The sequence below is a fragment of the Streptomyces sp. NBC_01089 genome, assembly GCF_045162975.1.
In the GTDB taxonomy this organism is placed as follows: Bacteria; Actinomycetota; Actinomycetes; order Streptomycetales; family Streptomycetaceae; genus Streptomyces.
Genome location: NZ_CP108660.1, coordinates 6215449 through 6272736, shown reverse-complemented (window position 1 = coordinate 6272736; position 57288 = coordinate 6215449). Strand labels below are relative to the sequence as shown.

Annotated in this window: 47 protein-coding genes and 1 pseudogene (2 of these 48 cut by a window edge); 29 read left to right on the top strand and 19 right to left on the bottom strand. The window is 71.5% G+C overall.

Going from position 1 to position 57288, the window contains the following annotated elements:
* Positions 1-1005, top strand: partial view of an ATP-binding protein gene (locus tag OG510_RS28170; RefSeq protein WP_406140514.1) — the 3' portion only. 1002 nt of this gene lie to the left of the window's left edge; 1005 of the gene's 2007 nt are visible here — the last part of the coding sequence; its start codon lies off the left edge, out of view; its stop codon occupies positions 1003-1005.
* A complete protein-coding gene (locus OG510_RS28165) occupies positions 1002-1673 on the top strand; it encodes a response regulator (protein ID WP_406140513.1) in 672 nt (223 codons plus the stop codon). The genes OG510_RS28170 and OG510_RS28165 overlap by 4 nt, the downstream gene beginning before the upstream one ends.
* 27 nt (positions 1674-1700) lie before the next feature.
* Here OG510_RS28165 and OG510_RS28160 read toward each other — a convergent pair whose 3' ends face one another.
* Both OG510_RS28160 and OG510_RS28155 read right to left on the bottom strand, forming a co-directional pair.
* Positions 1701-2201, bottom strand: coding sequence for a DinB family protein (locus tag OG510_RS28160; RefSeq protein WP_406140512.1), 501 nt, complete (start codon positions 2199-2201; stop codon positions 1701-1703).
* A 136-nt stretch (positions 2202-2337) separates the two neighbouring features.
* Positions 2338-4302: an N-acetylmuramoyl-L-alanine amidase gene (locus tag OG510_RS28155; RefSeq protein ID WP_406140511.1), complete on the bottom strand. Its 1965-nt coding sequence runs from the start codon at positions 4300-4302 to the stop codon at positions 2338-2340.
* Positions 4303-4651: 349 nt separating this feature from the next.
* On the opposite strand from OG510_RS28155, the gene OG510_RS28150 reads away from it, so the two are divergent.
* The 8 genes and pseudogenes from OG510_RS28150 to OG510_RS28115 all read left to right on the top strand — a co-directional run.
* Positions 4652-5389 carry a nucleotidyltransferase domain-containing protein gene (locus OG510_RS28150; protein ID WP_406140509.1) on the top strand — a complete coding sequence of 246 codons (738 nt, stop codon included), beginning with the start codon at positions 4652-4654 and terminating at the stop codon, positions 5387-5389.
* A gap of 9 nt (positions 5390-5398) precedes the next feature.
* A complete protein-coding gene (locus OG510_RS28145; RefSeq protein ID WP_406140507.1) occupies positions 5399-5749 on the top strand; it encodes a hypothetical protein in 351 nt (116 codons plus the stop codon).
* A gap of 208 nt (positions 5750-5957) precedes the next feature.
* A complete protein-coding gene (locus tag OG510_RS28140) occupies positions 5958-6329 on the top strand; it encodes a nuclear transport factor 2 family protein (RefSeq protein WP_406140506.1) in 372 nt (123 codons plus the stop codon).
* 103 nt (positions 6330-6432) lie between these two features.
* On the top strand, positions 6433-7299 hold the full coding sequence (locus OG510_RS28135) for an Fpg/Nei family DNA glycosylase (protein ID WP_406140505.1): 867 nt from the start codon (positions 6433-6435) through the stop codon (positions 7297-7299).
* A gap of 68 nt (positions 7300-7367) precedes the next feature.
* Positions 7368-8204: a (2Fe-2S)-binding protein gene (locus tag OG510_RS28130; protein WP_406140503.1), complete on the top strand. Its 837-nt coding sequence runs from the start codon at positions 7368-7370 to the stop codon at positions 8202-8204.
* Positions 8205-8412: 208 nt separating this feature from the next.
* On the top strand, positions 8413-9780 hold the full coding sequence (locus tag OG510_RS28125; RefSeq protein WP_406140501.1) for an alpha-amylase family protein: 1368 nt from the start codon (positions 8413-8415) through the stop codon (positions 9778-9780).
* Positions 9781-9970: 190 nt separating this feature from the next.
* Positions 9971-10861 (top strand): putative protein N(5)-glutamine methyltransferase, encoded by an 891-nt coding sequence (locus tag OG510_RS28120; RefSeq protein WP_406140499.1) that lies wholly within the window; start codon positions 9971-9973, stop codon positions 10859-10861.
* Positions 10862-10920: 59 nt separating this feature from the next.
* A pseudogene (locus tag OG510_RS28115) lies at positions 10921-11088 on the top strand (aminoglycoside phosphotransferase family protein); the annotation flags it as partial.
* 158 nt (positions 11089-11246) lie between these two features.
* On the opposite strand, the gene OG510_RS28110 reads toward OG510_RS28115, so the two are convergent.
* Positions 11247-11504, bottom strand: a complete 258-nt coding sequence (locus tag OG510_RS28110) for a hypothetical protein (RefSeq protein WP_406140497.1) — start codon at positions 11502-11504, stop codon at positions 11247-11249.
* 130 nt (positions 11505-11634) lie between these two features.
* On the opposite strand from OG510_RS28110, the gene OG510_RS28105 reads away from it, so the two are divergent.
* Positions 11635-11994 carry an ArsC/Spx/MgsR family protein gene (locus OG510_RS28105; RefSeq protein ID WP_406140496.1) on the top strand — a complete coding sequence of 120 codons (360 nt, stop codon included), beginning with the start codon at positions 11635-11637 and terminating at the stop codon, positions 11992-11994.
* Positions 11995-12110: 116 nt separating this feature from the next.
* Here OG510_RS28105 and OG510_RS28100 read toward each other — a convergent pair whose 3' ends face one another.
* On the bottom strand, positions 12111-13055 hold the full coding sequence (locus OG510_RS28100; protein ID WP_406140494.1) for a Gfo/Idh/MocA family protein: 945 nt from the start codon (positions 13053-13055) through the stop codon (positions 12111-12113).
* Positions 13056-13408: 353 nt separating this feature from the next.
* Here OG510_RS28100 and OG510_RS28095 point away from each other — a divergent pair, with 353 nt between their 5' ends.
* Positions 13409-13969 carry a winged helix-turn-helix domain-containing protein gene (locus OG510_RS28095; protein WP_406140492.1) on the top strand — a complete coding sequence of 187 codons (561 nt, stop codon included), beginning with the start codon at positions 13409-13411 and terminating at the stop codon, positions 13967-13969.
* A gap of 96 nt (positions 13970-14065) precedes the next feature.
* On the opposite strand, the gene OG510_RS28090 is transcribed toward OG510_RS28095, so the two are convergent.
* Positions 14066-16291 (bottom strand): MMPL family transporter, encoded by a 2226-nt coding sequence (locus OG510_RS28090; protein WP_406140491.1) that lies wholly within the window; start codon positions 16289-16291, stop codon positions 14066-14068.
* Positions 16292-16562: 271 nt separating this feature from the next.
* Here OG510_RS28090 and OG510_RS28085 point away from each other — a divergent pair, with 271 nt between their 5' ends.
* Both OG510_RS28085 and OG510_RS28080 read left to right on the top strand, forming a co-directional pair.
* Positions 16563-17852: a sensor histidine kinase gene (locus OG510_RS28085; RefSeq protein ID WP_406140490.1), complete on the top strand. Its 1290-nt coding sequence runs from the start codon at positions 16563-16565 to the stop codon at positions 17850-17852.
* Positions 17816-18463 carry a LuxR C-terminal-related transcriptional regulator gene (locus OG510_RS28080; RefSeq protein ID WP_406140489.1) on the top strand — a complete coding sequence of 216 codons (648 nt, stop codon included), beginning with the start codon at positions 17816-17818 and terminating at the stop codon, positions 18461-18463. The genes OG510_RS28085 and OG510_RS28080 overlap by 37 nt, the downstream gene beginning before the upstream one ends.
* A 62-nt stretch (positions 18464-18525) precedes the next feature.
* On the opposite strand, the gene OG510_RS28075 is transcribed toward OG510_RS28080, so the two are convergent.
* Positions 18526-19572 carry a cytochrome P450 gene (locus OG510_RS28075; RefSeq protein WP_406140487.1) on the bottom strand — a complete coding sequence of 349 codons (1047 nt, stop codon included), beginning with the start codon at positions 19570-19572 and terminating at the stop codon, positions 18526-18528.
* A gap of 81 nt (positions 19573-19653) precedes the next feature.
* Positions 19654-19734, bottom strand: coding sequence for a tryptorubin family RiPP precursor (locus OG510_RS28070; RefSeq protein WP_371540459.1), 81 nt, complete (start codon positions 19732-19734; stop codon positions 19654-19656).
* A 381-nt stretch (positions 19735-20115) separates the two neighbouring features.
* Between OG510_RS28070 and OG510_RS28065 the strand changes: the two genes are divergently transcribed.
* The gene (locus tag OG510_RS28065; protein WP_406140485.1) at positions 20116-23208 is read left to right on the top strand and encodes an alpha-N-acetylglucosaminidase; all 3093 of its coding nucleotides are present in this window, start codon (positions 20116-20118) and stop codon (positions 23206-23208) included.
* A 236-nt stretch (positions 23209-23444) separates the two neighbouring features.
* The gene (locus OG510_RS28060) at positions 23445-25382 is read left to right on the top strand and encodes a hypothetical protein (protein WP_406140484.1); all 1938 of its coding nucleotides are present in this window, start codon (positions 23445-23447) and stop codon (positions 25380-25382) included.
* Between the two features lie 123 nt (positions 25383-25505).
* Here the strand turns inward: OG510_RS28060 and OG510_RS28055 are convergent, their stop codons facing one another.
* A complete protein-coding gene (locus OG510_RS28055) occupies positions 25506-26174 on the bottom strand; it encodes a nucleotidyltransferase domain-containing protein (RefSeq protein WP_406140483.1) in 669 nt (222 codons plus the stop codon).
* A 189-nt stretch (positions 26175-26363) separates the two neighbouring features.
* Between OG510_RS28055 and OG510_RS28050 the strand changes: the two genes are divergently transcribed.
* The 4 genes from OG510_RS28050 (at position 26364) to OG510_RS28035 (ending at position 33553) form a co-directional block, all read left to right on the top strand.
* Complete coding sequence (locus OG510_RS28050; RefSeq protein ID WP_406140482.1) at positions 26364-27293, top strand: metal-dependent hydrolase; 930 nt, start codon at positions 26364-26366, stop codon at positions 27291-27293.
* Position 27294: 1 nt separating this feature from the next.
* A complete protein-coding gene (locus tag OG510_RS28045) occupies positions 27295-28377 on the top strand; it encodes a PDR/VanB family oxidoreductase (RefSeq protein WP_406140480.1) in 1083 nt (360 codons plus the stop codon).
* Between the two features lie 269 nt (positions 28378-28646).
* Positions 28647-31928 (top strand): GH92 family glycosyl hydrolase, encoded by a 3282-nt coding sequence (locus tag OG510_RS28040; protein WP_406140479.1) that lies wholly within the window; start codon positions 28647-28649, stop codon positions 31926-31928.
* A 131-nt stretch (positions 31929-32059) separates the two neighbouring features.
* Complete coding sequence (locus OG510_RS28035) at positions 32060-33553, top strand: PucR family transcriptional regulator (protein WP_406140478.1); 1494 nt, start codon at positions 32060-32062, stop codon at positions 33551-33553.
* A gap of 12 nt (positions 33554-33565) precedes the next feature.
* Here the strand turns inward: OG510_RS28035 and OG510_RS28030 are convergent, their stop codons facing one another.
* Positions 33566-34741 (bottom strand): acyl-CoA dehydrogenase family protein, encoded by a 1176-nt coding sequence (locus tag OG510_RS28030; protein WP_406140476.1) that lies wholly within the window; start codon positions 34739-34741, stop codon positions 33566-33568.
* 138 nt (positions 34742-34879) lie between these two features.
* Here OG510_RS28030 and OG510_RS28025 point away from each other — a divergent pair, with 138 nt between their 5' ends.
* Complete coding sequence (locus OG510_RS28025) at positions 34880-36013, top strand: CaiB/BaiF CoA transferase family protein (protein WP_406140474.1); 1134 nt, start codon at positions 34880-34882, stop codon at positions 36011-36013.
* A 62-nt stretch (positions 36014-36075) separates the two neighbouring features.
* Positions 36076-36846: a TetR/AcrR family transcriptional regulator gene (locus OG510_RS28020; RefSeq protein ID WP_406140473.1), complete on the top strand. Its 771-nt coding sequence runs from the start codon at positions 36076-36078 to the stop codon at positions 36844-36846.
* Between the two features lie 7 nt (positions 36847-36853).
* Here the strand turns inward: OG510_RS28020 and OG510_RS28015 are convergent, their stop codons facing one another.
* The 7 genes from OG510_RS28015 to OG510_RS27985 all read right to left on the bottom strand — a co-directional run bounded on the left by OG510_RS28015 (position 36854) and on the right by OG510_RS27985 (position 44140).
* Positions 36854-37594, bottom strand: a complete 741-nt coding sequence (locus tag OG510_RS28015) for a DUF4230 domain-containing protein (RefSeq protein ID WP_406140471.1) — start codon at positions 37592-37594, stop codon at positions 36854-36856.
* Between the two features lie 43 nt (positions 37595-37637).
* Positions 37638-37985 carry a 5-carboxymethyl-2-hydroxymuconate Delta-isomerase gene (locus OG510_RS28010; protein ID WP_406140470.1) on the bottom strand — a complete coding sequence of 116 codons (348 nt, stop codon included), beginning with the start codon at positions 37983-37985 and terminating at the stop codon, positions 37638-37640.
* 110 nt (positions 37986-38095) lie between these two features.
* Positions 38096-39127, bottom strand: coding sequence for a LacI family DNA-binding transcriptional regulator (locus OG510_RS28005; protein ID WP_406140469.1), 1032 nt, complete (start codon positions 39125-39127; stop codon positions 38096-38098).
* On the bottom strand, positions 39115-40794 hold the full coding sequence (locus tag OG510_RS28000; protein ID WP_406140467.1) for an alpha-amylase family glycosyl hydrolase: 1680 nt from the start codon (positions 40792-40794) through the stop codon (positions 39115-39117). The genes OG510_RS28005 and OG510_RS28000 overlap by 13 nt, the downstream gene beginning before the upstream one ends.
* A 70-nt stretch (positions 40795-40864) precedes the next feature.
* Entirely contained in the window at positions 40865-41770 is a 906-nt protein-coding gene (locus OG510_RS27995; RefSeq protein ID WP_406140465.1) for a sugar ABC transporter permease, read from the bottom strand.
* A 32-nt stretch (positions 41771-41802) separates the two neighbouring features.
* Positions 41803-42783 carry a carbohydrate ABC transporter permease gene (locus tag OG510_RS27990; protein WP_406140464.1) on the bottom strand — a complete coding sequence of 327 codons (981 nt, stop codon included), beginning with the start codon at positions 42781-42783 and terminating at the stop codon, positions 41803-41805.
* Positions 42784-42868: 85 nt separating this feature from the next.
* Positions 42869-44140 (bottom strand): extracellular solute-binding protein, encoded by a 1272-nt coding sequence (locus OG510_RS27985; RefSeq protein WP_406140462.1) that lies wholly within the window; start codon positions 44138-44140, stop codon positions 42869-42871.
* A 289-nt stretch (positions 44141-44429) separates the two neighbouring features.
* On the opposite strand from OG510_RS27985, the gene OG510_RS27980 reads away from it, so the two are divergent.
* The 3 genes from OG510_RS27980 (at position 44430) to OG510_RS27970 (ending at position 48094) form a co-directional block, all read left to right on the top strand.
* Entirely contained in the window at positions 44430-46034 is a 1605-nt protein-coding gene (locus OG510_RS27980; RefSeq protein WP_406140461.1) for a glycoside hydrolase family 13 protein, read from the top strand.
* A 25-nt stretch (positions 46035-46059) separates the two neighbouring features.
* The gene (locus OG510_RS27975) at positions 46060-47121 is read left to right on the top strand and encodes a LacI family DNA-binding transcriptional regulator (RefSeq protein ID WP_406140459.1); all 1062 of its coding nucleotides are present in this window, start codon (positions 46060-46062) and stop codon (positions 47119-47121) included.
* A 67-nt stretch (positions 47122-47188) separates the two neighbouring features.
* A complete protein-coding gene (locus tag OG510_RS27970) occupies positions 47189-48094 on the top strand; it encodes a phosphatase PAP2 family protein (protein ID WP_406140458.1) in 906 nt (301 codons plus the stop codon).
* Positions 48095-48330: 236 nt separating this feature from the next.
* On the opposite strand, the gene OG510_RS27965 is transcribed toward OG510_RS27970, so the two are convergent.
* Together OG510_RS27965 and OG510_RS27960 are read right to left on the bottom strand one after the other, a co-directional pair.
* Positions 48331-51342 carry a bifunctional [glutamine synthetase] adenylyltransferase/[glutamine synthetase]-adenylyl-L-tyrosine phosphorylase gene (locus OG510_RS27965; protein WP_406140456.1) on the bottom strand — a complete coding sequence of 1004 codons (3012 nt, stop codon included), beginning with the start codon at positions 51340-51342 and terminating at the stop codon, positions 48331-48333.
* 179 nt (positions 51343-51521) lie between these two features.
* The gene (locus tag OG510_RS27960) at positions 51522-52277 is read right to left on the bottom strand and encodes a DUF3472 domain-containing protein (RefSeq protein WP_406140455.1); all 756 of its coding nucleotides are present in this window, start codon (positions 52275-52277) and stop codon (positions 51522-51524) included.
* Between the two features lie 355 nt (positions 52278-52632).
* Between OG510_RS27960 and OG510_RS27955 the strand changes: the two genes are divergently transcribed.
* Positions 52633-53196: a GNAT family N-acetyltransferase gene (locus tag OG510_RS27955; protein WP_406140454.1), complete on the top strand. Its 564-nt coding sequence runs from the start codon at positions 52633-52635 to the stop codon at positions 53194-53196.
* 359 nt (positions 53197-53555) lie between these two features.
* Here the strand turns inward: OG510_RS27955 and OG510_RS27950 are convergent, their stop codons facing one another.
* Positions 53556-55202 carry a PucR family transcriptional regulator gene (locus OG510_RS27950; protein WP_406140453.1) on the bottom strand — a complete coding sequence of 549 codons (1647 nt, stop codon included), beginning with the start codon at positions 55200-55202 and terminating at the stop codon, positions 53556-53558.
* A gap of 176 nt (positions 55203-55378) precedes the next feature.
* Here OG510_RS27950 and OG510_RS27945 point away from each other — a divergent pair, with 176 nt between their 5' ends.
* The 3 genes in view from OG510_RS27945 to OG510_RS27935 are tightly spaced (each overlapping or abutting the next) and all read left to right on the top strand, a layout consistent with a single transcriptional unit that may run on beyond the window.
* Positions 55379-56314 (top strand): amino acid ABC transporter permease, encoded by a 936-nt coding sequence (locus OG510_RS27945; RefSeq protein WP_406140451.1) that lies wholly within the window; start codon positions 55379-55381, stop codon positions 56312-56314.
* Entirely contained in the window at positions 56307-57074 is a 768-nt protein-coding gene (locus OG510_RS27940; RefSeq protein WP_406140449.1) for an amino acid ABC transporter ATP-binding protein, read from the top strand. Before OG510_RS27945 ends, OG510_RS27940 begins: the two co-directional genes overlap by 8 nt.
* Positions 57074-57288, top strand: partial view of an ABC transporter substrate-binding protein gene (locus OG510_RS27935; protein WP_406140448.1) — the 5' end (the start) only. 721 nt of this gene lie beyond the right edge of the window; the window shows 215 of its 936 coding nt (coding positions 1-215); the start codon lies at positions 57074-57076; the stop codon falls past the right edge of the window. The genes OG510_RS27940 and OG510_RS27935 overlap by 1 nt, the downstream gene beginning before the upstream one ends.

Genomic DNA, 57288 nt, shown 5'->3' with positions numbered 1-57288 from the left:
GGCGAGCGCGTCCTGGTGCTTTCGGCCCGGCCGGTCGCCCGCGACGGGCAGGATCTCGGCACGCTGCTCACCGTGCAGGACCGCACCGATGTCGAGTCGCTGACCCGCCAGCTCGACGCGGTCCAGGCGATGAGTTCGGCGCTGCGCGCCCAGCGCCACGAGTTCGCCAACCGGCTGCATGTGGTCTCCGCGCTGGTCCACGGCGGTCACCTCGCGGAGACGACCGAGTACATCGGCACGCTGCTCGGTACGGGCCCGCTGGGCGAGGCGCTGCCCGGTATCGACGCGGTCCGCGACTCCTACGTACGGGCCTTCCTTTCCGCGAAGGCCGCCCAGGCGCGGGAGAGCGGGGTGACGCTGGTGATCGGCGGGGCGACCTGGGCCGACGGGACGGTGACGGCGCCGGTCGATGTGACCACCGTGTTCGGCAATCTCGTCGACAACGCGATCGACGCCGCCCGGCACGGGGCGCGCTCCCCCGCCTTGGTCGAGGTCGAGCTGATGGCCGAGGGCGCCACGCTTCTGATCACTGTCGCCGACACCGGCGACGGCGTTCCGCGCGGACCGGCGGACGAGGTGTTCCGCGAGGGCATGTCGACCAAGGACCACACGTCGGCCGTCGGCGGCCGGGGTATCGGCCTGGCACTGGCGCGGCAGATCGCGCGGGCCAGGGGCGGCGACGTCCATCTCGCCGAGCGCGGAGGGCCGCCGGCGCAGCAGCAGCCGCCGGGGCCCGCGTCCCCGCCCGTATCCGTGCCGGTCCCCGTCCACGTCCCCGTGTCAGTCTCCGTCCCCGGGCAGGAAGCGGCCGAGCGCGAACGGGTCTCAGGCGGAGCCGTGTTCGTGGCCCGGCTGCCCGGAGTCATGGAGAGCGGGGCCGTCGAGAACGGGACCGCGGAGCACGGGGCCGTCGAGAGCGGGCCCGCGGAGAGAAGGGCCGGCGGGAGCGGCCCCGCAGCAAACCGAGTAACCGATCCCCGTACCACCGATGAGGCAGGCCGATGACCGAGCGTGAGCCGTTTTCCGTCCTGGTCGTCGACGACGACTTCCGGGTCGCCGGGATCCACGCGTCGCTGGTGGACGGGGTGCCCGGCTTCCGGACCGTCGCCACGGCGAACTCCGCGGGGGACGCGCTGCGGGCCGCCGCCGGGGCCCCCGTGGACCTGGCCCTGATCGACCTCTACCTGCCCGACGGCTCCGGGATCGATCTGCTGCGCTGTCTGGAGTGCGATGCCTTCGTCCTGAGCGCGGCGGCCGAAGGCACGATGGTGCGGCGCGCGGTGTCGGCGGGGGCACTCGCGTATCTGGTCAAGCCGTTCACACCGGAGCTGCTGGCCGGGAAGCTGCGCGGCTACGCCCGCTTCCGCCAGCTGACCGACGCGGAGATCGTCGACCAGAGCGTGGTCGAGAGCGCGTACGCGGCGCTGCGGACCCCGCCGGGGAACCGCGCGGGCCGCCCGCCCGCGGCGCGTACGGTGACGGGCGAAGCGGTGCTGTCGGCCGTACGGAGTTCGGCGTCCCCGCTGTCGGCCGGAGAGGTCGGTTCCCTCATCGGCGTCTCGCGCGCCACCGCCCAGCGTTACCTCGCGGGGCTGGTCACCAGTGGCCTGCTGAAGATGAAGCTGCGCTACGGAGCGACCGGCCGCCCGGAGCAGGAGTACCGGATCCCGTGAGCGTGAGCATGACCGTACGTAGGAGTGTCAGACGCCGGAGCTTCCGTCCAGGGTCTCGCGGATGATGTCCGCGTGGCCCGCGTGCCGGGCCGTCTCCTCGATCATGTGCAGGAGCACCCACCGCAGATTCCGGTCCGCGGCCTGCGGCCAGCCGCAGGGGGCGTCCAGGTTCATGGCTTCGACCACCTTCCTCGACGCGGCCGTCCGCTCCTCATAGGTGGCCAGCCACTGCTCCACCGTGTCGCGTTCGTCGACCCGGAAGTCCTCCAGGTCGGTGTCCTGCTCCCCGTTGGCGGGCCACTCGCCGGGGAAGACCTCACCGGCCGCGATGATCTGGAACCACCGGCGTTCCCACAGCGCGCAGTGCTTGAGGATGCCCAGCAGGGAGAGCGTGCTGACGGTGGGGGTCCTGCGGGCGTCCGCGTCGGAGATGCCGGCGACCTTACGGGTGAGGGCCGCGCGCTGCCCGTCGAGAAACGCGCACAGGGCGTCGCGTTCCGTGGTGGGCGAGAAACGGCTGAGTGTCATACCGGGACGCTAACCCGCCGGGGCGGGCGGCGTCCCGTGGATTCTCACCGGCCGGGCAGCCGAACGGGCGTGGCTCCCGGGGCCGTTGAGCCCCCGGAGCCACGCCCGCTTCACCTGTCGCGGTGGCCTGCGTGCGTCAGTGACGCACCATCCGCGTCTCCGTGACGTCTCCCGAATTGACCAGGATGTAGCGGTGGTTGAACTGGACCGTGTAGTACTTCTTGGCCCCGGTCACCACCTTTCCACCCGTGGGGAAGAAGTCCGCGCTGCCGGCCGGCGGCTGGGCCGCCACATATGCCTGGCCGACCGGGATCGAGTAGTTCTTCGCGGTCAGCGGGGCCTGCGTGGACGGGGAGAGTCCGGACGGGTACTCGGACGCGTCCGGGTACGCCGTGCCGTACACCGGGGCGGCGCTGGTGCCGGCCGGCTTGATGATCCGTGCGCCCGGGGTGGGCGAGGTGTTGCTGCCGCCGGGGTTGTGGATCCAGCCCTTCTGGCCGTCGTACCAGATCGCCGTCCAGTCACCCTGCTGTCCTGCGACGACGAACTGCTGCCCGGCCTGGACGGTGGTGCTCCAGTCGCTGACGCTGTCCGTGCCGCCCTTGGCCCCGGCGTCCGGGTGGACGACCGGGTCGAGGATGAGCGGGGCGTCGTCGCTCGGTGCGCTGCGTACGAACAGGGCGCTCGACGGCTGCGTCACCGGTGTGCAGGTGGTGACCGAACCCGACGGGTCGTCCGCGGGGCAGACCGTGTACGTCTGCTTGTTCTCGCTGAACCCTGGGGTGATGGTCACCGCGGACCCGACCGGGCCGACACCGTGGGTGCCGAGGTCGAACGGGGCGCCGAGCAGCTGCATGAAGCGCGTCCAGTCCCAGCCGTCGGCCGGGTCCCAGTGCATGCCCGACAGGGTGGAGTCCGACGGCCCCGGCACGTTGTCGTGGCCGAGGATGTGCTGCCGGTCCAGCGGGATGTCGTACCGGGCGGCCAGGTACTTCACCAGGTCGGCCGTCTGCTGGTAGGCCGCCGTCGTGTACCAGTCCGCGCCGTGGGCGGAGAAGCCCTCGTGCTCGATCTGGACGGAGTGCAGATTGCTGTCGTAGTTGCCGTCACCGAACGCGACGTCCTTGTCGGCGACCATCTGGGTCACCGCGCCGTCCGACGACCGCATCACGTACTGCGCCGAGGCGCCGCCCGGGGTCTGGAAGGTCTTGATCGCCTCGTCGTACGAGCCCTCGGTGGTGTGGATGATGATCTGGTTGATCTTTATGCCGTTGGCGGGGCGGTCGGACACCTGGCCGTTGGACGGGTCAGCGGCGACGAACTGGCAGTTCATCGACTGCGGGCATTCGGCCTGCGGGGACGCGGTGTCCTTCAGCCGGAGCTTGCTCAGCTGGCCGGTGACCGGCTTCGCCGACGGCACGGCCCGCATGCTGACCGCGGCGGCGGGCGCCTTGACCGCCTTGGCGGCCTTCGTCCCTGCGGCTGCCGATGCGCTCTGCTTGCCGCCGGACGCGATGGTGGCGAACACGTCATGGACGTACGACGTGGCCGCCTTCCGGTCCGACATCCGGCTGTACTTGGCGATCGCCGCGGTCCACTGCGACGGGTCGGCGGACGTACTGCCGGTGAGCTGCTTCTGGTACGAGGCGAGCAGGGCGGCCCCGCCCCGGATGTTGTCCTTCTGATTGTGCTGGAGCTGGTCCGCCGGGACACCGGTCAGCTTCGCCGCGGCCTGCAGGGTGTGCAGTTCGGGGTGGTCGGCGAGGGACGTGAGGCCGGAGTGGCCGGTGGCACCGGCCGCGCCGTCCGCCACCATCTTCGGTGTCACATCGGTGAGGTTCATCAGGCCCCAGCCACCGGTGTTGCTGTAACCGGTGTGCTGCTGCCAGCCGGACTCCTCGTGTGCCACGCCCTGGAGGACGGATACCGGCACCTTGAACTCCGCGGCGGCCGCGGTGAAGTCGGCCTGCGCTGTCGGCTCTTTGGCGTCGTCCTCGTTTCCCGCCTGTGCGATGGCAGGCAGGAAAGCGAAGGCTCCTGCGGCCACAACGCCGCCGAGGGCGGCCGCAGGCAGCCATCGCTTCCCTTTTCGCTTGTGCAAGGGTGTTTCCTTCCGTGCAACTTTCCCCGTGCTGCCGTGGGCGGGACGGCTGTCGAATCGCCCCGCGGGCACCGGGGATGGTGGGGGGTGGCGCGCGGATCGGATCTGCTCGCGCACACCGAGTCGAGTGGAGTCCCCTGAACGGAGACAGCCCTCGGTGGCCCGGCGCCATCAGATCTGTCAGTTTGTCAGTTTCGCGTGACGGGGTGAAGAACCCGAGCCGTTCCCCCGGCAAAGATTCACCAGGACTCCGGATCCGGAATCAGGGATTCGCCCCTGCGAAGGACCCGGCCGGCGGGGGCGAAGGGCCTCGGCCGGCCGGGGCACGGTACGCCGGTAGGTTGGCGGGATGACGGAAGAGGTTCCCGCCGGTGGTGTCGTGGTGGCCCCCGAGGAGATCGACGCACGGTGGGCGGGCTGCTGGCACCCCCAGGAGGTGGCCGCGCTGCTCTCCGGGGTCACCGTGCCCTGGTACGTCGCGGCGGGCTGGGCGCTCGACCTGTTCCGGGGCGAGCAGAGCCGGGAGCACGACGACATCGAAATCGCGGTCCCTGCGGCCCGGTTCCCCGAGATCCGCAACCGCCTCACCGGCGGGGCCGGACCGGACTCCCGCACGGCGGCCGGAGGTTTCGGGACGGCCGGGTTCGTGTTCGACGCGGTGGGGTCCGGGCGCATCTGGGAAGCGGCTCCGGCCGAGGTGCTGGACGTGACGCGGCAGACCTGGCTGCGTGACCGGGCCACCGGGGCATACCTGCTCGACGTCTTCCGCGAGCCGCACGAGGGGGACATCTGGCTCTGCCGCCGCGATCCGGCGATCCGGCTGCCGTACAGCGCGGTCATCCGGCGGACGGCGAGCGGAATCCCTTATCCCGCACCCGAGCTGGTGCTGCTCTTCAAGGCCGCGCACACCCGCCCCAAGGACCAGCGGGACTTCGACGCCACGCTGCCCCTGATGTCGGCCGCCCAGCGGACCGCGCTGGCCGGTTTTCTGACCCGGGCGCACCCGGGACACATCTGGCTCACCGAGCTGCGGCGAGACGATCCGGGTGCGCCGTCCCGCGGCCAGGACACCTCCGGGGCTCCGTAGACTGCCCGGATGTCTTCCGTTCTCGTTCTCGGTATTGACCCGCACCTGGTGCCCGGCATCGACGCGGACGTCATGCGTGCGGTCCTCGACGGCGAACTGGCCCGGTTCGGGGCGCTCGGCGTCGACGCGTCCATGGCGCTGATCGCGTTCGACGAGTCGGCGGGTCCCGCCATGGTCGCGGCGCTGTCCGGGCGGCCCTGGGACGTCGTGGTCGTCGGAGGTGGCCTCCGTAAGCCCGAGGCGCTCCTGCCCCTGTTCGAGCAGTCCGTGAATCTGATCCGGCAGCACGCGCCACAGGCCGCCATCGCGTTCAACACCAGTGGGGGCGACAGCGTTGAGGCGGCCCAACGGTGGCTGTGAGGGGCTGAGCCCAGTGCCGTGCGGTTGATCCGGTGGCCCGGCACTACTACCCCGTACCGGCCCCGTACCCACCAGCACCATTACCCCGTACGTAATCGACCCCTCCGCGCCCGCGCGGCAGGCTGACGTCATCCGGAGCCCGGGAGGCGCACTCCCCCCGGGCTTCGGGGCTCACCCGTCCGTACGACCTGCCGGAGGCTGATTCACCATGTCCGTGTACGAGACCGCTGTCGCCCGTTACTTCGAGGCGTGGAACTCCGCCGGGCGCCCCGGGGAGATCGCCAAGGCCGTCGCCGCCGCCTGGACCGAGGACGGCAGCTATACCGACCCGCTCGCCGATGTCAGCGGGCACGACGGGATCGCGGCCGTGATCGCCGCGGCCGGGGAGCAGTTCCCCGGGTTCGAGTTCCGGCCGACCGGGGGCGTCGACGGCCACCACGGCATCGCCCGGTTCGGCTGGGAGCTGGTGTCCTCCGCCGACGGGTCGGCTCCCGTCGCCGGGTTCGATGTGATCGCGCTCGCGGAGGACGGCCGTATCCGTACGGTGCACGGCTTCCTGGACCGCGTTCCCGCTGCGTGAGGGTACGTACGGTCCGGTCCGGCGCCCGGTGACAGGGCGGCGGACCGGGTGGTCCGGCGGCGGTCGTGGGACCTGGGGCGGCGATGCGAGGCAGAATGGCGTTATGCCTGAATTGCCGGAGGTCGAGTCCCTCAGCCGGTTCCTGGGCGAGCACGTCGTCGGCCGTACCGTCGCCCGTGTCCACCCGGTGGCCATCCACGCGCTCAAGACCTATGACCCGCCCCTCACCGCGCTTGAGGGGCGGGCGTTCGACCGTGTGACCAGGCACGGGAAGTTCCTCGACCTCGACGCCGGCGGCGTGCATCTGGTCATGCATCTCGCCCGGGCGGGCTGGGTCCGCTGGAGTGAGCGTCTGCCGGACACCCCGCCCCGCCCCGGCAAGGGCCCGCTGGCGCTCCGGGTCAGGCTGACGGAGCCGGAGGGCACCGGGTTCGACGTCACCGAGGCCGGCACACAGAAGCGGCTGGCGGTCCACGTCGTACGCGATCCGCTGGAGGTGCCCGGTATCGCGCGCCTCGGGCCCGATCCGCTGGCCGAGTCCTTCACCCCTGCGGTCTTCACCGGCCTGCTGGCGGGCGAGCGCCGGCAGATCAAGGGCGTCCTGCGCGACCAGAGCATGATCGCCGGGATCGGCAACGCGTACTCGGACGAGATCCTGCACGTGGCCCGGATGTCGCCGTTCCGGCTGGCCGCCAAGCTCTCCGACGAGGAGGTCGCCGTGCTGTACGCGGCGATCGGGTCGACGCTCACCGATGCCGTCGAGAGGGCGCGCGGGCTGGCCCTGCGCGATCTGAAGGCGGAGAAGAAGAGCGGGCTGCGGGTGCACGGACGCGCGGGAGAGCCGTGCCCTGTCTGCGGGGACACCATCCGCGAGGTCTCCTACAGTGACTCCTCGATGCAGTACTGCCCCACCTGCCAGACCGGCGGCAAGATCCTGGCGGACCGGCGGATGTCCCGGCTGCTGAAGTAGCCGCCCACCGCTTGCAGGTCCGCCCCGGACCGGCCCGGTCCGCAGCCGTCCGACCCCTTGGTGAACCCGTGACCGAAGCCTCCGCCGCACTCGCCCGAGCCGTACTCGCCGAACTTGGCTCCGTCGGGCCGTACTTCACCGTCCGGCACGGCGAACGGGACGACCCGGACGGGTTCGTCGCGCTGTCCGATCTGTACGGATCGGTGGACGGCGCGGAGGAGGGGTCGGAGGAGGGGGCGGACCACGGCCGCCCGGGCAGCGGTCCGCTCGATGTGTATGTGCGGCTGTACGCCCGGCGGATGGGCACCGACCAGCTCCGGGTGGCCGCTTCCACCCTCCACCTCGGGCTCGCCTCCCGCCTCTGGTCGCTCGCCGTCGGCGCGGCCGTACTCGGCGGCGGGCGCCTGCCCGACCTCGGCCCGGACCGGCTCCGCGTGCGCCTCACCGGCGACGAGCCGCTCGAACTGTGGCTGCCCGCACCGGTGCTCGCACCGCGAGCCGCACCGCAGGGCGCACATCAGACCGCACCGCAGGGCGTCCCCGCCGATGCCGTACGCGCTGCCGTGGGCCTCGCCCATCTGCGTCCGTTCGACGCGGCCCTGCGGACCCGGTACGGCCTCTCGCCGCACACGCTGCGGGGCAACGCGGCGTCCGCCCTGGTCGGAGCGGTGCGCGTACTGACCGGCCGGCGGCCGGACACCGAGGCGCGGGCCACCGCGCTGGCGGCCGCCGTGCTGGCGGGCGACCCCCTCGCGAGCAGCGGCGACTTCATCGTCGAGGAGGGCCTGGGCTTCGCGTTCCTGCGCAACAGCTGCTGCCTCTACTACCGGGCCCCGGGCGGCAGCCTCTGCGGCGACTGCGTACTGCGGCATCCGCTCAGCGGCCGGCCGCCGGCTAGGACCTGACCGGGACCGACCGCAGCCCACATGGCCGACGCCCGCCCCGTCGACGCCCAACTCAGTAAGAGTTTTCTGTAACTTGCAGGAAACTTTTGCGCAACCTCTTGAAGTGCTCATGCCTTAGCGGCAGGCTCCTCTGCGTCTCCCCCACGGCGGTCACCCGCACCCGGCCGCCCGGGACACCGCTCTGCCCCACGACGAAGGAGCAACACCGATGCGCAACCGTCTGATCGGCGTATCCATGGCCGGGGTGATGGCCGCCGGCGGCCTGCTCGCCCTCACCCCGCTGTCCGCGCAAGCCGCGCCGCCCGGCGACCGGAACGTCACCGCGACGCTCTTCGAGCGCCCGTACGCGGACGTCGGCAAGATCTGCACGGACTCGCTCGGCCCGTCCGGTTACGGATATGTCGAGGTGTCACCCGCCACCGAGCACATCGCGGGGCCCCAGTGGTGGACCTCGTACCAGCCGGTGAGTTACCGGATCGCCGGGCGGCTCGGGGACGCCGACGCGTTCCAGTCCATGGTGAGCGCGTGCCACGCGGCCGGCGTCAAGGTGATCGCCGACGCCGTCATCAACCACATGTCGTCCGGCTCGGGCACCGGGACCGGCGGCACGCAGTACAGCAAGTACGACTACCCGGGCACCTACAGCGACGCGGACTTCCACACGTGCCGCCAGGACATCACCGACTACACCAACCGCGAGAACGTCCAGACCTGCGAACTGGTCGGCCTGGCCGACCTCGACACGGGCAGCGACTACGTACGGACCACCATCGCCAACTACCTCACCGGCCTGCGGAAGATGGGCGTCGACGGATTCCGTATCGACGCGGCGAAGCACATGGCCGCCGCCGATCTGCAGGGCATCAGGAGCAAGATGGCCGACCCGGGCTTCTGGGTCTCCGAGGTCATCTACGGCAGCGGCGAGGCGGTGCAGCCCGATGAGTACACGGGCCTCGGCGACGTCGACGAGTTCCGCTACGGCACCCACATCAAGAGCGCCTTCCAGGGCGGCGACCTCGGCGGTCTGCAGAACGTCGCCGACGGGAAGCTGCCCGGTGACCAGGCCACCACGTTCGTCGACGACTGGGACACCGAGCGCAACGGCTCAACCCTCAGCTACAAGGACGGCGACACCTACAAGCTCGCCAACGCCTTCATGCTGGCGCACCCCTACGGCTCGCCGAACGTCTTCTCCGGCTACGAGTGGAGCGACCCGGACGCGGGCCCGCCCAGCGGCAGCGACGGCTGGACCAATATGCACGCGGACCCCGAGATCACCGGGATGGTCGGGTTCCACAACGCCGTCGGCGACGCGGCGGTGACCGACTGGTGGTCGCAGGGCAGCGCCATCGCGTTCGGACGCGGCGCCAAGGGCTTCGTCGCCCTCAACGACGGGGACGGCGACCTCCAGCAGACGTTCGCCACGTCACTGCCCGGCGGCACGTACTGCAACGTCGCCAAGGCGTCCGCCGACAACTGCGCGGGCAACACCGTGACGGTCGGCGACGACGGCAAGGTCACCGCGACGGTCCCGGCCAAGGGTGTGCTCGCCCTGGACACTGCCGCCACGTCGTAGGCCACGGAAGGCGAGGAGCCGGGGGAGGCGGCAGTGCGCTCATGTACTGTTGCCTCCCCACGCCCGTGGACCGTACCGAGGAGGTGAGCCCCATTACCGCTGTAGCAGGCCGGGCGCTCCCCCTCACGGCCGTGCGGTTCATCTGACCCAGGTGACCGAGGGAGCCCCACAGGTATCCCGAAAGGCTCATATGCCGGTCCCACCCGTACCACTGTCACCTCAGTCACATGAGTCACATGAGTCACCCCAGTCGCCGCTGCCGCTCCCCGCTGTCGTCGCCAGGCTCCGGGCCGCGGGCTGTGTCTTCGCCGAGGACGAGGCGGAGTTGCTCGTCTCCACCGCCCGGGACGCCGCCGAACTGGACGCCATGATCGACCGGCGCGCCCTGGGGCTCCCCCTCGAACACGTGCTGGGCTGGGCCGAGTTCTGCGGGCTCCGCGTCATGGTGGACGCCGGTGTCTTCGTACCCCGCCGGCGCACCGAGTTCCTGGTCGAGCAGGCCGTCGCCCTCGCCCCTCCGGGGGCCGTCGTGGTCGACCTGTGCTGCGGCTCGGGGGCCCTGGGCGCCGCGCTCGCCGCCGCGCTGGACGGGGCGGAACTGCACGCCGCCGATGTCGACCCGGCCGCGGTGCGCTGCGCCCGGCGCAATGTCGCCGCCGCCGGGGGCCGGGTGTACGAGGGCGACCTCTACGCGCCGCTGCCGCGGTCGCTGCGCGGGCGCGTCGACATCCTGCTGGCCAATGTGCCGTATGTGCCCACGGAGGAGATCGAGTTGCTGCCCGCCGAGGCCCGGGTGCACGAGGCACGTGTCGCGCTCGACGGCGGGGCGGACGGCCTCGACGTACTGCGGCGGGTGACCGCGGCGGCGCTGCCCTGGCTGGCGCCGGGCGGACACCTGCTGTTCGAGACCAGCGAACGGCAGGCGCCCGCGGCCGTACGGACCGTCACCGCGGACGGGCTGTCCGCGCGGGTGGCCGACTGCGCGGAGCGGTACGCCACGGTCGTCATCGGGGCACGCGGTACGGGCAGCCCGGCGACCGGGGCTGCCGCTGTGGTGCCCGGAATAGCCGACTGGTCGTAGCGGCGCCCCCTGAGCCTGTTTCCGGACGTGTCGGCGTACTCGACGACGAAGGAGAACGTATGGAGCCGGCAGAACTCCGCCGCGCAGTCGAAGCCGGACGGGTGACCGCTGCGGAGCTGGGCCTTCAGGCCGAGGATGCGGTCGTCATCCACAACTCGGACCGGGTCGTGCTGCGCCTGGTCCCTTGCGACGTGCTGGCTCGGGTCGCGCCTTCGGGGCAGCTGGCGGCTGCCGCGGGCGCCTTCTCCGCGGGCTCCTTCTCCGTCGGCGCCTTCTCCGTCGGCAGGGAAGAGAGCGTGTGACCGGCTGTGCGGCCGGTGGGCGGACCTGCTGTCCGCGGCCACCGGCCGGACAACGTGCGAGCGAGCTGGTGGGACGGGAGTGCTCAGAGGCCGTAGCGGATCAGGAAACGGACCATCCGGCAGGTGGCGTCGGACGGTGGGTGGATGCCCGCGAGGGCCGCGGTCGAGCGTATCTTCCGGTTCGGTGCCTGATCCGGACGGTAGACACCGGTGTCGAGCAGGGCGATGGCCAGGCGCATCGCCTTCAGCCTGCGGTTGTGCGAGACGTACCAATCACGTGGCTTCCCTGCGGGCAGCGGCTTCTTGACCAGGGACTGCGTCGGGAACACGGCTACGGCCATCGGCGACCTCCAGGCGCTGGTGACAGGGCCCTCACGGACCCTCACGAACTGCCCCCATTTTACTGCCGGGCACTGACAGAAGCCCCTGGTCGGCGGGGGTCCTGACAGCCCCTCGCGTACCTTGGGCCCCATGGAGATCTGGATCAATCCCGCCTGCTCGAAGTGCCGCGGCGCGGTGGACCTGCTGGACGCGGAAGGTGCTTCGTACACCGTCCGCCGCTACCTGGACGACGTGCCGGACGAGGACGAGATCCGGGCGGTGCTCGGCCGGCTCGGGCTCGAACCGTGGGACATCACCCGGACCCAGGAGCCGGACGCGAAGGCGCTCGGGCTGAAGGAGTGGCCGCGTGACGCGGAGGCGCGGGACCGGTGGATCGCCGCGCTGGCCGGGCATCCGAAGCTGATCCAGCGGCCCATCATCACGGCCGACGACGGCACGGCGGTGGTGGCACGCACGGAGGAAGCGGTACGGGACGCTCTCGGACGGTGAGCCCCGGCGGCGCGCGCCCGCCTGTCCACTCCGGCGGCGCGCGCCCGCCTGTCCGCTGCGGCGGTGGGCGCGTCCGCGGTGGTACGTGTGTCCCCTGTCCCCTGCGGTCCGCCCGGTCAGCGTTTCCCGGCCAGTTGGGACTCCGCCTCCGCCAGGATCTCGGTCAGCCGCAGTCCGAACCGTACGTCGCACGGGTGCGGTTCACCGGTGCGTACGGCCGCGAGCAGCGCGTCGACCGCCGCCGCGAACGGCACCCGCGCACCACCGCCCCGGCCTTCCGGCAGCACCGCGACCCCGTGCGTACCGCGGAACTCGACGGTCGCGCCCGCCGCGGCTGCGGGCGCGCTCAGGCTGAGCGTCGCCGAACTCGACGCACCCGAGGTGTGGCACAGCGCGAGGTGGACCGTGTCCTCTGCGCCGCCGGCCGCGGTGACCTCCGTCGCGTCCCCGAGGACCGGCAGCAGGACCGAGAGCGCGTGCGGGCCCACATCCCAGAGCCCGCCCTTCTCCCTGCGCCACGGCGAGGCCGCGTACGGGCTGTCGGCCCCGGGCGAGAAGAGCGCCCCCAGCCACTCCGCGCGGCCGGTGAACCAGCCGTCGAGGGCCGCCTGTCCGGCGATCCACTCGGCCACGCCCGGGGTGAAGCGCAGCGTGCAGAAGACCAGCGACGCGACACCGGAGCGCTCGGCCGCCGCGACGACCTCGCGTGCGCCGCCGGGTGTGGTGGCGACCGGTTTGTCGAGCAGCAGATGGCATCCGGCCGCCGCGGCGCGGGCCGCGAGCGGGGCCTGGATGTCCGGCGGCAGAGCCACCGCGACCGCGTCGCTCGCCGCGAACAGCGCGTCGGCGTCGTCGTACGCGGTCGTCCCGTGTTCGGCGGCCAGCGCGGCCGCCGCATCGGGGCGCCTGCCCCAGACCCCGCTGAACTCGATCTCCGGATGGGCGGCGAGCGCCGGTGCGTGGGTGGACAGCGCCCAGGGGCCGGTGCCGAGCAGACCGATGCGCGGCTTCGCGCTCGTGCTCGTGCTCGTATTCACACTCGTACGGGATGGCTTCGTCATACCGGACAGTGTCGGCCACGGGGCGGTGCCGGCCATGGGGCGGTGCCGGCCATGGCGCGCTGTCCGGTATCGGGCCGTACCGGCCGGCGGAACCGCCTTCCTTGCCGGGAGCCCTGCTGCTGCCCCGCCGCATCTGGTTCAATGGGCACATGGCCCGCTATCAGAACACCTCGACAGGTCGCTTCGACCTCGAACCGTTCTGGCCGTCCCGTCAGCACCACGACTTCGACCGAGTGTGTTGCCGTGCGACCCAGGCGCCGGCCCTCTAACGCCTCTTCCGATTCGAAGCCTTCGGCCGGCGCGCACGACGTACGTCCATCGACGACCTCTCCGCGCGAAAGAGCTGACCACTCATGGCTGACACCCGTTCCTTCTCCGCTGCCACCACCGCGACGGCCGCACCCGCCACGCCTCTTCCCACCCACCGGCACCGGCTGCGGTCCGTCGACCGTGACGAGGTGGTCCCCGTCGCCGACTTCCTGCCGCCGGGCGCCACCTGGCTGCCCGCGCCACAGCACACCCTGCCCACCGTGCCGGGACAGCCGCCGATGATCGGCTATCTGGTGCTCGTGCCCGCCGACCACCAGCCGGGTCCCGCAGGACCCGCCCCGGCCCCGCACACCTCGGCCCCCGAGGGCGCGGTGCGGATCGACAGTGCCGAGCGCACCGCATCGGTGGACGGGCGGGCGCTGGATCTGACGTATCTGGAGTTCGAGCTGCTCGCGCATCTCGTCGCGCACCCCCACCGGGTGCACAGCCGCGACCAGTTGGTGACCACGGTGTGGGGCTACGGGCACGTGGGCGACGGCCGGACGGTCGATGTCCATGTGGCCCGGCTGCGCCGCAAGCTGGGCGCCGAGCACCGGCACACCATCCGTACGGTGCGCCGCGTCGGGTACAAGTACGCGCCCTGATCCCACGCCCGGTATCCCGCCCTGCTCCCGTGCGCCCTCCCCGGCTGTCCCACAGCCCGGGAGGGCGCCGCACCGGCGGGTGTGCCGTGCGTACGGTCAGATGCCTGCCGGGACCTTCGGTGTCTCGCCCGGATCCAGGCCCTGCTCCGAGCCCTGCCGCGAGCCCTGCTCCAGGCCAGGCAACCGGGAAAGTCCCTTCGGCGTACGCCAGTTGCGCTCACCCAGCAGCGTCAGCACCGCGGGCAGCAGCACCATCCGCACCACGGTCGCGTCCAGCAGGACGGCCACCGCGAGGCCGACGCCCATCTGCTGCATGTCCTGCATGGAGAGCGAGCCGAAGACCGCGAACACCGCGACCATGATCACGGCTGCGCCGGTCACCGCGCCCGCGGTCCGCCGGATGCCCTCGTCGACCGCGTCCCTGGTGCTCAGCCCCCACTCCCACGCCTCCCGGATCCGGGACACCACGAACACGTGGTAGTCCATCGAGAGGCCGAAGAGGACGACCAGGACGAAGAGCGGCATCCAGGACTCGATCGCACCGGCCTTCTCCGAGCCGATCAGCGACGCGCCCCAGCCGTGCTGGAAGACCGCGACCATCACCCCGTAGGCGGCGGCCACCGAGAGCAGGTTGAGCAGGACCGACGTCAGCGCGATGACGTACGAGCGGAAGCAGAGGAGCATCAGCAGGAAGGTCACCACCGTGATGAAGGCGAAGACCGGCACGATGCCGTGCTTCAGCTGCCCGTTGAAGTCGACCGAATTCGCCAGTTCCCCGGTGACGTAGGCGTGGGCGCCGGTCCCGCCGAAGGCGGCGGGCAGCCGTACGTCCCGCAGCTCTGTCAGCCCGGCCCGGCCGGTGGGCAGCGGCACCTCGATCTCCGCGACGTTCTGCCGGCTGTGCACGGTCACCCGGTCGAAGCGGGCCAGCGCCTTGCGTACGCCCGGCGCTCCGATGTCGTCGGCCTTCACCACCACCGTGGCCGGCGCGGGGCCGCCGGGGAAGGTGTCCGCGATGTGGCGGTAGGCGACCGAAAGCTCGGACGCCGAGCCGAACTGCTTCTCCAGGCCCAGCTCTTCCGTCTTCATGCCGAGCGCCGGCGCGGCCAGGGCGAGCAGCACCACCACGGCTCCGGCCGCGAAGACCGCGGGGCGGGCCAGCACCGGCTTCAGCAGCCGCCCGGCCGTCGCGCCACTCTGCCGTACAACGCGACCCGCGCGCCCGCCTCGCACACCGCTCCCGCCTCGCACGCCCCGCCCGCCACGCCCAGCGCGTCCGCCACGCGCACCGCGCCCGCCGCGCCGGTTCAGCAGCGGGATCCGGCCCGCGTCGATCCGGTCGCCCAGCCAGGAGAGCAGCGCGGGCAGCACCGTCACCGAGCCGAGCATCGCGATGAAGACCACCAGGATGGTGGCGAGCGCGAAGCCCTTGAACAGCAACAGGCCGGACAGGAACATCCCGGCCATCGCCACCATCACGGTGACCCCGGAGACGAGCACGGCCCGGCCGCTGGTGGCGGCCGCGATGCGCAGCGCGGTCTCGGCGTCGCGCCCCGCGGCCCGCTCGTCCCGCTCGCGCCGCAGATAGAAGAGGCAGTAGTCGACGCCGACGGCGAAGCCCATCAGGAACATCACCGAGTACGTGGTCTGGAAGAGGTGCAGCTGGTGGCTGGCGAGCGACAGCAGCCCGAACGCCGCCATGCACGCCGTCAGCGCGAGCCCGACGGGCAGCAGCGCGGCCACCACGGCCCCGAAGGCCACCAGCAGGATGCCCAACGCCAGGGGTACGGCGGTGAATTCGGCCGTACCGAGGTCCTTGGACAGCAGGTCGCCGAGCCACTTGCCCGCGCTGGCGTCACCGAACTGGTAGATCCGCACGTCCGGCCGCCCGGCCCGCACACCGGACACGGCGTCGAGCACCGGTTGCACCCGGTCGGACGCGGTGTCGGCGGCGCCCTTCATCTCGAAGGTGATCAGCGCGTCCCTGCCGTCCTTCGACGGGACAGGCGCGGCGATGTTCCGTACCTCTCCGGTCTTCCCCACGGCCGCGGTGACCTCGTGGGCCGCCGCCTTCCAGCCGCCGGCGTCGCGGCCCGACACCATGACCATCTCGCCGGCGGGCCGGCTGAGACCGGCGTCCTCCAGGATGCGGGTGGCCCGGGCGGACTCGCCCGCGCCGTTCTCGGAGTCGGACATGTTCACCATGCCGGAGGCCCCGCCGATGCCCATGGCGAGCACCACGAACACCAGCCAGCCGAACACGGCCGTTCTGCGGTGGTGTGCACTCCACACACCGATACGTGCCGCGAGGTTGAGCCTCATGGCGATTTCGCCCCCAGATCCCGGATGTGAGCACCGGTTGATCGCTGTCGGTCTGATTGATCGCTGTCGGTCTGATTCGTTTCCACGCTAGGAAGGGACGGCGGGCGGTCCCAGCCGTCGGGGCCCCCGGTGCGGAGCCGTAGGGCGAAGGCCGGGGGGTGGTGCCAGCTACACCCCGGATCCGGGTGCGGAACCCAATGCCCCGGAGCCGCGTTGCGACCACACTGGTGTCCAGGCCGGCGATCTCCTGGCCAGGGACGAGAGGGACACCATGTTGACGACGAAGGCCCGCGACGCGGGGGTGGCGGCCGTACGGGGCCTGGCGCTGGCCCTGATGTCACTCGTCGGCTCGATCACGCTCTTCGTGCTGGCCGTCACATCGATCGCGCTGATCCCGGTCGGCATCGGTGTCTTCACCACGCCCGCGCTCCTGGGGCTGATCCGCTCGCACGCCGACCGGCGCCGGCTGCTGGCGGCCACCTGGGCGGACACCCGGATCCCGGTGGTGCGCCGGCCGCTGCCGCAGCACTCCCGGTCCGGGATAGCCGGTCAGGTGGAGCACTGCACGCTGCTGGTGAAGTCCCCGGCGACCTGGCGCGATCTGCGCTGGCTGCTGGTCGACATGACGGCGGGCGCGATCACGGCGCTGCTGCCGCTTTCGTTGTTCAGCGAGGGAGTCTTCGGCATCCTGCTGCTGCTCGGCCTGTGGAAGCCGGTCGTCAGGGCGGGCGGCGGGTACTGGTACGAGTTCGTCCGGGTCGACAGCTGGACCACGGCGGCGTTCGCGGCCCTGGTGGGCATCTGCTGGATCGCGGTCGGGCTGCGTTTCGCGCCGCGGCTGATCCGCGCCCACTTCGCCGTCACCAGGTGGGCGCTGGCCCCCACCCGGGAGGCCGAGCTGGGCGAGCGCATCGACCGGCTCACCGAGACCCGGCACGACGCCGTGGACACCTCGGCGGCCGAGCTGCGCCGGATCGAACGGGATCTGCACGACGGCGCGCAGGCCAGGCTGGTGGCCATGGGCATGAACCTGTCCACCATCGAGGCGCTCATCGAGAAGGACCCGGCGCAGGCGAAGAAGATGCTGTCGATGGCCCGCGCGTCGTCGGCCGAGGCCCTCACGGAACTGCGGGACCTGGTGCGGGGCATCCACCCGCCGGTGCTCGCGGAGCGTGGACTCGGTGACGCGGTCAGAGCCCTGGCGCTGCGGCTGCCCGTGGCGGCCGAGGTCGATGTGGACATGCCGGGCCGCGCGGAGGCCCCGGTCGAGTCCGCGGCGTACTTCGCGGTCAGCGAGGTCCTGACGAACGCCGTCAAGCACGCGCAGGCGGACCGGATCTGGGTCGACATCCACCACACCGCCGGGATGCTGCGGATGTCGGTCACGGACGACGGTCGCGGGGGTGCGTCGGTGGGAGCCGGTTCGGGACTGAGCGGAATCGAACGCCGACTGGGTACATTCGACGGCGTACTGGCCGTCAACAGTCCGGTGGGCGGCCCGACCATGGTGACGATGGAGATTCCGTGCGTGTTGTCCTCGCCGAAGACCTCTTCCTGCTGAGAGACGGCCTGGTCCGGATGTTGGAGGCGTACGACTTCGAGATCGCGGCCGCGGTCGAGACCGGACCCGAACTGACCAGGGCCTTCGCCGAATTGCAGCCGGACGTCGCCGTGGTCGACGTCCGGCTTCCGCCGTCCCACACGGACGAGGGCCTGCAGTGCGCGCTGGCCGCCCGCCGGGCCAGACCCGGGCTGCCGGTGCTTGTCCTGTCCCAGCATGTGGAGCAGCTGTACGCGCGCGAGCTGCTGGCGGACGGCACGGGCGGGGTGGGGTATCTGCTCAAGGACCGGGTGTTCGACGCCGACCAGTTCATCGACGCGGTACGCCGGGTGGCCGCGGGCGGGACCGCGATGGACCCGCAGGTGATCCAGCAGCTGCTGTCGCGGCGCTCCCAGGACAAGCCGGTGGGCAGCCTGACCCCGCGGGAGCTGGAGGTCATGGAGCTGATGGCGCAGGGGCGTTCCAACGCCGCCATCGCGGGCCAGCTCGTGGTGACCGAGCGGGCGGTGGCCAAGCACACGTCGAACATCTTCGGGAAGCTGAGCCTGCCGGTGTCGGACGACGACAACCGGCGGGTGCTCGCGGTGCTCGCCTATCTGGACCGGGGGTAGCAGCCGCCGGGCCCGGCGGCTCGCCCGCGCTCGGCCCGGCCCGGCCCGCCCAGCCGGTGCGCCTACTGCCGGGTGACCCGTACGCCGGTGACTCCCAGCAGTCCGGCCAGCGGGACCCGTGCCGTGGTCTGGTCCGGGGCCACCGCCAGGTGGTCCGCGCGCAGCAGATCCAGCAGCCGCTCGGCCAGCGGCATGACCATGTGCCGCCCCCAGCAACGCTCGTTGGCATGGCCGAAGGGGAGATATCCGGGGTGGTTGTCGGGGTCGGCGCCGGTCCACCGGTCCGGGCGGAACGTGTCGGGGTCGTCCCAGATATCGGGCGAGCGATGGGTGAGCAGGGGCAGCATGAGCACGTCGTCCCGCTCGCCGATCCGGTCGTCGAGCGCCGCGAACTCCGGGGAGGCCACCCGCAGCAGGTTCCAGGACGGCGGCAGCAGCCTGAGTGTCTCCAGCAGGATGTTCCGGTTGGACATGCCGTCGTCGAAGGGCGAGCCGAGCCAGAGCGCGTTGGCGACCAGCGTGGACACCGTGAAGCAGATGGGCGCCGCCGCCCGCCGGTACATGCCCATGGCGTGGCGCCGCTCCGCATAGGTCCCGGCCGCCGCGGTGAGCGCCGCCAGCCGCGACACCGGCGCGTCGGGCCCCGGTCCGCCCGGCAGCCCGGCGCCGGTCCCGATGACGGTCCAGGTGAGTGCGGTCGTCCATTCCAGCCTGCGGTCCACGAGCACGCGGTAGCGGAAGGGATCGGCGCCGAAAACCAGATCCCGCAGATAGTTGTGGCCCGCCTGCGGCCATTCACCGGAGAGATCGACGTCTTCGTGGTCCGGTTTTTTCAGCGCGTTTTTGACGTCCTGAGAGATGGCCCGCATGAGCGCGGACGATTCAGGCCGCGTTATGGACCTTCCTTTGAGTGGTTTGAACGTCGGCCGTTCGAATTCATTGGCCGGTCTGCTGCGGAGAATTTCATCGATCAGTTCAGGTCCTGCGACACCTATGGTCCCCGGGTCGAGACGGAATGCGTCCGCACTCCGGTACCTGCGCAGGAGATCATCGATTCTCGGTGTGAAGACCGTGGTCCTGGCACGCCTGTCCGTACCGGAAATGTTCATCGGGGATCTCCAGGAGCAAGAGGCCGTTGCCCGGCGGGACCCTTGCGGGACCGCCGGGCACAGGACGAACGATTTCTCGGGTCAGTACCAGATGTACCAGGCGTACGACTTCAGGCTCTTCTCGGGCCTGATCTTGTTCTTGAGCGAATGAATGAGCTTCATGACAGCACCTCCGATTGACGGCGAACTGACCGAGCCGGATACAGGAACCCGACGGCAAAAGTGAAACCCGGCAGAATAGTTACGTCAATGTAACGCAGATCACCCGGAGGTCCTGTGCTTTACATGTTTCATCCGCCCCCTACCCAGAACAGCGACTAACAGAACAAAAATACCCGGTGCCGGATGCGCGTAGTACCCAGATTCCCGGCCCGTCAATCCTGCGGTCGGGCGGGCCGAAAGGTGGAACCGGGGCGCTTTTACGCCTCCATACCGTGCGCCCCATTGCTCCGCCTCCTCCTCGTCATTACCGTGCGCATGCATCTGTCATCGCATGTCATCGCACGGACCGTCAGCAGCAGTGACGCAATACGAGGAGTGCCGATGCACCAGCTGTCCAGACGTACGCTGCTGAGCACCGCGGGCGCGATCGGCGCCGGCGCGGCGATCGGCGCGCAGACCCCCGCGGCCGCCGCACCGGCCGCCGCCCCCCGGAGTCTCTCCGCCGCCGCGCCCGAGCCGCTCGACTCCGGCCCGGCCAGGGCGGCGCTGAAGCGTCTGCTGCCGCTCCACGCCGACCAGTTCACCCTCACGTCCCTGACCGGCGCGGAGCGCTTCCGGGTCACCGGCTCGGCCGGCCGGATCGAGGTCGCCGCCACCGGCCCGGCCGTGGCGCTGACCGGCGTCCACTGGTACCTCAAGTACGTCTGCCGGGCGCACATCTCCTGGAACACCTCGCAGCTCGACCTCCCCCGGCGGCTGCCCGCACCCGGCACGGCCGTCCAGCAGTCGGCGACCGTCCCGCACCGCTTCGCCCTCAACGACACCCACGACGGCTACACCGCCCCGTACGCGGACTGGCCGCACTGGGAGCGGACCATCGACGTCCTGGCGCTGCACGGCTGCAACGAGGTCCTCATCACGACCGGTCAGGAAGCCGTCTACCACCGGCTGCTGCAGGACTTCGGATACTCCGACACCGAGGCCCGCACCTGGCTGCCCGCCCCGTCCCACCAGCCGTGGTGGCTGCTGCAGAACATGAGCGGATACGGCGGCCCGCTCTCCACCGCGCTGATCGACCGGCGCGCGGCGCTGGGCCGGCGCATCGCCGACCGGCTGCGCGAGCTGGGCATGCACCCGGTGTTCCCCGGCTACTTCGGGACCGTCCCGGACGGATTCCCCGACCGCAACCCAGGCGCCGACGTCGTCCCGCAGGGCACCTGGAACGGGCTGCGGCGCCCCGACTGGCTCGACCCCAGGTCCGAGGTGTTCGACCGGGTCGCCGCCGCCTTCTACCGGCACCAGTCCGAACTCCTGGGCCCGGCCGAGCACTTCAAGATGGACCTGCTGCACGAGGGCGGCACACCGGGTGACGTCCCGGTCGCCGACGCCGCGCGGGCCGTCGAGACCTCCCTGCGCACCGCCCACCCGGACGCCACCTGGGTCATCCTCGGCTGGGGTGCCAACCCGCGCGCCGAACTGCTGCGGGCCGTCGACACCGACCGGGTGCTGATCGTCGACGGGCTCTCCGACATCGACACCGTCACCGACCGCGAGAAGGACTGGAACGGCACCCCGTACGCCTTCGGCTCCATCCCCGACTTCGGCGGCCGTACGACGATCGGCGCCGACACCGACCGCTGGACGGAGAAGTTCACCGCCTGGCGCGACAAGCAGGGCAGCGCGCTGGCCGGCACCGCGTACATGCCGGAGGCCGCCGAGCGCGACCCGGCCGCCTTCGAGCTCTTCAGCGAACTGGCCTGGCGCACCGAGAAGATCGACCGTGCCGCCTGGTTCACCCGGTACGCCGGGGTGCGCTACGGCGGCGACGACCGCGCCGCACGTACCGCGTTCGCCGCGCTCACCACGACCGCGTACCAGCTGACCACCACCGACGGCCGCCCCGTCGACTCGCTCTTCGCGCGCCGGCCCAGCCTCACCGGATCCGTCAAGTCCGCCTTCGACACGGCCGGGTTCGACAAGGCGTTCGCCGCGCTGCTCGACGTCGGCGCCCCGCTGCGCGGCTCCGACGCGTACCGCTACGACCTCGTCGACCTCGCCCGGCAGGCGCTCGCCGACCGGGGCCGGATCCTGCTGCCGCAGCTGCGCGCCGCCTACGAGGGCAAGGACGCGGCCACCCTCCGTACGCTGTCGGCGCTCTGGCTGAAGCTGATGCGGCTCGCCGACACCCTGGCGGGCTGCCACCAGGCGTTCCTGCTCGGGCCCTGGCTGGAGGAGGCCAAGCGCTTCGCCACCGGCCCGGCCGAGGTGGTGCAGCTGGAGTGGACCGCCCGCACGCTCCTCACCACCTGGGCCGACCGCACCGCCGCCGACCACCTCAGCAACTACGCGAACCGCGACTGGCACGGGCTGCTCAGCGACGTCCATCTCCCGCAGTGGCAGAAGTTCCTGGACGAACTGGCGGCCGCGGTCGCCGACGGCCGGGACGCCAAGACGTTCGACTGGTACCCGGACGAGGAGTCCTGGACCCACCGGACGGACACGTATCCCGTCAAGGCGACCGGCGACGCGTACCGCACCGCGCGGCGTGTGTACGACACCCTGGCCACGGCCCCGTACCAGGGCGCCGCCACCGTCTCCGCCCAGCCCGTCGCCTTCACGCCGGGCAGCACCGGCACGGTCACGGCCGGCTTCCGCAACCTCAACGGGCTGCGTGCGACCGGCCCGGTCGACTTCACCCTGACCGGCCTGGACGCGACGGCGAAGGGCGGCACCTCCCTGCCCGGCGTCGGACCCGGCGCTTCGGGCTCGGTCTCCTGGCAGGTCACAGCCCCGTCCGAGCCGCTCACCACCCCGCTGCGCCCGATGCCGTACACCCTGCTGACCCGCTTCGGGCCGCAGGGCGGCCAGCAGGTGGACGTACGGGAGCGGAGCGCGGTGTACGTGGCGGCCCCGCTCGACTCCGGGTGGCGGACGTACACCGGCAACGACGCCGTGTTCGGGCAGCTGGGCACCCGGCTGGCGATCAACGGCGGCGGTCAGGACCTGTGGAAGGGCACCACGCAGTTCGGCACCGCGTACCGCGCGGGGGCGATGGCCGACGGCACGACCGTGACCGTACGGGTGGACTCCCAGGACAACACCGGGAGCTGGGCCCGGTGCGGTCTTGTCGTACGCAACAGCCTGGCGGCCCCGGGCTCGGCCGGCTTCCTGAATCTGGCGGCGACACCGGGCCAGGGCGTCGTGCTGTCGTACGACACGAACGGCGACGGCGCGCTGGACACCTACAAGCGCGTGACCGGGATCAAGGCACCCGTCGTGCTGCGGCTCTCCCGGGCGGGCACCGCGTACACCGGCTCCTGCTCGACGGACGGCGGGGCGAGCTGGCGCACGGTCGCCACCGTCTCCGTGCCGAGCGCCGCGGGCAGCCAGGACGTGGGGATCTTCATGAGCGCGACGAACGGCGGGAACGGGGTGCGCGGGACCGTCGACTTCAGCGGCTGGTCGCTGAGCTGAGCCCGGTCGGGCCGAGTCGGGCGGTGCGGCGGGGCTCCGTCGCGGCGCGCGGAGCGGCGGGGGGGGCGGAGCCGTGGGGGCGCGCGGAGCCGTGGGGTGGAGCCGTGGGCGCTCGGAGCGCCGGGCGCGGGTACGGGAGCGGGCAGAGGCGCGGGGACGGGCTCGGGGACAGGCGCGGGCAGAGGCGCGGGGACGGGCGCGGGTGACCATCCCACGATTGGTTCGTTCTGCTGAATGTGCCGTCAAAGGATCTCACCCGCCGCGCCGTGCCCGACTCCGCCGATGTCGACGCCGGACAGGCCGGGGCCGCGCTCGTCGAGCACTACCCCCGGCTGGTCCGGCTGGCGTATCTGATCCTGCCGCCCTCGCTCGGCCGCAACCGCCGGGTGCTGACGGCCCACTCCCTCGCGCAGCGGGCGCTGCCGCGCGGGCGGCGGTCCGGGGCGGCCGACTCCCTCCCGGCGCCCCGCAGGGCCGACGGCTGCGACCCGGCCTACGCCTATGTGCGGGGCCGGGTGGTCGCCGCGGCGCTCGATGTCGCACGGCCCCGGCGGTGGAACGCCTGGCCACGCCGCGCCCAGCTGCCGCCGCTGCTCCCCCAGGTCTGGGGGCTGCGGCTCTTCCCGCGCTCCGGCGGCGCCGATGAACTCGCCCTGGACCAGCGGCTCTCCGCCCTCTCCGGGCCCGCCCGCGCGGCGTACGCGCTGCGCGGCCTCGAAGGGCTCGACGACGCCAAGGTACGGCGGGTCCTGGAGGCCGCGGGGGTGGCCGACCCCAGAACGGCCCTCGACCGGGCGGCCGGCCCGTCGGCGCAGTACGGGCTGCTGGCGTCCGCCGCTTTCGACCCCTGCTCGCTCCAGGCGCGGCCGACCGATCTGCTGCGCCGAAGGCGCCGGAGCCGGGGCGCGCTGGCCGTGGCGGCGGCCGTCGTGGTGTGCGGGACGCTGCTCGCGCTGCCGGCCGGCGGTCTGGGCGCCGGGCACACCGCACCGCCGCCGGACACGGGCGGCGCCGTGTCCGGGCAGGCTCTGGACCCGGCGAAGCTGACCCGGGTCGCGGGGACGGCGTGGCGGACGTCGGCGCGTACCGACTTCTCCGTGTGGCCCGCGCGCGGTGACCGTACAGCCGACACGGCGCTGCTGCGCCGCGCGCTCGCCGTCTGGGCCCGCCCCGGCGGCCCCGTACAGGTGTCGGCCACCCCCGGCACCCCCGAAGGGCCGCCGATGGGCGCGCCGCAGCTGCTGTACGCGGGCACGGTGGACGACGCGGTGGTCGTGCTGTTCTACGACGGCCTGCGGGTGGTGCGGTACGCCGAGGCGAAGGACGGGGGCGGACGCCCCGCGCTGGATTTCGCCCGCGTGGACGGCGCGGACGAGACCGCTTCCGACGCGCTGGTCGTCGGCAGGACCGATGGCAACGTCCGCTATCTGACGGCCCCTTGGGTGCGTACCGCCGGGGTACGGGACCTGCTGGCCCCGGCGGCCGATGCCCGGCCGCTGGCCCGCTCGGCCGACGGGGTCACCGACCCGGTGCCGGGCCCCGGCGCCTCCCGCGCCTGCACTTCCTGGAACGCGCTCGCGCTGCGCGACGGCGCGGGCACACATCTGCTGACCGACCTGGGCGAACTGCCCCCGGCCCGGCTGCTCGCCGGCCCGCCGACCGGGCCGCACGACGTGACGGGCGCGGCGGACCTCGCGGGCTGGGCGCACACCGCCTGTCTGCTCCCGGCGGTCCGCTCGCACGGCGTACGCACGGTGAACTCCTGGCAGTTCGCCTCGCAGCAGCTGCCCGCCACCGGCGGCCGGGCGGCGTGGCTCTGCACCCGTGCGGATACCTGGCGCGGCACCGGGAGCCGGGTGCTGGCCCAGTTCCGGGTCCCGGTGCCGGGCGCGGACGGGGGCCCGGATCCGGACACAGTGGTGGCCCGCGCGGAGAACTCACCGGCCTGCGGGAAGCGGCAGCCACAGGTGCTCGCGGGAGTGCTGTGGAAGTCGCGCGACGGCCAGTGGTACGTACTGGCGGCGGGCAGTTCGCAGTTCGCCTCGCTGGCCACGACGGGCGGCGTCACGGGCAGCACGACCGGCCGGCTGCTCGCCGTACCCGCGAAGCAGGGCGCGAAGGCGCAGCTGACCGGACGGCTGACGGACGGGACCCGGGTCAGCGCGCTGCGGTGACCCGGGAGCGATGACCGGCAGTCGGCGGTCGGCGGTCGGCGGAACCGCCCGCGTGGTTACGGAGTTCCGCGAGGCGGCCCCGGCAGGTCACGGGTCCCGTGGATCGGTGACCCGGTAGCCCTCTCACAGCGGGCCACCCACACGGTCGAGCACCTCGTGCGCCACGGCGGAGAGCCGCGCGGTGTCGGGCAGGGCGTGGGCCAGCCGCTCGGCCAACACCGGGTCGTGATCGCGCAGTTCGCGGAACATCCACTTCCCGCTGCCCTGCCAGTGCCGCCCGTCCAGCAGGGCCAGCTGTGCGGTCCTGGTCAGGATCCGACAGGCGATGAAGGCGGTCTCGCCGGGGTCGTCGGTACCGGCGAGGTCGTCGAGCAGGTCGGTGAGTCCGTAACGGTGCGCCTCCAGTTCGGCCCGGCTCGCGGCGGCGGGGCCCTCGGCCAGCCGACGGCGCATCTCGGCCTGCAGCCGTCCCCCCAGGCCGCCCCGGTCACTGACGATCGCCCCGCAGGCGATCAGCCGGGGGATCCCCGGCCAGCGGCGCGCCAGGTTGTCGGCGCAGTACGCGGCCAGGGTCCGCTCGTCGTGGATCAGTACCTCCACCGGCCACCCCGCCCAGCGCAACGAGCGCCGGCAAGGGCTGTCGCGCGGCCCGGTCACCACGACCATGTCCAGGTCGGAGGTGCTGGTCCGGTGCTCGGTCAGCACGCTTCCGCCGACGATCACGGTCAGAGCGTCTCCGTACGACTCACCGGCGAGCCGGCGGGCAGCGGCGACAGGCTCCATCCGTTCCATGTGTTCCCCCTCGTACGTCGGAGGCAGGTCAGAGTCAGGTCAGAGTCAGAGGGACGTCAAACCTGTGGGGCAGGCCGGTCCCCCGGTGGCCCAGCCTGGCACAGCGGTGCCCGCCCCGGCCCGTGCGCGGGCCGAACGGCTGCGTGCAAGGCCCTGTTGCTCGGGCGTACCCGTCGGTACATTGACGCCATGTCTAATACGCAGCCCGCCCCGGTGGCTTCGGAACACATAGCGCTCAAGGCCCGCAAGGTCTCCTTCGACTGGGCCGACACCCCGCTGCACTGGGTGCCGGGTGACCCGTTCACCACGCACACCATCAATGTGCTGCATCTGCTGCTCCCGGCGGGCGAACGCTGGTTCGTACACGTCTACAAACAGGTGCTGCCGCTGATCCGGGACGAGCGGCTGCGCGAGGACGTCATCGGGTTCATCGGCCAGGAGGCGATGCACTCCCAGGCCCACGACGACGTACTCCCGCACCTGGCGGCGCAGGGGCTCGACCCCTCCCCGTACACCGCGCAGGTCGACTGGCTCTTCGAGAAGCTGCTCGGCGACCGGACGCTGCCGCCCGGCCGGGCGAGCCGGTGGTGGCTGAAGGAACGGGTCGCGACGATCGCGGCGATCGAGCACTACACGGCGTTCCTCGGTGACTGGGTGCTCAACGCGGAGGCGCTCGACCGGCGTGGGGCCGATCCCACCATGCTGGATCTGCTGCGCTGGCACGGCGCCGAGGAGGTCGAGCACCGTTCGGTGGCCTTCGAGGTCTTCCAGCACATCGACGGCGGCTACCGCCGCAGGGTCCGCACCTGGGCGACCGCCTTCTCCGCACTGGTCTTCCTCTGGCAGCGCGGCGTCAGGTTCTTCATGGAGAACGACCCGCTGCTGGTGGACGGCAGGGCGACCCTGCGGGCGTACCACCGGCGCGGCAGGCAGGGGCTGCTGCCCACGACCGGGGCCATCGCCCGGTCGGTGCCCGGCTATCTGAGCCGTACGTACCACCCTTCACAGGAGGGCAGTACGGCGCAGGCGGTGGCCTACCTCGCGAACTCCCCGGCCGCGAAACCGGCTTCAACAGAATCCGTCGCCACAGGCGCCGCGACCATGAACGGAGACCGCTGAGATGGCGCCGTCCCTGCCCCGCCTCCGTACGGTGGTCCTGGTCGCCGGTGCGGCCCTGCTGGCCAAGCGTGCCCTGCACCGCCGTATCGCCGCCTCCCCGCTCTGGCCGCTGCCCGCGCTGGAGACCCCGGTCTCCGGCCGTGGCCGCCACCGGACGGCCGGCCGACGGCTGTTGATCACCGAGCGCGCCACGGCGGCCGACGGTGTGGTGCGGCTCCGGCTGGCGAGCGCGTCCGGCGAGCCGCTCGACGCCTGGGCGCCGGGCGCCCATCTGGATCTGGTGCTGCCGTCCGGACTGGTCCGCCAGTACTCGCTGTGCGGGGATCCGGCCGACCGCACCGCGTACACGGTCGCCACCCGGCTCATCGAGGACGGCCGGGGCGGCTCACGCGAGGTCCATGAACAGCTCCACGAGGGCGCGGAGATCGAGGTCCGCGGCCCCCGCAACCGTTTCCCGCTGGTCGAGGCCGCTTCGTACGTCTTCGTCGCGGGCGGCATCGGGATCACGCCGGTCCTGCCGATGGTCCGGGCGGCCGAAGCTGCGGGCGCGCGGTGGCGGCTGGTGTACTGCGGGCGCACCCGCGCCTCGATGCCCTTCCTCGCGGAGGCCGAGAGGCTGACCGGCGGTGACCCGGGCCGGGTGACCGTGGTGCCGCAGGACGAACTCGGCCACCCCCGGCTCGACTTCGCGGCTGACCCGCCGGGGACCGCGTACTACTGCTGCGGCCCGGAGGGTCTGCTCACGGCGGTGACGGCCGCGCTCCCGGCCGGGGCCACGCTCCATCTGGAGCGGTTCGCACCACGGGCCGCCGCGGCGGACTCGGACAGCTTCGACGTCGAACTGCTCCGCTCCGGACGGACGGTGACGGTCGCACCCGGCTCCACGGTGCTGGCCGCCGTCCGCGCGGAGGTGCCGAATGTGCCGTACTCCTGCGAGCAGGGCTTCTGCGGGACCTGCCAACAGCGCGTCGTGGCAGGCGAGATAGACCACAGGGACGACCTGCTGACGGACGCGGAGCGGGACGGCTCGATGCTGATCTGTGTGTCACGGGCACGGGGCGGGCGGCTGGTCCTCGACCTGTGAACCCCGCAGGGCGGATGCCGGATGTCAAGGGCTCCGCGGGCCCGGGGAGCCCTTGACACCCCGGATCGGCAGGAGGAGCATCCTCACGTCGTTGACAACGTTGTCGGACGGCGCGCCGTTCCGGGAGGTCGTCCGGAGGGTCAACGGCGCATCCGCTTCCGGCACGTTGACCGTCCGTCACACACGAAGGGCAGGAACGGGTGTCAGACACGCACAACCGTCGGACGCGCACCGGGACGAGAGCGCTCAGCTCTGTCGTGGTGACCGCCATGGCCGCCCTGGGGATGGCGGCCACCGCCGCCCCCGCCTCGGCCATATCCCCGCACGGCACCGTCAAGGACCCGGTGTCGTACGTCCACCCCCTGATCGGTTCCGCCAACGCGGGCAACACCTACCCGGGCGCCGTGCAGCCCTTCGGGATGCTCGCCTGGAGCCCGCAGAACTCGAAGGGCAAGCAGGTTTCCACGCCCGCGCCCGGCGGCTATCAGTACGACGCCACGAAGATCCGCGGTTTCAGCCTCACCCACCTCAACGGGGTGGGCTGTTCCGGTGCGAACGGCGACATCCCGATCATGCCGTACACGGGTGACGTCGACACCTCGCCCAGCGCGGACACCACCGACGCCAAGTACGCCAGTAGCTTCTCGCACGCCGACGAGAGCGCGTCGCCCGGCTACTACAAGGTCGGTCTGGACAGCGGCGCCTCCGCCGCGCTCACCACGACGGCGCGGACCGGCACCGGGCAGTTCGGCTTCCCCAAGTCCAAGCCGGCCAGCATGCTCTTCCGCACGTCGAACTCGGAGAGCGGCAGCACGGACGCCACCGTGAAGATCGACAAGAAGGCCCGGACCGTGACGGGCTCGGTCACCGCGGGCAACTTCTGCGGTCCGCAGAGCGCGAACAACCGGCACGACCTGTACACGCTGTACTTCACCGCGCACTTCGACAAGGCGTTCGCCAAGGTCGGCACCTGGAAGGACAGCACGGTCAGCCCCGGCTCCACAGCGGCGTCCGGCGGTACGGGCTACAGCTCGTCCGGCAACGCCGTGGAGGGCAAGGGCTCCGGCGCGTACATCACCTTCGCCGGCGGCACCACCAAGGCGCAGGCCAAGGTCGCCGTCTCCTATGTGAGCCCGCAGAACGCCGAGGCCAACCTCCGCGCCGAGAACTCCCCCCGCAAGAGCTTCAGCTCCGTGAAGTCGCAGGCGGCCAAGGCATGGAACAAGGTGCTGAAGTCGGTCGAGGTGGGCGGCGGCAGCGACGCCCAGCGCTCGACCTTCTACACCGCGCTCTACCACTCGATGCTGGAGCCGACGCTGACCAGCGACGTCGACGGCCGCTATCTGGGCGCCGACCGCAAGCCGCACCGGCTGGCCAAGGGGCAGAAGGCGCAGTACGGCACCTTCTCCGGCTGGGACCAGTACCGGGCGCAGGTGCAGCTGATGACGCTGCTCAACCCGCGGGCGGGCAGCGACTACGCGCAGTCGCTCTACAACTACGCGGGCCAGCGCGGCGGCGAGTGGGACCGCTGGCTGCTGGAGAACGGCAAGACGAGCGTGATGTCCGGCGACCCGTCGGACGCGGCGCTCGCCGGGATATACGCCTTCGGCGGCCATGACTTCGACGTCAAGGGCGCACTGAAGTCGCTGGTCAAGGCGGCGACCGTGCCGACGGCCAATGACTCGGACAGTTCGGGCTGCAATGTCGAGTGTGTGGGCCAGCGCCCGGCGCTCGACAAGTATCTGGACCTCGGGTACGTGCCGTCCGACAACTGCCACTGCTGGGGCGGCGCCGCCGAGACACTGGAGGACGCGGCGGCCGACTACGGGCTCTCCGAGCTGTCCCGGCAGACCGGGAAGAACGCCGACGCGAAGAAGTTCCTCGACCGTTCGGGGAACTGGACGAACGTCTTCGACGCCAACGCCACACCGCAGGGCGGCTACATCCGCGACCGCAAGGCGGACGGCACCTGGGCGGGCACCTTCACCCCCGGCACGGGCAGCGGCTTCGTCGAGGGGACCAGCGCCCGCTACACCTGGATGGTGTACTCGGACGTGGCGGGCCTGGCGTCCGCGATGGGCGGCAACGACACCGCGGTGAAGCGGCTCGACGCGTTCTTCCGCACGCCGGACGGCAAGTTCGACTTCTCGGCGAAGGACGACACGCGGTACGACGCGACCAACGAGCCGGACATCAACACGCCTTATCTGTACGACTACCTGGGCGCCCCGTACAAGACGCAGGAGACCGTCCGCTCGGAGATGGACCAGCTGTGGACGGACGCCCCGGGCGGCATCCCCGGTAACGACGACGCCGGGACCATGTCGTCCTGGTACGTCTTCTCGGCGCTCGGCATGTACCCGCAGAACCCGAGCCGTGCCGACATGACGCTGTCCGCGCCGCTGTTCCCGCACGCGGTGGTGCACACCGGCCACGGGCGGACCATCACCGTCAACGCCCCGGCCGCGTCGGCGGACAACACGTACATCCAGGGGCTGAAGGTCAACGGCCACAAGTCCACCAAGCCCTGGGTCCCGGCCTCGCTGGTGACACGCGGCGGCACCCTGGACTACACGCTGGGCGCGAAGGCGGACACCTCGTGGGGCAGCGCGGCGGCCGACGCCCCGCCGTCCTTCCCGGGCGGCGGTCCGAAGTACTTCACCGGTGCCACCCCCGAGCAGCTGAAGGTCGAGCCCGGCTCGGACGGCGCCGGCACCACGGTCAAGGTGCAGACGCTGGAGAAGAAGCCGACCACGGTGCACTGGACGGCGACACCGCCGGACGGCGTCACGGTGACTCCCGCGCAGGGCGACTTCACGGTCCCTGCGGGCGGTTCGGTGAGCGCGAAGCTGTCCGTTTCGGCCGCGTCCGGTACGGCGGAGGGCCACTACACCGTGCCGGTCACGCTGAAATCGTCCACCGGCACCGAGCTGCCGAAGACGTCGGTCGCGGTGACCGTCGCCGCGAAGAACAGCATGCTCTGGAACCGGAACAGCACGGCGATCTCCACCGACGACGACAATCCGCAGGCCAACTTCGACGGTGAGGGCTGGAGTTACTCGGGCAAGGCGCTGGCCGCCGCGGGCGCAGCCCCGGGCGGCACGGTGTCGGCCGGCGGCTTCGACTTCAGCTGGCCGAAGGTGGCGGCGGGTGACCCCGACAACATCGAGGTGGCCGGGGACACCCCGCAGGTGCTGAACGTCCCGGCGGCGCAGGGTGCCACGAAGCTCGGTCTGCTGGGCAGCGCGGCGGAGGGTTCGGCCAGCGGTACGGCGACGCTGACGTACACCGACGGCACCACGCAGAAGGCGGACATCGGCTTCAGCGACTGGACGCTGGGCGGCGGGGCCGACAAGCCGTCCTTCGGCAACACGGTCGCGGTCCACACCGCGTACCGCGATGTCCAGGGCGGCGGTACGGACCCGGTCGGCACGGAGGTCTTCGCGACCGCGCCGATCGCGCTCCAGGCGGGCAAGCAGCTGGCGAGCGTGACGCTGCCGTCCACCACGGACGGCGGTGTGCTGCACGTCTTCGCGGTGGCCACCACCTGACGGGGCGGCCACCGGCCGGCGGGCCGGCGCGGCACGGATTCCGTGCGGCGCCGGCCCGTTCGCGTCGCGCCTCCGGCCACCTGCGTGGTGCACCGCGCAGGTGGCCGGAGCGGCTGTGGCACTCTGGGCTGGTGCCCGTCCTCGCGTCCGATCTGCTGGCCCAGCGTGAACTGCGGCTGACCGCGGTGACCTCCCCCGACTCCTGGCCCGACGTGCCGATCAGCTGGTCGTCCACCACCGAGCTGGAGGACCCCGTCCCGTTTCTGCGCGGCGGTGAGCTGGTGCTGACCACCGCGCTGCGCAGGCGTACGCGTGACCAGTGGGACCGGCTGGTGCGCGACCTGGTGGCGGTGCCGGTCGCGGCGCTCTGTGTCGGGACCGGGCTGGTCCACGACCGGGTTCCGGCCGGGCTGCGGGCCGCCGCCGAACGGCACGGGCTGGCGCTGCTGACGTCGCCGGTGGAGATTCCGTTCATCCAGATCAGCCGGTGGGCGGCGGACCAGATCTTCGCCGAGCAGTACGCCCGTACCCGGTTGATGATCCATCTGCAGGAGGAGATCACCGAGGCCCTGCTCGCCGGCCGCGGACTGCGCCACCTCGTGTCGGTGCTGGCCCGCCGGCTGGGCGCCGATGTGGCCGTCCTCGATCCGGCCGGCGCGGTCCTGGAACAGCACCCGCGGTCGGCGCGGTGGTCCGTGGACGAGGTCGCCGCCGCCGCTGACGCGCCGCGGACGGCGGCTCCGGGCCTGGTGTCCTTCCCGGTACGGGCGGACGGCACCGTCGCCGGTTATCTCGTGGCCAGGGGCCCCGACGAGCAGGTGACGCTGCTCGCGCCGGTGGCCGGTCTGGCCGGCCTGGAGATCGCCCGCCGCCAGGCACTGCTGTCCGGCCGCCGTGAACTGGTCGGCCAGGTCGTCACCGACATCCTGCACCACGGTCTGAGGGGGAACGAGGCGGAGCGGAAGCTGGCCAGGATCGGGGTGGATCCGCAGGGCAGCCACCGGGTGGTCGTGGCGAGTTCCGGGCAGGCCGCGTCGCTGCTGCGGCAGCGGCCCCTCGACCTGGCGGCGCTGCTGCGCGGGCAGTCCGACCCGTTTCCCATGTGCCCGCTGGACGACGGGATCGTCGTGCTGGTCGGTGCGGACGGCGACGCCAGGACCGTCGCCGGCCGGCTGCTGCGCCACATCGGCGGCGGGCCCGGCACGGCGACGGCGGTCGGGGTGAGCGGACCGCACCAGGGGGCCCAAGGCATCCGGATCGGTTACCACGAGGCCCGGCAGGCCCAGCGCCAGGGGCCGGGCGTGCAGGAGTGCCGCACCCTTTCGCTGCCGGGGCTGCTGCTGAGCAGCGCCGATCTGCCGCTGACGGAGCTGGCGACCGCTCTGCTCGAACCGGTGCGCCGTTACGACGCCGTGCACGGCGCGGCCCTGGAGGCCACCGTGCGCAGCTATCTCGCACACGACGGTTCGGTGACGGAGACCTGCCGTGCCATGAATCTGCACCGCAACTCGCTGCGGTACCGCCTCGGCCAGATCGAGCGCCTGCTGGGCAAGCGGCTCACGGCGACCCAGGACCGGCTGGAGCTCTGGCTGGCGCTCCAGGTGCTGGGCCCGGCCGCCGGCTGAGGCGGGCAGGACTCAGCGGCCCAGCACCTGGCGGGCCATGACCACCCGCTGGATCTGGTTGGTGCCCTCGTAGATCTGGGTGATCTTCGCGTCGCGCATCATCCGCTCGACCGGGTGGTCGCGGACGTATCCCGCTCCGCCCAGCAGCTGAACGGCGTCGGTCGTGACGGCCATGGCCGCGTCGGACGCGAGGCACTTCGCGGCGGCGCCGAGGAAGGTGAGGTCGGCGGACCCGGCCTGGGAGGCCGCGGCGGCGCGGTAGGTCAGGGTGCGGGCCGCCTCGATACGCATCGCCATGTCGGCGATCATGAACTGGACGCCCTGGAACTCCGCGACCGGATGCCCGAACTGCCGGCGCTCGCGTACGTAGTCCACCGCGTAGTCCAGGGCGCCCTGGGCGATGCCCACGGCCTGGGCCGCGATGGAGATCCGGGTGTGGTCCAGCGTCCCCAGCGCCAGCCGCAGCCCGCGCCCCCGCTCGCCCAGCAGCCGGTCGGCGGGGAGGTGGACACCGTCGAAGTGGACCTCCTTGGTGACCGAACCGTGCAGGCCCATCTTGCGTTCCGGGGCGCCGTAGGAGATGCCTTCGTCGGTCCCCTCGACGAGGAAAGCGGAGATGCCGCGCTTGCCCTGGCCGGGGTCGGTGACCGCGAACACGATCATCACGGCGGCCTCGCCGGCCGATGTGATCCAGCTCTTGGTGCCGGAGAGCCGCCAGCCGTCGTCCGCGGGCTCCGCCCGGCAGGTCATCGCCGCGACGTCGCTGCCCGCTTCGCGCTCGGAGATCGCGTACGCGCACAGCGCATCGCCCGATGCCACCCGCGGCAGATACCGGCCGAGCTGGGCGTCGGACCCGGCGAGCAGCAGCGGGGTGACGCCGAGTTTGTTGGAGCTCAGCACGGTGGAGATGCCCGCGGACACCCGTGCCACCTCCTCGATGGCGATGGCCTGGGCGAGGGTGTCGGCGCCCGCCCCCTCGTACCGTTCGGGGACGCCGAGCGCGTGGAATCCGGCGGAGACGAGTTCCGCGTAGCCGTCGGCGGAGAAGACGTCCTCGGTGTCCGCGCGGTCCGCCAGCGGCTGGATCCGGTCCTCGGCGAAGGCGCGTACGGAGGCGCGGAAGTCCTCGTACTCGTCGGGCATCCGGTACGCGGGCTGTTCCTGCGATGTCTGTTCAGAGGTGCTCATGGCCTCAAGTCATCCACCCCTCCACCGCCACCGCCATGTGCGGCTGCACAACAGTGGCGGTGATCTCCGTTTCCGTGCACATATCCCCGGGTCCGCCCGCGCTCCTAGCGTTCGGCGCAGTCGAACTGAGGAGTTGCCATGCCGGCGTTGAGCGGCATTCGTGTGCTGGACCTGTCGCGGGTACTGGCCGGCCCGTTCTGTACGTCCCTGCTGGCCGACATCGGGGCCGATGTGGTCAAGGTCGAGCCGCCGGGCGGTGACGACACCAGGCGGCTCGGCCCGTTCGCGAAGGACGTCAGCGTCTACTTCGCGATGCTCAACCGGGACAAGCGGAGCATCGCACTCGATCTCAAGGATCCCGCGGACCTGGAGACCCTGTGGTCGCTGGCCGCGCGGGCCGACGTACTCGTGGAGAACTTCCGTCCGGGCGTCGCCGACCGGCTCGGCATCGGCGCTGCGGCGCTGCTCGCCCACAACCCGCGGCTGGTGTACGCGAGCATCTCCGGCTTCGGGCAGTCGGGCGCCATGTCGGGGCGCCCCGCCTACGACCTGATCATCCAGGCCATGTCGGGGATCATGGAGACCACCGGCAGTCCGGACGGCGAGCCGACCAAGGTCGGCGAGTCCATCGCCGATCTGCAGGCCGGTCTCTACGGTTCGTGGGCGATCTGCGCCGCGCTGGTCGAACGGGCCCGCACCGGCCGGGGTCAGCATCTGGATGTCGCCATGCTGGACGCGATGGTCTCGCTCCAGCTCACCGGCGCCAGCCTGCTGGCGGCCGACGGCGCCCCGCCCACCCGGGTCGGCAACCGGCATCCGGTCTCCACGCCGTTCGGCGTCTACCGGGCGGCCGACGCACCGGTGGTCCTGGCGGCCGCCAACGACCGCACCTTCCACCGGCTGCTGGACCTGATCGGCCGCCCCGAGCTGGCCGAGCACCCCGTCTACCGCACCGACGAGGCGCGTACGGCCCACGAACCTGAGGTCCGCGCCACCATCGAGAGCTGGACGCGGCAGCACTCCGCGGCCGAGATCGTCGCGCTCGCCGGGGAACAGGGCGTCCCCGCGGGCCCGGTGCGGGATCTCCAGCAGGCCATCGACAGCGTCCGCCCGCGGGGCGTCACCGGCGGGTTCCTGCACCCTTCGCTGGAGGGCATGACCGCACTGCGCCAACCCGTCGTGTTCCAGGGCGCGTCCGGCGCCGCACCGTCCAGCACCCCGGACCTGGACGCGCACCACGAGGAGATCATCCGCGACTGGACCGGCGGCTGATGCTCACGGGGGAGCCGGTCCGCCCAACACCCGGCGGCACCACAGTCGGTACCCTGTTCTCCATGACGACCGGGGTACGCCGCAGGATGGGCGTCGAAGAGCGCAGGCAGCAGCTGATCAGCGTCGCCCTCGACCTGTTCAGCCACCGCTCCCCCGACGATGTCTCCATCGACGAGATAGCCGCGGCCGCGGGCATCTCGCGGCCGCTCGTCTACCACTACTTCCCCGGCAAGCAGAGTCTGTACGAGGCGGCGCTGCGCCGCGCCGCCGACGAGCTGGCCGAGCGGTTCGTCGAGCCGCGCGAAGGGCCGCTGGGGGCACGGCTGCTGCGGGTGATGCAGCGGTTCTTCGACTTCGTCGACGAGCACGGCCCCGGCTTCTCGGCGCTGATGCGCGGCGGCCCCGCGGTGGGTTCCACCACCACCAGCGCGATGATCGACGAGGTGCGCACCGCCGCGTATCTCCAGATCCTGTCCCATCTCGATGTCCAGGAGCCGCCCGCCAGGCTCCAGTTGGTCGTCAGGTCCTGGGTGTCGCTCGCCGAGTCGACCGCGCTGATCTGGCTGGACGGGCGGAGCATTCCGCGGGCCGAGCTGGAGTTGCAGCTGGTGCACGACTTCGCGGCGCTGGCCGCGGTGAGTGCCGCGTACGACACCGGGATGGCGTCGGTCGTACGCCGGATACTGAGCGAGGAGCCCGCCGACGGGCCGTTCGGGGACCTGGTGGGGCGGCTGCTCTCCCTGGCACCGCTGCCCGGGGCTGAGCCGACCGCCGCCGAGCCGACCGCCTCTGAGCCGACCGCCGCCGAGCTGCCCGCCCAGCGGACCGGCTGAGTCCGGCTCAAGGTTTTCCGTAGACCACGGTGACCTGTTTGAAGCCGAGCGAGTGCAGCAGCCCCTGGAGCATGCTGGTGGTGTTCTTCTCGGCACGTGCCACCAGGCCGCTGTCCTTGGCCGCATCGGCGATGTGCCGCGCCGCGAGCTTCTGCACCGCGTGCTCGTTGTTGGGGTTGTCCGAGAAGAAGTCACCGAGCCGGTCGAGCAGCCCGCGCTGCTTGGAGACGGCGTACGAGCGGTCCGGGTCGATGGCGGGCTTGGCGAGCACCGCGTGCGGCAGCCGGAGCGTGGCCGTGGTGCGGTCCTTGTTCACGGTCACCCCGCTCCTGCCGGTCCTGCCCAGGTCGACATAGGAGCCGACGGTGCCGGCGCCCACGTACAGCATCCGGGAGCCGCGGATCGCGTCCGGCAGGAACTTGGTGTCCTTCTCCAGGTCCACGACGACCTGGAAGTTCCCCGACGCGGCCTCGTACCGGCTCATGTCCTGGATCGACTTGAGCAGCGCGGGGCCCGACCGGTCCTGGGTCTTCTCGCCGAACACGTCGCCGAGGCCCGGCAGCAGGTCGAGCCTGCTGCCGAGCAGCAGCAGCGCGAGGACCAGGACCAGGCCCACCGGCGCTTTGATCCACCAGGAGCGACGGGGGCCACGGCGCCCCTGATCACTCGCCGTCCTCCTCGCTGTGTCGCTCTCTGCGCCCCTCGCTGTGTCCCTCTCCGCCTCGGTCTCTGCTCGGGTCTGCGTCATGGGGTCCGGGTTCCCCCGTACTCCATGAACACTCGGCCCTCGCTCAGCCGTTGCGGTAGGACGGGTCCAGATCGCGGGTCTCGGCGGAGAGGTGCACCGTGCTCCGCGTGGGCTTCAGATGGCGGCGTACGAGGTCGGTGACCGCCTCACTGAGCCGGGCCTTGGCCTCGTCGGTGCGGCCGGCCAGCAGCGCGATGTCGACGTGCACCACGGCGTCGTCGCCGGCGCCGTCACCCACGACGAACCCGGCCGTCCTGACGAAGCGCGTCTTGCAGGCGGGGAGCCGGGCGGCGACCGTCTCCACGACGACCGGGTGCAGGCCGAGCGCGAAGCCCGTACGGTCGAAGGCGTCCTCCAGGGACTCGGAGTACTCGACGGTGATCTGCGGCATGGCGGATTCCTCCCGGCTGCTGGTCGGGGACGGACGGCGCCCGCCCCGGGACGGCAGGGCGGAGCGGCGCGCTGCCACCGCCCAGCCTCGCACGCCGCTCCCGCCGCCGGTCAGCCGGTACGCCGGGCCGTGGAGCCGCGCACCACCAGCTCGGGCCGGAAGACGAACTCCGTACGCTGGACCGGGTTTCCGCCGATCTCCTCAAGGAGCGCGCCCACCGCAGCCGCGGCCATCGCCTGCACGGGCTGGCGGACCGTCGTCAGCGGCGGACTGGTGAAGGCGATCAGCTGCGAGTCGTCGAAGCCGACCACCGAGATGTCGTCGGGGACTTCGAGTCCGCGCTCGCGGGCCGCCCGGACGACACCCAGCGCCATCAGGTCACTCCCGCACACCACGGCCGTGCACCCCTGGTCGAACAGCGCGCCCGCCGCGGCCCGGCCGCCCTCGACGCTGAACAGGGTGTGCTGGATCAGGGCCCCGGCCTCGTCGGCCGACTGGCCGAGCCGGGCCGCCACCGCCTCGATGAACCCCTCGCGTTTGCGGCGCGACGGCACATAGCGGAGCTGGCCGATGGCCAGGCCGATCCTGCGGTGCCCGAGGTCGGCGAGATGGCCCACGGCCATCTGGGCCGCCGCGTGGTCGTCGGGCGAGACGAAGGGCGCGCTGATCCGTTCGTTGTAGCCGTTGATCAGGACGAACGGCACCCCGCGCTCGGTGAGACCGGCGTACCGCTCCGGGTCGGACGAGGTGTCGGCGTGCAGCCCGGAGAGGAAGACGATGCCGCCCACCCCGCGCTCCACCAGCTGCTCGACCAGTTCGTCCTCGGTGGCGCCGCCCGGCATCTGCGTACAGAGGACCGGGGTGAAGCCGTGCCCCGCGAGGACCTGCTCCACGGCCTGGGCGAAGGCCGGGAAGATGGGGTTGGTCAGCTCGGGGGTCACCAGACCGATCAGCCCCGCGCTGCGCCGGCGCAGCCGTACGGGCCGCTCGTAGCCGAGGACGTCGAGCGCCGCGAGCACCCGCTGGCGCGTGGTGTCCGCGACGCCCGGCTTCCCGTTGAGCACCCGGCTCACGGTGGCCTCGCTGACGGCGGCCTGCGCGGCGATGTGCGCGAGGCGGGGAGGTGCCGTCACACCGACCACCAGACGGTGCTGTCCGCGGGCAGCTCGAACTCGCCGTCCTCCGGCAGGACTTCGTCGCCTCCGGTGACTTCGGTGCTGGCCAGTACCAGCCGCCCCGGCACGGGCAGGCGCACCGCGCGGCCGGTGGTGTTGACCGTGCAGCGGAAGCCGGGGCGGGCGAACGCCAGCACACCGTCCGGGGCGCCGGGGAGCCACTCGACGGACTCGCCCGCGCCCAGGCCGGGCAGCTCCCGCCGTACGGAGAGCGCGCGCCGGTACAGCTCCAGGGTGGATCCGCTGTCGCCGGACTGCGCCTCGACGCTCAGCGCGCCCCAGCCCGCGGGCTGCGGGAGCCAGCTGCCGCCGCTGCCGAAGCCGTACGAGGACCCTTCGGCCGTCCACGGAAGCGGCACCCGGCAGCCGTCGCGGAAGCCGTCCTGGCCGGCCGCGCGGAAGAACGACGGGTCCTGCCTGACCTCGTCGGGCAGGTCGGTGACGTCCGGGAGGCCCAGCTCCTCGCCTTGGTAGAGGTAGGCCGAGCCGGGCAGCGCCAGCATCAGCAGGGTCGCCGCACGGGCCCGCCGCAGGCCGAGCTCCGGGTCGCCCGGGGTGCGGATCTGGGTGCCGGCCGGCGGGTTGGCGAAGCGGGTCGTGTGCCGGGTGACGTCGTGGTTGGAGAGCACCCAGGTGGCGGGGGCGCCCACCGGGCGCATCGCGGCCAGCGACACATCGATGACCTCGCGCAGCTCGGCGGCGTCCCAGTGGGTGCCCAGGTACTGGAAGTTGAACGCCTGGTGCAGCTCGTCGGGGCGTACGTAGTGTGCGGTGCGCTCCACCGTGGGCGTCCATGCCTCGGCGACGGCGATCCGCTCGCCCGGGTACTCGTCGAGGATGGTGCGCCAGGAGCGGTAGATCTCGTGGACGCCGTCCTGGTCGAAGAACGGCATGACGTCATTGCCGAGCAGCCTGAGCTGGTCGCTGCCGCCGAGGTCGGGCAGACCGGGCGCCTTGACGAGCCCGTGGGCGACGTCGACCCGGAAGCCGTCGACGCCCATGTCGAGCCAGAACCGCAGGATCGAGCGGAACTCGTCGGCGACCGCCGGGTGCTCCCAGTTGAGGTCGGGCTGTTCGGGGGCGAAGAGATGGAGGTACCAGGCGCCGTCGGCGACCCGGGTCCAGGCGGGGCCGCCGAAGATGGACTCCCAGTCGTTGGGCGGGAGTTCACCGTTCTCGCCCTTTCCCTCGCGGAAGTGGTAGCGGTCGCGCAGCGGTGACGACGGGCCGTCGCTGATGGCGCGCCTGAACCACTCGTACTGGTCCGACGTGTGGTTGGGCACCACGTCCACGATGATCCGCAGCCCGAGGTCATGGGCGTCGCGGATCAGCGCGTCGGCGTCCAGGAGCGTGCCGAACATGGGGTCGATGGCCCGGTAGTCGGCGACGTCGTATCCGGCGTCGGCCTGCGGGGACGCGTAGAACGGCGAGAGCCAGACGGCGTCGACACCGAGGTCGCGCAGATAGGGCAGCCGGCTGCGGACGCCTTCGATGTCGCCCATGCCGTCGCCGTTGCTGTCGGCGAAGCTGCGCGGATAGACCTGATAGATCACCGCGTCCCGCCACCAGCCGGTGCGGTCAGCGGCCGACGGGGCGGCGGCGCGGTCGGCGGGGGCGGCGGAGTGCTGAGTCATGTCTTCCCTGGGTGAGTCAGATGCGTCAGTCAGATGCGTCGGATGCGTCATGGGGGGGTGCGGAAGGGGCTCAGCCCTTGGTCCCGCCCGCCGTCAAGCCGGTGACCAGGTGCTTCTGCACCAGGTAGAAGATGACGGAGACGGGGATGGCGATGAGGACGGCGGTGGCCGCCATGTAGTTCCACTGGGCGTCGTGCTCGCTGACGAAGCTGGAGAGGCCCACCGCGAGGGTGTACTTGCTGTCGTCGAGCATGAACGTCGAGGCGAAGGCGACCTCGCCCCAGGCGGTCAGGCAGGTGTAGAAGCCGGCCACCGCGAGGCCGGGCCTGGCGAGCGGCAGGATGAGCCGCCAGAAGGTGCCGAAGGGGCTGAGCCCGTCGACCCGTCCCGCCTCGTCGATCTCGTACGGGATGGTGTCGAAGTACCCCTTGAGCATCCAGGCGCAGTACGGCACGGCGGTGGAGCAGTACACCAGGATCAGGGCGCCGAAGGTGTCGATGAGGCCGAGGTCCGCGAGGATCACGTACATCGGCACCATCAGGACGGCGACCGGGAACATCTGGGTGACAAGGAGCAGCCACATCAGCTTCTTGTGGCCGGGGAAGCGCATCCGGGAGACCGCGTAGCCGGCGGTGGCGGCCATGAACACGCCGATGACGCTGGTCGCGACGGCGATCAGGGCGGTGTTGCCGAGCCAGGTGAAGAAGCGGGTGTGCTCCAGGACGAAGGAGTAGTTGGCGAACGAGATCTTGGACCAGATCCGGCCCGGGTGCAGATAGTCGCTCTTGTCGGGGCCGAGCGAGAGGAAGGCCAGCCAGGCGATCGGGAAGAGCGCGATCAGACTGGCGATGCTGAGCGCGGTGTGCGAGAGCACGGTGGCCCTGCGGCCGGGCCGGTCGCGGCGGACCGGGCGGGCGGGCCTGCGGACGGGCTGCGGTGTCCGCTCGGCCGGTGTGGTCTCCGTGGTGAGAGTCATCGGGGTTCCTGCCTTCGGGGTTCCGGCCGGTCTCAGCTGTTGGCCTTCTCGCTACGGGCCAGCCAGCGCCGGTAGAAGGAGGTGAAGACGATCAGGATGGAGAGCAGCAGTACGCCGTACGCGGCCGACTGGGCGTAGTCCCTGGGCTGCTGGCCGAAGCCCAGGCGGTAGGCCCAGGTGACGAGGATCTGGGCGTCGGGTGCGCCGTTGCCGAACAGCAGGAAGATGATGGCGAACTGGTTGAACGTCCAGATGATGCCGAGCAGGACGACGGTGGAGCTCACCGAGCGCAGGCCGGGCAGTGTGACGTTGAGGAAGCGCTGCCAGGGGCTCGCGCCGTCCATCTCGGCGGCCTCGTACAGGTCGGCCGAGATCGACTGGAGTCCGCCGAGCAGCGACACCATCATGAAGGGCACACCGCACCAGGTGTTGACGATGATCGCGGCGAGCTGCTGGAAGTGCGGCTCCTCGAGCCAGGCGGGCTGGGGCAGATGGAGGCCACCGAGCACCGAGTTCACGATGCCGGAGTCGCCGAGCATGATCCGCCAGGAGAAGACGGTGACGAACGTGGGCACCGCCCAGGGCAGGATCAGCAGCATCCGGTAGAAGGTCCGGCCGCGGAGCTTCTGGTTGAGCAGCAGGGCCAGGCCGAGGCCGATGCAGTAGTGCAGGGCGACGCAGGCGGCGGTCCAGACGATGGTCCAGAGGAAGTGGGACCAGAAGCGGTCCCAGGCCGTGGGGCCCCAGAGGATGTCCGCGTAGTTGTGCAGACCGATGAACTTGTAGGTGGCGTCGATGTGGTTGACACCGATGGTGCGGGCCGAGTTCAGGCTGTTCGCGTCGGTCAGCGTGAGGTAGAGGCCCTGGACGAGCGGGTAGCCCACCAGGACGCCGAGTACGACGACGACCGGGGCCGCCATCGCGTAGGCGTACCAGTGCTTCTGCCAGGACTGTTTGATGCGCTGCGCCGGCCCACGACGCTTGGGGCCCGCGCCTGCGACGGCAACGGTCATCTTGACACCTTTTCAGGGGAGTTCGGCGGGACGCACGGCGATCGGCCGCCGGGCCGCGGATGCTTGCGGGCCGGCGGCCGGCTGATCACTTGGTGAAGTCGGGGACCAGCTTGGCCATGGCCTCGTCGAGGGCCTTGACGCCGCTCTGGAGCGATTCCTTGCCGTCGGCGACCTTGGGCAGCTCGGTGTCCATCGGACCCCAGAGCGAGCTGTACTCGGGCAGCTCGGGCCGCGGCTGCGAGGCGCCGAGCACCTTCTGGAACCCGGCGATCCCGGGGTCCGCGGTGACCTTGGCGGTGTAGGCGTCGGAGCGGGTCGGCAGCGTGGAGTTCTTGAGCGCGATCTGCTCCTGGCTCTTCGCCGACGTCATGAAGTCCAGGAACTTCAGCGACGCGGTCTGGTGCGCCTTGTCGGAGCCCGCGTAGACGGCGAGGTTGTGGCCGCCGGTGGGGGCGCCCGCCTTGCCGGTGGAGCCGGCCGGGACGGTGGCGATGCCCAGGTTCTTCTTGTCCTTGAAGGCCGAGCCCTTGTAGAAGTTCGTGATCTCCCAGGGCCCCTGGATGATCGAGGCGACCTTGCCGTTGACGAAGGCGTCCTGCTGGTGGGCGTAGGCGTCGGCGGTGGTGTCCGCCTTGTGCAGGCCGGGGCCGTTGAAGAGGCCCTGCCAGGTCTGCAGGCCCTTGACCGCCGGGGCGCCGGCGATGGTGACCTTCTTCTGCGCGACGTCGACGGTGTCGGTGCCCTCGCCGTACAGGAAGGGCTGTGCGTAGTAGCCGGCGGTGCTGGCCCAGTAGCCGTCGGCCTTGGTCTTCGACTTGACCGCGGCCGCGTCGCTCTTCAGCTCGCCCCAGGTGGCGGGGGCCTTGGTGATGCCGGCCTCGGCGAAGAGCGCCTTGTTGTAGACGAAGGCCAGGGTGTCCGTGACCAGCGGGACACCGTAGGTCTTGCCGTCGAACCGCGCCTGCTTCAGCAGGTTGGGCTCGAAGTGCGCCTTGTCCTTGAGGGCTTCGGTGCCGTCCAGCGGGAGGAAGTAGCCCTTCTTGGCGAAGGCCGGGGTCCAGCCGACCTCGGAGCGCAGCACGTCAGGGGCGCCCTTGGCACCGGCGGCCGTGTCGAACTTGTTCTGCGCCTGGTCGAAGGGGACGTTGACGTACGTGACCTTGATGCCCTTGTTCGCCGCTTCGAACTCCTTGACCAGGGCGCGGTACGTGGGGGCCTCGTTCGTGGCGTTCGATGTGTCCCACCAGGTGATGGTGGTGACGCCGTCCGCCTTGTCACTGCCGCTGTCGCCGCCGCAGGCAGTCGCCGTGAGCGCCAGGGCCCCGGCCAGGGCGGTGGCCGCTATGCCACGTCGCATGTGAACTCCTTCGAGGGGTGCCGTTCCGTCACGGCTCCGGGTCGTCGAGGAACGTAACAAGGATGAAAGAAGACCGAAAGACCTTGCGAAGAATTTCCGCAAGGAGCCGTCTTCGTTACCTCGGCGTGTCCGCACGGTTGCCGTGATGGCCCTTGTCAAGCGGGGCATTGGGGGCCCCAGGGACCCGCGGTCGAGGTCGCGGCGGTCTACGCAAGAGCTTGCAAGGCTGTTACTTTCGGGACGCACCGGCGTTGTTCCCGTACGTTGCAGGACTTCCGAAAGGGATCACATGACGCAGCAGCTCACCGGCGCGGCCACCACATCCGGGGCCCGCACCCGATGGTGGCGGGACGCCGTCATCTACCAGGTGTACGTACGGTCCTTCGCGGACAGCGACGGCGACGGCATCGGCGATCTGCGGGGCATCGAGGAGCGGCTTCCGTACCTCGCCGAGCTGGGGGCCGACGCGGTGTGGCTCACCCCCTTCTACGCGTCGCCGCAGGCGGACGGCGGCTACGACGTCGCCGACTACCGGGTCGTCGACCCGCTGTTCGGGACGCTGGACGACGCCCAGTCGCTGCTGCGCACCGCGCACCGGCTGGGGCTGCGGGTGATCGTGGACGTGGTCCCCAACCACACGTCGGACCGGCATGTGTGGTTCAGGGAGGCGCTGGCGGGCGGCCCGGCCCGCGCCCGCTACCACTTCAGGCCGGGGCGCGGCCCTGAGGGTGAACTGCCGCCCAACGACTGGCAGTCGGTGTTCGGCGGCCCGGCCTGGACCCGGGTGTCCGACGGCTCCTGGTACCTCCATCTCTTCGCCCCCGAGCAGCCCGACCTCAACTGGGAGAACCCGGAGGTGCGCGCGGAGTTCGACTCGGTCCTGCGGTTCTGGCTGGAGCTGGGCGGGCGCGGGGTCGACGGATTCCGTATCGATGTGGCACACGGCATGGTCAAGGCCGCCGGGCTGCCCGACATCGGCACCGCCGAGCAGGTACGGATGATCGGCTCGCAGACGCTCCCCTTCTTCGACCAGGACGGCGTGCACGAGATCCACCGCTCCTGGCGGACGCTGCTCGACTCCTACCCGGGCGAGCGCATCGGCGTCGCGGAGGCATGGGCCCCGTCCGCCGAGCGCCTGGCCCTTTACGTACGCCCCGACGAACTGCACCAGGCGTTCAACTTCCAGTTCCTGCGGTGCCGCTGGGACGCGGCGGCGATGCGCACGGTGGTGGACGACTCGCTGGCCGCGACGGCCTCGGTGGGTGCGCCCACCACCTGGGTGCTCTCCAACCACGACGTCGTACGCCATGTGACGCGGTACGGGGGCGGCGCGGCCGGGCTGCGCCGGGCCAGGGCCGCGGCGCTGCTGATGCTGGCGCTGCCCGGTTCCGTCTACCTCTACCAGGGCGAGGAGCTGGGGCTGCCCGAAGTCACCGATCTGCCCGACGAACTGCGCGAGGACCCGTCGTTCTTCCGCGGCGCGGGACAGGACGGGCTGCGGGACGGCTGCCGGGTGCCGGTCCCCTGGACCGATGAGGGGCCTTCGTACGGATTCGGGCCGGGCCCTGGGTGGCTGCCGCAGCCGGAGAGCTGGGGCGCGTACTCCGTCGGGGCGCAGACCGGGGACCCCGGATCGACCCTGGAGCTGTACCGTGCCGCGCTCGCGCTCCGGCGCCGGCTGGACGGTCTCGGCGACGGCCCGATGAGCTGGCTCGAAGGGCCCCCCGGGGTACTGGTCTTCACCCGGCCGGGTTTCGTCTGCACCGTCAACACCCTGCCGGGCGCGGTCGAACTGCGGGTACCGGGGCGGCCGCTGCTGTCGTCGGCCGCGCCGGACATCTCCGGTGAGTCGGTGCGCGTTCCCGGTGATTCCTGCACCTGGTGGGCAATCTGACACGGGCCCGGTACAGTCCATTCCCATGACCGCACGGCTTGCCGACATCGCAACCCAGGCGGGGGTCAGCGAAGCGACGGTCAGCCGGGTCCTCAACGGCAAGCCGGGGGTAGCCGCGGCCACCCGCGAGTCCGTGCTCGCCGCACTCGACGTCCTCGGTTACGAACGCCCGGTGCGGCTGCGCCGCCGCAGCGCCGGCCTGGTCGGTCTGATCACGCCCGAGCTGGAGAACCCGATCTTCCCGGCGCTGGCGCAGGTCATCGGGCAGGCCCTGACCCGGCAGGGGTATACGCCGGTGCTGGCCACCCAGACCCCCGGCGGCTCCACCGAGGACGAGCTCACCGAGATGCTGGTGGAGCGCGGGGTCGCGGGCATCATCTTCGTCTCGGGGCTGCACGCGGACACCACGGCCGACATGGGGCGCTACGAGCAGCTGCGCGCGCAGGGCGTGCCGTACGTCCTCGTCAACGGGTTCTCGCCGAAGGTGCAGGCGCCCTTCATCTCGCCCGACGACCGGGCGGCGATGCGGCTGGCCGTCACGCACCTCGCGTCGCTCGGCCACACCCGCATCGGGCTCGCGCTCGGGCCCCGGCGCTTCGTTCCCGTGCTGCGCAAGACGGAGGGCTTCCAGGCCGAGATGGAGGCCAGGTTCGGACTGCCGGCGGACGAGAGCGAGAAGCTGATCCAGCACTCGCTGTACACGCTGGAGGGCGGGCAGGCGGCCGCGTCCGAACTCATCGCGTCCGGCTGTACGGCGGTGATCTGCGCCAGCGACATGATGGCACTCGGTGCCATCAGGGCCGCCCGCAGGCTGGGGCTCGACGTCCCGCGCGACATCTCGGTGGTCGGCTTCGACGACTCCCCGCTCATAGCGTTCACCGACCCGCCGTTGACCACCATCAGACAGCCGGTGACCGCCATGGGTCAGGCAGCTGTCCGCACCCTGCTCGAAGAGGTCGGCGGCACCCCCGCGCCGCACAGCGAATTCGTCTTTATGACCGAGCTGGTAGTCCGTGGTTCCACCGCGTCCGGGCCGGGATCCGCGCCGGGCCCGGAATCCCGGGGCGAGAGCGTCAACAAGCCGTAGCGGGTGCGGGCGCGTCCCTCCCGAGGGATGATCTGTGGGTAGTTGGTTTCTGGCAGACTCTTCCCCTATGGGTGAAACGACTGTGAAGACACTGGACGGCCATCAGGCCACCGCGTCACCCGTCGTGGCCAAGGAGCCTCACATCTCATTCATCGGGCGACTGCGTGCGCCCCGCCGCCCCCGCATCTGGTTCGAAGTACTGCTGATCGCGGTGAGTTACTGGGGTTACTCCCTGATCCGCAACGCGGTACCCGAGCAGAAAGCGGAGGCTCTGCGCAACGCGACGTGGATCTGGCACGCCGAGCACCTGCTGGGTATCTCGGTCGAGCAGAGCATCAACCACGCCGTGAACTCGGTGACATGGCTGATCATCGGGATGAACTACTACTACGCGACGCTGCACTTCATCATGACCATCAGCGTCCTGGTCTGGCTGTTCCACTTCCATCCGGGGCGCTACGCGGCGGCCCGGCTCGCGCTCTTCGCGACCACGGCGGTGGCACTGGCCGGCTACTACCTGTTCCCACTGGCGCCACCCCGCCTGATGAACCACAGCCACTTCATCGACACGGTGCTGGTGCACCACACCTGGGGCTCGATGGCTTCGGGCAACCTCAAGAACATGTCGAACCAGTACGCGGCGATGCCCTCGATGCACATCGGCTGGTCGCTCTGGTGCGGCCTGATCATCTTCGCACTGGCCCGCGCCCCCTGGGTCCGGATCCTGGGCCTGCTCTACCCCGCGCTGACCCTGCTGGTGATCGTCTCGACCGCCAACCACTTCTGGCTGGACGCGGTGGGCGGCGTACTCTGCCTGACCTTCGGAGCGGGCCTCTCGTACGCCTGGTACGGAGCCCTGCCGCACCGGCTCCCCCGAGTCCCGGAAAAGGTCAGAACGGGCGGCACTTTCACCCAGGGCATCCACGGCACCCTGAAGCCGGTACCGGCCAAGCAGGTCCCGTCGGACCGCTGAAGCGCCCGTGGGACCCGCCCGGGACTGAGGCCCAAAATCAAGCCCGCCCGGGACTGAGGCCCCAAATCAGGCCCGTCCGAGGCTGAGGCCCAAAATCAGGCCCGCCCGGGACTGAGGCCCAAAATCAAGCCCGTCCGGCGATTGAGGACCGGGGTCCGGGGCGGAGCCCCGAGCAGACGGCCCGCACCGCACCGGCACCGCCCGCACCGCACCGCGACCGCGCCACCGCACCCCCGTCACGCCCCGTAGAACCGCTCCTCCATAACCCCCCGGGCCCGCCTCGTAGCCCGCCGATAGTCATCCAGCATGTCCCCCACATGCCCCGTCTCGTACCCCAGATACCGAGCCACCGCAGCCAGCTCCCGCCCGTCCGAGGGAAACGTGTCGCCGGCCCTCCCCCGCACCAGCATCACCGCGTTGCGCACCCGCGAAGCCAGCACCCACGCCTCGTCCAGGGTCTGCGCGTCCTCGGTGGAGAGCAGCTCCGCGGCATGCGCGGCCGCCAGCGCGGTCCTGGTCCGGGTGGTCCGCAGCCCCGGCTGCTCCCACCCGTGCTGCAGCTGCAGGAGCTGCACCGTCCACTCCACGTCGCTGAGCCCGCCCCGGCCGAGCTTCGCGTGCAGCGTCGGGTCGGCGCCGCGCGGCATCCGCTCGGACTCCATCCGGGCCTTGAGGCGGCGGATCTCGCGTACGGCGTCCTCACCGATCCCCTCGGCGGGATAGCGCAGCGGGTCGATGAGCTCGATGAAGCTGCGTCCCAGCTCCGCGTCGCCCGCCATCGGCTCGGCACGCAGCAGCGCCTGGCTCTCCCAGACGCCCGACCAGCGCCGGTAGTACGCGGCGTACGACGCCAGGGTCCGCACCAGCGGCCCGCTCTTGCCCTCGGGGCGCAGATCGGCGTCGATCAGCAGCGGCGGGTCGGCGGTCGGCAGCTGGAGGAGCCTGCGCATCTCGGCGACGACGGCGTTCGCCGCGCGGGCCGCCTCCTGGTCGTCCACACCGTCCCGTGGGGCGTGCACGAAGAGCACGTCGGCGTCGGAGCCGTAGCTCAGCTCGTGGCCGCCGAAACGGCCCATCCCGATGACCGCGAACCGGGTGGGCAGGGTGTCGCCCCACTGTGCCCGTACGGCGGCCCGCAGCGCGCCCGAGAGGGTGGCGGCGTTCAGATCGGTGACGGCGTTGCCGACCCGGTCGACCAGCGCGCCCGGGTCGGACTCCGCCGGGTTCTCCTCGGTGCCGTACGAGCCGATGAGGTCGGCGGCCGCGGTACGGAACAGTTCGCGGCGGCGCACCCCGCGCGCGGATGCGACGGCGCCCTCCGGGGTCTCGGCGCGGCCGACCGCCGAGAGCACCTCCTGCTCCAGGATCGCGCGGGGGCGCGGTTCGAGGCCGCCGCGCGCACCGAGCAGCGCGACCGCCTCGGGGGCGCGCAGCAGCAGGTCGGGGGCGAGCCGGCCGGCCGAGAGGACCCGGGCGAGGTTCTCGGCAGCGGCGCCCTCGTCCCGCAGCAGCCGCAGATACCAGGGGGTCTTGCCCAGCGCGTCGGAGACCTTGCGGAAGCCGAGCAGCCCGGCGTCCGGGTCGGCGGAGTCCGCGAACCAGCCGAGCAGCACGGGCAGCAGGGTGCGCTGGATGGCGGCCTTCCTGGAGACCCCGGAGGCCAGTGCCTCCAGGTGCCGCAGGGCGCCGACCGGGTCGGCGTAGCCGAGCGCTTCGAGGCGCTGGCCCGCCGCTCTGGGGCTGAGCCGGTTCTCGCCGGGCGCCAGCTGCGCGACGGCGTCGAGGAGTGGCCGGTAGAACAGCTTCTCGTGCAGCCTTCTGACGACCGTCGCGTGGCGTTTCCACGACCGGGTGAGTTCGGCGACGGGTTCGGCGCGCAGCCCCAGTGAGCGTCCGAGCCTGCGCAGGTCCGCCGGGTCGTCCGGGACCAGGTGGGTGCGCCGGAGGCGGTACAGCTGGATCCGGTGCTCCATGGTCCGCAGGAAGCGGTAGGCCGCGTCGAGCTGTGCGGCGTCGGTCCTGCCGACGTAGCCGCCCGCGGCCAGGGCTTCCAGGGCGTCCAGGGTGTTGCCGCTGCGCAGGGTGGCGTCGTTGCGGCCGTGCACGAGCTGGAGCAGCTGGACGGCGAACTCGACGTCCCGCAGCCCGCCGGGCCCGAGTTTCAGCTCGCGGTCGACGAGGTCGGGCGGGATGTTGTCGATGACCCGGCGGCGCATCTTCTGGGCGTCGGCGACGAAGTTCTCCCGCTCGGACGCCTGCCACACCAGGGGCCGGACCGCCTCGGTGTACTCGAAGCCGAGCGCCGCGTCACCGGCGACCGCGCGGGCCTTGAGGAGCGCCTGGAACTCCCAGGTCTTGGCCCAGCGGTCGTAGTAGGCGAGATGGCTGGAGAGCGTACGGACCAGCGGTCCGTTGCGCCCCTCGGGCCGCAGGTTCGCGTCGACGGGCCAGATCGTGCCCTCGATGTTGGTGTCGGAGCAGATCCGCATCAGGTGCGCGGCGAGCCGGGTGGCGGCCTGCATGGCTGCGGTCTCGTCGGCGCCCGGCCCGGTGCCGGTGCCGGTGGGGTCGGCCGGTTCGGCGACGAAGATGACGTCCACGTCGGATACGTAGTTGAGTTCGTGACCGCCGCACTTGCCCATCGCGACGACGGCGAGACGGCAGGCCGCGGCGTCCTCGGGGGCCGCGGCCGACGCGATGGTGAGGGCGGCGCGCAGGGTGGCGGTGGCCAGGTCGGCCAGCTCGGCGGCGGCCTGCCTGACGTCGGTGGTGCCGCAGACGTCCCGGGCTGCGATGGCCAGCAGACACCGCCGGTAGGCGATCCGCAGCTCCACCGCGTCGGTCGCCTCGGCGAGCCCCTGCTCGAACTCGGCGATGCCGGGGTGCAGATCGGCCGTCTCGTACGTGACGAGGGCGTGCCAGTCGTGCGGGTGCCGCGCCAGATGGTCGCCGAGCGCCTCGGACGCGCCGAGCACCCCGAGCAGCCGGTCGCGCAGCGGCTTGGCCGCGATCAGGGTGTCAAGGAGCGTCTGCCGCTCGTCGGGCTGCTGCGACTCGGCCATGCGGACCAGGCCGAGCAGCGCCAGGTCCGGGTCCGCGGTGGCGCCGAGCGCGTCGAGGAGGACGGGGTCGGTGCGTACGGAGGCCAGCTCCGGGGCGTCGAGCAGCCGCTCGGCCGCCGCGGGATCGGTGAAACCGTGCCGGAGCAGCCGGGTGAACGTACTGCCTCTGCGTCCCGGCACGCTCATGCTGCCGCCTCTCGTCACGTGGCACCCGGCTGGCCGGAACACCGGTTGATCGAAGTCCGGTGCCGAGCGTAGTCGCAGCGGGCCGCGGTGGCGTTGCCGCATCGCGCCGGGAGTGGCAGCCGGGCCCGTCGGAGGACCCGGCTGCCCTCGCATGCCGTGGTGGACGGTCGGGGGCCGGGCTACTGCCCGATGCCGTTCTCCTCCGTGGCCCCGGAGGCGTCCAGGGTCACCTTGGCGATGGACTGGCAGGTGTCGCTGAGGCTGGACGAGTTGTAAGTGCCCTGGCCCGCGCTGGTGGTGGGGATGCCGAACAGCAGCTTGGAGTACTTGGCGTCGGCGCAGACGGTGGCCGGGTTGTTCCAGTCGAAGTACTCGGTCCAGCTGTTGAAACTGCCTCCGGCCATCGGATGGTCGCCGTCGATCTTGATGGTGCCGAGGACCGTGGTGGTGCCCGCGGTCCTGTCGACGATGGAGTACTTCCAGTACGAGCCGGACTGCTGCGCCGCCTCCATCGCGTACTGGTGCCCTTCGACGGGCCGCTGGTCGAGACGGCAGGTCTTGCCGGTGCCGCCCTCGTCGAAGTCCTGGCAGTAGGTGCCGGAGCCGCCCGCGGTGGCCTCGGTACCGTTCCAGATCGAGACGAGGAACATCCCGCCGCCGTCCGCGTGGGTCTGGAACCCCATGTACCCGGAGGCACCGCTTCCGGCGAAGTCGAACTGGGTCGACCAGTAGGCGTTGTAGTTGCCGGGCGAGTGCTGGAGCGTCATCGGGATGGAGACCGATGTGACGTCGGAGGGCGCGCTCCAGTAGGCGTACGTACCGGGGGTCTGCCCGGTGTCGGCGGCCTGCACGGGGCCGACGGGCCCCATGACCAGAACGGCGGCGCCCGCCGCGGTGGCCAGTGTTCCGGTGGTGATCAGGTGCCGGATCCGCATGTGTGTCTCCTGAGTGGGGGTGGAGTGCACTGATGGACTGCTCGCTGATGGACTACCGGTGAGTGATTCTGTTCACCGAAGGCGTTGAACAAGCACGTTCACGCATCAACTGACACCCGGTCAACGCCTGACGACGAAAAGACAAGAGGTGCCTCCGCAAAGTCCAAGAGCCCTTCGCCGGGCGGGCGATCGGTCAACACCGTTCCCCGACAGGCGAGTTCACAGTCCGCCCTGAGGCGCGGGGGCTGGGCCTGGGCCGGTCCCGGCGTTGCTGAGCCCGGCAGTTGGCGTCGCAGCGCCGGTGTTCGAGTAAAGCCGTTGAGCTGCCCGATCCCCATCCGGCATGATCCGGTCCGTGGACACCTATCTGGAGACCGAGCGTCTGGCTCTGCGCCACTTCACCGCCGACGACGCGGACCTGCTGATCGAGCTGGACAGCGACCCGGCGGTGATGCGCTACCTGACCGGCGGCGAGCCGACGCCGCCTGAGGTCGTCCGCGAGAGCTACCTGCCGAACATCATCGCCGGTTACGAGAAGTGGCACGGCCAGCTCGGACTGTTCGCCGCACAGGAGAAGGACGGCGGTGCGTTCATCGGCTGGTTCATCCTGCGTCCCGAGCGGGAGGGCCCACTGGACGAGGTCGAACTCGGCTACCGGCTCCGGCGGGCGGCCTGGGGCAAGGGGTACGCCACCGAAGGCTCGCGGGCTCTGCTGGACAGGGCGTTCACCGAACTCGGTGTGCGCATGGTCTGGGCCGAGACGATGTCCGTGAACCACGGTTCGCGCAACATCATGGAGAAGCTCCGGATGAGGTTGGCGGACACCATCCCCACCCCTCCCGACATGGCGATGGTCGAGGGCGCCGAGCACGGTGGCGTCCGATACGAGATCACCAAGGAGCAGTGGGAGCAGCGGTAGGCATCTGACACGGTCCCGGGCCGGCGGCATCGCGCCGCGGGCCCGCAGGCGTCAGTCCATCAGGAGAAGCCCTGCCGCACAGCCTGGTGGGTGGACCATCCGCCAGAATCGCCGGGCATCCACGCTGCTGTGAGCTGGGTGGAGTCGGCTCCGGCGGCTCAGGAAGCCGGGGATCCCGGCGATGATGCCGGTCTCTTCCTGACATTCGCGCACCGCGCAGCGTTGCTGGGCGGGCGCGCAACCGAGGCCGGGGCGACCGCACTTGCGTGCCGCGTCCCGGCGCCCCCGGTGACCCACCTCGTACGGAGGAGCGCATCCCGACGTCGAGATCGACGCTGTACGGATCACGGGCGATTCCGCTACGGCCCGTCGGTGCGGGCGGGGGCGGGGGCGGAATCCGCCGTGCCGCGGAGTCGCAGCTGGAGCCACGTGACCAGGCGGGCGTCGGGATCGTCGAGATGGAGACCGAACAGTTCCTCGGCACGCCGCATGCGGTAGCGCAGCGTGGTCGGGTGCACCTTCAGCAGCGTTGCCGCGTCGCCGCCGCGAGGGCCGTGCGCCAGTACGGTGTGGACCGTGCGGGCGTAGTGCGTACCGAATCGCCGGTCGTGGTCGAGCATCGCCCTGACCGCGGGTACGGGGTCGGCGAGCGCCTCATTCGGGTCGGAGGCGAGTTCCTCCAGCACGACGAGGCAGGCGACGTCGGCGCAGGTGGCGACGGGACCGCTCGACGGGTCGGCCGAGACGGCCCGCAGGGCCCGGTCGGCGTCCCGGCGTGCTCGTGGGAGGGCCGTCCAGTTCGCGGTGTCGTGGCCGACGCCCGCCTGCACCGCTGTACCGAGCGCCACGGACGCGTTCGCGGCCGTCCACCTGATCAGTCCGAGCAGTTCCCCGGTGCGTTGTGGTTCCGCGAGCACCGCGTAGGCCCGGTCGTCCACCACACCGCACAACGCGGGCCTGCGGTAGACCTCGAAGTGGCTGTGGACCACCTGGGCGAGTCGCGCCGGGACCGATCGCGGCGAGCGTTCCCCGGCGGTGACGCCGAAGCTGACGACGAGCGCCGTGGCCGACACATCCGTGCCGAGCTGCGCCGCGCAGGAGTTCGGTGCCATCGTGCCGCCGAGCATCGCTTCCAGTGCCCGGGTCCGCTGCAGTTGCTCGGCGTCCCGGGCCTGGCGGGCCCGCACGAGGTGAACCGCGGTGAGGTTCGCTGCGCGTTGAAGCGCGTCCTCCGCGGCAGCACCGAGGTCCCCGCCCGCGTCGATGGCCCACAGCGCGCCGAGCAGTTCGCCCTCCGCCCGTACGGCAACGGCGAGCCTGGGGAGCAGGGTCGGCGCGACCCCGGCGAACCGCACGACCGAGACGGACTTCAGCAGCCGCTCGTAGGTGTTCGGGTTGTACGGCAGATCGGGCACCTGCCTGCCGAGGATCGATGATCTGCGGACCTCGTCGGTGGGCTGGTCCGCGAGGCTGGAGTAGGCCAGTACGCGCTCGTGCTGGTCCTCGATCGCCACGGCGCCGCCGACCGTCGCGGCGATCATGTCGGCGAGCGCGAACAGGTCGGCGACACCTTCGCCGGCCCCCGTGCCCAGCTGCGGCACCGATGCCGTGATCGTCAGAACGTCCCTGAGCTGCCCCGCCAGATCCAGCCAGGGCACCTCATCGGCCAGCTCCAGCAGTGCGATGCCGGCCTCCGCACAACCACGGGCGAGCTCGGCGGACGCGGGCTCGGCGTCCGGCGATGCCCGGATCACCGCCGCACCGGCGCCGCTCGCAGTGAGCGACCGGACCGTTTCCTGGACGGCCGAGCCCTGCGGGACCGCACCGATGAGCAGGGCGACACCCCCGTGGCAGCCTCCCGCCAGGGGGCCGTGGTCGTCCCACCCGGCCGACGGGCGCTCGTGGACGAAGACCGGGCCGGATATCGACCGTTCGTCGTCCTCCGCGGTGCGGAGCCGCAGCCGTCGCGCGCCGACACCCCGCAGCAGCTCATGAAGAGTCGTCACCCGAGCATGCTCGCACACGAGCAATCGGGGGCCCATGTTCTCTCCGTCACGAGCATGCGGGCTCCGTACGCCGTGGTGGAGAGTGGCCACCGGGCACCCGCACAAGGGGCGCCGCCCAGCCATCCAGCACAACCAGACATGGCCGAAAACGGCTGACTACCACCCAAGGGGAGACCATGGTGCAGACATCCCCGGAGACGACTCTCCGGGGCGAACCGGAGATGGTGGCGCTGCGTCACTACGGACGGTGGATCTACGGCGCGATCGCGCTCGTGGTGCTCGGATACATAGTGTGGCTGTTCGGTCACAGCTCGATCGACTGGCGAACGGTACGCTCGTTCCTCACCATCGGCGTCATCCTCAAGGGCCTCGGCAACACGGTCCTCATATCCGTCGTCTCGATGGTGCTCGGTGTCGTGCTCGGGATCGTCTTCGCACTGATGCGGCTCTCCGAGAACCCGGTGACGCGGGCCATCTCGTGGCTGTACGTATGGCTGTTCCGCGGTACGCCGGTGTACCTGCAACTGCTGATGTGGTTCAACCTCGCGATCATCCTGCCGCGCATCGGTCTCCCCGGCCTGGGAAGCGTACCGACGGTGTCGCTGATCACGCCGTTCGTGGCCGCGGTGCTGGGACTTGGTGTCAACGAGGGCGCCTACATCGCGGAAATCGTGCGCGCCGGGATCTCCTCGGTCGCCCCGGGGCAGCGTGAGGCGGCCATGGCCATCGGGATGCGGCCGATGCGCATCATGCGGCGGATCGTGCTTCCGCAGGCGATGCGGGTGGTCGTCCCGCCGCTGGGCAACGACTTCGTCAACCTGCTCAAGACCTCCGCTCTGGCCAGCGCGATCTCCTACAGCGAACTGCTCAACAGCGCGCAGCAGATCTACTTCATCAACAGCAAGGTGATGGAACTGCTGATCGTCGCGGCCGTCTGGTACCTGGTCGTCGTCTCGGTGTTCAGCGTCGCGCAGTACTTCGTCGAGCGGCGGTTCAACCGCGGTAGCACGCACGGCTCCAGCCCGACGCTGGCCGAAACGGTGTGGAAGGCGATGACCTCGACGCGACGGACGCGGCGGGGGAACCGGCGGACAGGAGACGCACATGGATGAGCAACCACTGGTCTTCGCCCACGAGGTGCGCAAGCGCTTCGGCCACGTCGATGTGCTGAACGGGGTCTCGCTCTCAGTGTCGGCCGGGGAGGTGTGCTGTCTGATCGGTCCCTCCGGCTCGGGCAAGTCCACGTTCCTGCGGTGCATCAACCGGCTGGAGGCCATCGACGGCGGTGTGCTCGAAGTCGGCGGCGAGTTCGTCGGCTACCGCAGAAAGGGCGACAAGCTCCACCAGCTCAGCGAGCGCGACGTCGCCTCGTTCCGTGCGCGCGTCGGCATGGTGTTCCAGCACTTCAACCTGTTCCCGCACATGAACGCGCTGGAGAACGTGATCGAGGGGCCGGTGCACGTACTCGGGCACCCCAAGGCGGCTGCCGCGGAGCGTGGCCGTGAGCTGCTCGCCCAGGTCGGCCTCGCCGGGAAGGAGGGCAACTACCCCTCGCAGCTCTCCGGTGGCCAGCAGCAGCGGGTGGCGATCGCCCGCGCACTGGCGATGGATCCGGCAGTGCTGCTGTTCGACGAACCGACCTCGGCGCTCGACCCCGAGCTCGTCGGCGATGTGCTCGGCGTGATGCGCGCGCTTGCCGCGCGCGACATGACGATGATCGTGGTCACCCACGAGATGGGTTTCGCCCGTGAGGTCGCCGACACGGTCGCCTTCATGGACGGCGGCGTGATCGTCGAGGCGGGGAACCCCTCCGACGTGCTGGAGAACCCCCGGAGTGACCGCTGCCGCTCCTTCCTGTCCAAGGTGCTGTGATGGCGATCCCCACCAGGCGGCGCACGCCGCGCGCGCTGATCGTGCCGACCGTCGTCATGCTGCTCGCCCTCGCCGGATGCGGCAGCCCGCGGGACACCCCGGCGCTGCATCCCCCGTCGAACCGGAAGGCCCTCGGCTCCGTACAGGTCGACCCGCAGCTGCGGCAGATGCTGCCGGCCGATGTGCGCAGGAGGGGCCGCCTGGTCCTCGGCCT

Coding starts and splice junctions, on each gene's coding strand:
- OG510_RS28165 (WP_406140513.1), top strand. CDS start 1,002: ATGACCGAGCGTGAGCCGTTTTCCGTCCTGGTCGTCGACGACGACTTC.
- OG510_RS28160 (WP_406140512.1), bottom strand. CDS start 2,201: ATGACACTCAGCCGTTTCTCGCCCACCACGGAACGCGACGCCCTGTGC.
- OG510_RS28150 (WP_406140509.1), top strand. CDS start 4,652: ATGACGGAAGAGGTTCCCGCCGGTGGTGTCGTGGTGGCCCCCGAGGAG.
- OG510_RS28145 (WP_406140507.1), top strand. CDS start 5,399: ATGTCTTCCGTTCTCGTTCTCGGTATTGACCCGCACCTGGTGCCCGGC.
- OG510_RS28140 (WP_406140506.1), top strand. CDS start 5,958: ATGTCCGTGTACGAGACCGCTGTCGCCCGTTACTTCGAGGCGTGGAAC.
- OG510_RS28135 (WP_406140505.1), top strand. CDS start 6,433: ATGCCTGAATTGCCGGAGGTCGAGTCCCTCAGCCGGTTCCTGGGCGAG.
- OG510_RS28125 (WP_406140501.1), top strand. CDS start 8,413: ATGCGCAACCGTCTGATCGGCGTATCCATGGCCGGGGTGATGGCCGCC.
- OG510_RS28120 (WP_406140499.1), top strand. CDS start 9,971: ATGCCGGTCCCACCCGTACCACTGTCACCTCAGTCACATGAGTCACAT.
- OG510_RS28110 (WP_406140497.1), bottom strand. CDS start 11,504: ATGGCCGTAGCCGTGTTCCCGACGCAGTCCCTGGTCAAGAAGCCGCTG.
- OG510_RS28105 (WP_406140496.1), top strand. CDS start 11,635: ATGGAGATCTGGATCAATCCCGCCTGCTCGAAGTGCCGCGGCGCGGTG.
- OG510_RS28100 (WP_406140494.1), bottom strand. CDS start 13,055: ATGACGAAGCCATCCCGTACGAGTGTGAATACGAGCACGAGCACGAGC.
- OG510_RS28095 (WP_406140492.1), top strand. CDS start 13,409: ATGGCTGACACCCGTTCCTTCTCCGCTGCCACCACCGCGACGGCCGCA.
- OG510_RS28090 (WP_406140491.1), bottom strand. CDS start 16,291: ATGAGGCTCAACCTCGCGGCACGTATCGGTGTGTGGAGTGCACACCAC.
- OG510_RS28085 (WP_406140490.1), top strand. CDS start 16,563: ATGTTGACGACGAAGGCCCGCGACGCGGGGGTGGCGGCCGTACGGGGC.
- OG510_RS28075 (WP_406140487.1), bottom strand. CDS start 19,572: ATGAACATTTCCGGTACGGACAGGCGTGCCAGGACCACGGTCTTCACA.
- OG510_RS28070 (WP_371540459.1), bottom strand. CDS start 19,734: ATGAAGCTCATTCATTCGCTCAAGAACAAGATCAGGCCCGAGAAGAGC.
- OG510_RS28065 (WP_406140485.1), top strand. CDS start 20,116: ATGCACCAGCTGTCCAGACGTACGCTGCTGAGCACCGCGGGCGCGATC.
- OG510_RS28055 (WP_406140483.1), bottom strand. CDS start 26,174: ATGGAACGGATGGAGCCTGTCGCCGCTGCCCGCCGGCTCGCCGGTGAG.
- OG510_RS28050 (WP_406140482.1), top strand. CDS start 26,364: ATGTCTAATACGCAGCCCGCCCCGGTGGCTTCGGAACACATAGCGCTC.
- OG510_RS28045 (WP_406140480.1), top strand. CDS start 27,295: ATGGCGCCGTCCCTGCCCCGCCTCCGTACGGTGGTCCTGGTCGCCGGT.
- OG510_RS28040 (WP_406140479.1), top strand. CDS start 28,647: ATGGCCGCCCTGGGGATGGCGGCCACCGCCGCCCCCGCCTCGGCCATA.
- OG510_RS28030 (WP_406140476.1), bottom strand. CDS start 34,741: ATGAGCACCTCTGAACAGACATCGCAGGAACAGCCCGCGTACCGGATG.
- OG510_RS28025 (WP_406140474.1), top strand. CDS start 34,880: ATGCCGGCGTTGAGCGGCATTCGTGTGCTGGACCTGTCGCGGGTACTG.
- OG510_RS28020 (WP_406140473.1), top strand. CDS start 36,076: ATGACGACCGGGGTACGCCGCAGGATGGGCGTCGAAGAGCGCAGGCAG.
- OG510_RS28015 (WP_406140471.1), bottom strand. CDS start 37,594: ATGACGCAGACCCGAGCAGAGACCGAGGCGGAGAGGGACACAGCGAGG.
- OG510_RS28010 (WP_406140470.1), bottom strand. CDS start 37,985: ATGCCGCAGATCACCGTCGAGTACTCCGAGTCCCTGGAGGACGCCTTC.
- OG510_RS28000 (WP_406140467.1), bottom strand. CDS start 40,794: ATGACTCAGCACTCCGCCGCCCCCGCCGACCGCGCCGCCGCCCCGTCG.
- OG510_RS27995 (WP_406140465.1), bottom strand. CDS start 41,770: ATGACTCTCACCACGGAGACCACACCGGCCGAGCGGACACCGCAGCCC.
- OG510_RS27990 (WP_406140464.1), bottom strand. CDS start 42,783: ATGACCGTTGCCGTCGCAGGCGCGGGCCCCAAGCGTCGTGGGCCGGCG.
- OG510_RS27985 (WP_406140462.1), bottom strand. CDS start 44,140: ATGCGACGTGGCATAGCGGCCACCGCCCTGGCCGGGGCCCTGGCGCTC.
- OG510_RS27980 (WP_406140461.1), top strand. CDS start 44,430: ATGACGCAGCAGCTCACCGGCGCGGCCACCACATCCGGGGCCCGCACC.
- OG510_RS27975 (WP_406140459.1), top strand. CDS start 46,060: ATGACCGCACGGCTTGCCGACATCGCAACCCAGGCGGGGGTCAGCGAA.
- OG510_RS27970 (WP_406140458.1), top strand. CDS start 47,189: ATGGGTGAAACGACTGTGAAGACACTGGACGGCCATCAGGCCACCGCG.
- OG510_RS27965 (WP_406140456.1), bottom strand. CDS start 51,342: ATGAGCGTGCCGGGACGCAGAGGCAGTACGTTCACCCGGCTGCTCCGG.
- OG510_RS27960 (WP_406140455.1), bottom strand. CDS start 52,277: ATGCGGATCCGGCACCTGATCACCACCGGAACACTGGCCACCGCGGCG.
- OG510_RS27945 (WP_406140451.1), top strand. CDS start 55,379: ATGGTGCAGACATCCCCGGAGACGACTCTCCGGGGCGAACCGGAGATG.
- OG510_RS27940 (WP_406140449.1), top strand. CDS start 56,307: ATGGATGAGCAACCACTGGTCTTCGCCCACGAGGTGCGCAAGCGCTTC.